Source organism: Capnocytophaga cynodegmi DSM 19736 (assembly GCF_000379185.1).
In the GTDB taxonomy this organism is placed as follows: Bacteria; Bacteroidota; Bacteroidia; order Flavobacteriales; family Flavobacteriaceae; genus Capnocytophaga; species Capnocytophaga cynodegmi.
The window spans coordinates 1-47,665 of sequence record NZ_KB900713.1 but is presented as its reverse complement, the minus strand read 5'-3'; the positions used below and the strand labels follow the sequence as shown (position 1 = coordinate 47,665).

General features: G+C 32.8%; 49 protein-coding genes. 32 read left to right on the top strand and 17 right to left on the bottom strand.

What is annotated here, in order from left to right; genetic code table 11:
• Positions 1 to 90 precede the first annotated feature (90 nt).
• The 5 genes from mnmE to YW9_RS13455 all read left to right on the top strand — a co-directional run bounded on the left by mnmE (position 91) and on the right by YW9_RS13455 (position 3,184).
• Positions 91 to 1,485 carry a tRNA uridine-5-carboxymethylaminomethyl(34) synthesis GTPase MnmE gene (mnmE, locus tag YW9_RS0105075; RefSeq protein ID WP_018279109.1) on the top strand — a complete coding sequence of 465 codons (1,395 nt, stop codon included), beginning with the start codon at positions 91 to 93 and terminating at the stop codon, positions 1,483 to 1,485.
• 48 nt (positions 1,486 to 1,533) lie between these two features.
• A complete protein-coding gene (locus YW9_RS0105070; RefSeq protein WP_018279108.1) occupies positions 1,534 to 1,839 on the top strand; it encodes a hypothetical protein in 306 nt (101 codons plus the stop codon).
• Between the two features lie 56 nt (positions 1,840 to 1,895).
• Positions 1,896 to 2,498 carry a hypothetical protein gene (locus YW9_RS0105065; protein ID WP_155848733.1) on the top strand — a complete coding sequence of 201 codons (603 nt, stop codon included), beginning with the start codon at positions 1,896 to 1,898 and terminating at the stop codon, positions 2,496 to 2,498.
• Positions 2,486 to 2,782 carry a hypothetical protein gene (locus YW9_RS0105060; RefSeq protein ID WP_018279106.1) on the top strand — a complete coding sequence of 99 codons (297 nt, stop codon included), beginning with the start codon at positions 2,486 to 2,488 and terminating at the stop codon, positions 2,780 to 2,782. Before YW9_RS0105065 ends, YW9_RS0105060 begins: the two co-directional genes overlap by 13 nt.
• Positions 2,783 to 3,001: 219 nt before the next feature.
• Positions 3,002 to 3,184, top strand: a complete 183-nt coding sequence (locus YW9_RS13455) for a hypothetical protein (protein ID WP_155848732.1) — start codon at positions 3,002 to 3,004, stop codon at positions 3,182 to 3,184.
• Between the two features lie 231 nt (positions 3,185 to 3,415).
• Here the strand turns inward: YW9_RS13455 and YW9_RS0105045 are convergent, their stop codons facing one another.
• Positions 3,416 to 5,329, bottom strand: a complete 1,914-nt coding sequence (locus YW9_RS0105045) for a S9 family peptidase (RefSeq protein ID WP_018279103.1) — start codon at positions 5,327 to 5,329, stop codon at positions 3,416 to 3,418.
• A 148-nt stretch (positions 5,330 to 5,477) separates the two neighbouring features.
• Between YW9_RS0105045 and YW9_RS0105040 the strand changes: the two genes are divergently transcribed.
• The gene (locus YW9_RS0105040; protein WP_018279102.1) at positions 5,478 to 6,158 is read left to right on the top strand and encodes an SDR family NAD(P)-dependent oxidoreductase; all 681 of its coding nucleotides are present in this window, start codon (positions 5,478 to 5,480) and stop codon (positions 6,156 to 6,158) included.
• Positions 6,159 to 6,316: 158 nt separating this feature from the next.
• Here the strand turns inward: YW9_RS0105040 and YW9_RS0105035 are convergent, their stop codons facing one another.
• Entirely contained in the window at positions 6,317 to 7,723 is a 1,407-nt protein-coding gene (locus YW9_RS0105035) for a DUF5723 family protein (protein WP_155848731.1), read from the bottom strand.
• Between the two features lie 362 nt (positions 7,724 to 8,085).
• Positions 8,086 to 8,580, bottom strand: a complete 495-nt coding sequence (locus tag YW9_RS0105030) for a DUF456 domain-containing protein (protein ID WP_018279100.1) — start codon at positions 8,578 to 8,580, stop codon at positions 8,086 to 8,088.
• A gap of 490 nt (positions 8,581 to 9,070) precedes the next feature.
• On the opposite strand from YW9_RS0105030, the gene YW9_RS0105025 reads away from it, so the two are divergent.
• The 3 genes from YW9_RS0105025 to YW9_RS0105015 all read left to right on the top strand — a co-directional run bounded on the left by YW9_RS0105025 (position 9,071) and on the right by YW9_RS0105015 (position 11,679).
• The gene (locus YW9_RS0105025; protein WP_018279099.1) at positions 9,071 to 9,748 is read left to right on the top strand and encodes a DUF6261 family protein; all 678 of its coding nucleotides are present in this window, start codon (positions 9,071 to 9,073) and stop codon (positions 9,746 to 9,748) included.
• Positions 9,749 to 9,802: 54 nt separating this feature from the next.
• Complete coding sequence (locus YW9_RS0105020) at positions 9,803 to 10,408, top strand: hypothetical protein (RefSeq protein WP_018279098.1); 606 nt, start codon at positions 9,803 to 9,805, stop codon at positions 10,406 to 10,408.
• Between the two features lie 410 nt (positions 10,409 to 10,818).
• The gene (locus YW9_RS0105015) at positions 10,819 to 11,679 is read left to right on the top strand and encodes an endonuclease/exonuclease/phosphatase family protein (RefSeq protein WP_018279097.1); all 861 of its coding nucleotides are present in this window, start codon (positions 10,819 to 10,821) and stop codon (positions 11,677 to 11,679) included.
• On the opposite strand, the gene tsaE is transcribed toward YW9_RS0105015, so the two are convergent.
• The 3 genes from tsaE to YW9_RS0105000 form a co-directional block, all read right to left on the bottom strand.
• On the bottom strand, positions 11,663 to 12,079 hold the full coding sequence (tsaE, locus tag YW9_RS0105010; RefSeq protein ID WP_018279096.1) for a tRNA (adenosine(37)-N6)-threonylcarbamoyltransferase complex ATPase subunit type 1 TsaE: 417 nt from the start codon (positions 12,077 to 12,079) through the stop codon (positions 11,663 to 11,665). The two genes, YW9_RS0105015 and tsaE, sit on opposite strands and share 17 nt — an antisense overlap.
• A 93-nt stretch (positions 12,080 to 12,172) precedes the next feature.
• On the bottom strand, positions 12,173 to 12,928 hold the full coding sequence (locus tag YW9_RS0105005) for a shikimate dehydrogenase family protein (RefSeq protein ID WP_018279095.1): 756 nt from the start codon (positions 12,926 to 12,928) through the stop codon (positions 12,173 to 12,175).
• 118 nt (positions 12,929 to 13,046) lie between these two features.
• Positions 13,047 to 13,976, bottom strand: coding sequence for a DUF368 domain-containing protein (locus YW9_RS0105000; protein WP_018279094.1), 930 nt, complete (start codon positions 13,974 to 13,976; stop codon positions 13,047 to 13,049).
• A 259-nt stretch (positions 13,977 to 14,235) separates the two neighbouring features.
• On the opposite strand from YW9_RS0105000, the gene YW9_RS0104990 reads away from it, so the two are divergent.
• The 8 genes from YW9_RS0104990 (at position 14,236) to YW9_RS0104955 (ending at position 22,472) form a co-directional block, all read left to right on the top strand.
• Entirely contained in the window at positions 14,236 to 14,889 is a 654-nt protein-coding gene (locus YW9_RS0104990; RefSeq protein ID WP_018279092.1) for an epoxyqueuosine reductase QueH, read from the top strand.
• Positions 14,890 to 14,958: 69 nt separating this feature from the next.
• Positions 14,959 to 15,678, top strand: a complete 720-nt coding sequence (gene truB, locus YW9_RS0104985; RefSeq protein ID WP_040353793.1) for a tRNA pseudouridine(55) synthase TruB — start codon at positions 14,959 to 14,961, stop codon at positions 15,676 to 15,678.
• On the top strand, positions 15,675 to 16,586 hold the full coding sequence (locus tag YW9_RS0104980) for an energy transducer TonB family protein (RefSeq protein ID WP_026193828.1): 912 nt from the start codon (positions 15,675 to 15,677) through the stop codon (positions 16,584 to 16,586). The genes truB and YW9_RS0104980 overlap by 4 nt, the downstream gene beginning before the upstream one ends.
• Before the next feature lie 9 nt (positions 16,587 to 16,595).
• On the top strand, positions 16,596 to 17,636 hold the full coding sequence (locus YW9_RS0104975) for a glutaminyl-peptide cyclotransferase (RefSeq protein ID WP_018279091.1): 1,041 nt from the start codon (positions 16,596 to 16,598) through the stop codon (positions 17,634 to 17,636).
• Positions 17,637 to 17,893: 257 nt separating this feature from the next.
• On the top strand, positions 17,894 to 20,098 hold the full coding sequence (locus tag YW9_RS0104970; RefSeq protein WP_018279090.1) for a RelA/SpoT family protein: 2,205 nt from the start codon (positions 17,894 to 17,896) through the stop codon (positions 20,096 to 20,098).
• Between the two features lie 18 nt (positions 20,099 to 20,116).
• Positions 20,117 to 20,647, top strand: a complete 531-nt coding sequence (locus tag YW9_RS0104965; protein WP_018279089.1) for an RNA methyltransferase — start codon at positions 20,117 to 20,119, stop codon at positions 20,645 to 20,647.
• A 90-nt stretch (positions 20,648 to 20,737) separates the two neighbouring features.
• Positions 20,738 to 21,637 carry a NifU family protein gene (locus YW9_RS0104960; RefSeq protein WP_018279088.1) on the top strand — a complete coding sequence of 300 codons (900 nt, stop codon included), beginning with the start codon at positions 20,738 to 20,740 and terminating at the stop codon, positions 21,635 to 21,637.
• Between the two features lie 37 nt (positions 21,638 to 21,674).
• On the top strand, positions 21,675 to 22,472 hold the full coding sequence (locus YW9_RS0104955; RefSeq protein ID WP_231555631.1) for a rhomboid family intramembrane serine protease: 798 nt from the start codon (positions 21,675 to 21,677) through the stop codon (positions 22,470 to 22,472).
• Here the strand turns inward: YW9_RS0104955 and YW9_RS0104950 are convergent.
• Entirely contained in the window at positions 22,469 to 22,885 is a 417-nt protein-coding gene (locus YW9_RS0104950; RefSeq protein ID WP_018279086.1) for an acyl-CoA thioesterase, read from the bottom strand. The genes YW9_RS0104955 and YW9_RS0104950 overlap by 4 nt on opposite strands.
• Positions 22,886 to 23,132: 247 nt before the next feature.
• On the opposite strand from YW9_RS0104950, the gene dnaA reads away from it, so the two are divergent.
• From dnaA to speB, 7 genes are all read left to right on the top strand, one after another.
• Positions 23,133 to 24,551 (top strand): chromosomal replication initiator protein DnaA, encoded by a 1,419-nt coding sequence (dnaA, locus tag YW9_RS0104945; RefSeq protein ID WP_018279085.1) that lies wholly within the window; start codon positions 23,133 to 23,135, stop codon positions 24,549 to 24,551.
• A gap of 128 nt (positions 24,552 to 24,679) precedes the next feature.
• Complete coding sequence (locus YW9_RS0104940) at positions 24,680 to 25,144, top strand: low molecular weight protein-tyrosine-phosphatase (RefSeq protein ID WP_018279084.1); 465 nt, start codon at positions 24,680 to 24,682, stop codon at positions 25,142 to 25,144.
• Between the two features lie 42 nt (positions 25,145 to 25,186).
• A complete protein-coding gene (locus YW9_RS0104935; protein WP_018279083.1) occupies positions 25,187 to 25,888 on the top strand; it encodes an SAM-dependent methyltransferase in 702 nt (233 codons plus the stop codon).
• Between the two features lie 93 nt (positions 25,889 to 25,981).
• A complete protein-coding gene (locus tag YW9_RS0104930; protein WP_018279082.1) occupies positions 25,982 to 26,632 on the top strand; it encodes a phosphatidylserine decarboxylase family protein in 651 nt (216 codons plus the stop codon).
• A 61-nt stretch (positions 26,633 to 26,693) separates the two neighbouring features.
• Positions 26,694 to 27,413, top strand: a complete 720-nt coding sequence (locus YW9_RS0104925; RefSeq protein WP_018279081.1) for a YebC/PmpR family DNA-binding transcriptional regulator — start codon at positions 26,694 to 26,696, stop codon at positions 27,411 to 27,413.
• 108 nt (positions 27,414 to 27,521) lie between these two features.
• Complete coding sequence (locus YW9_RS0104920; RefSeq protein WP_018279080.1) at positions 27,522 to 28,490, top strand: polyprenyl synthetase family protein; 969 nt, start codon at positions 27,522 to 27,524, stop codon at positions 28,488 to 28,490.
• Between the two features lie 38 nt (positions 28,491 to 28,528).
• Positions 28,529 to 29,395 carry an agmatinase gene (speB, locus tag YW9_RS0104915; RefSeq protein WP_026193826.1) on the top strand — a complete coding sequence of 289 codons (867 nt, stop codon included), beginning with the start codon at positions 28,529 to 28,531 and terminating at the stop codon, positions 29,393 to 29,395.
• A 134-nt stretch (positions 29,396 to 29,529) separates the two neighbouring features.
• Here the strand turns inward: speB and ychF are convergent, their stop codons facing one another.
• Positions 29,530 to 30,621 (bottom strand): redox-regulated ATPase YchF, encoded by a 1,092-nt coding sequence (gene ychF, locus YW9_RS0104910; protein ID WP_013997537.1) that lies wholly within the window; start codon positions 30,619 to 30,621, stop codon positions 29,530 to 29,532.
• Positions 30,622 to 31,023: 402 nt separating this feature from the next.
• Complete coding sequence (gene typA, locus YW9_RS0104905; RefSeq protein ID WP_018279078.1) at positions 31,024 to 32,829, bottom strand: translational GTPase TypA; 1,806 nt, start codon at positions 32,827 to 32,829, stop codon at positions 31,024 to 31,026.
• Between the two features lie 267 nt (positions 32,830 to 33,096).
• On the opposite strand from typA, the gene gyrA reads away from it, so the two are divergent.
• The 4 genes from gyrA (at position 33,097) to YW9_RS0104885 (ending at position 38,466) form a co-directional block, all read left to right on the top strand.
• On the top strand, positions 33,097 to 35,619 hold the full coding sequence (gene gyrA / locus YW9_RS0104900; protein ID WP_018279077.1) for a DNA gyrase subunit A: 2,523 nt from the start codon (positions 33,097 to 33,099) through the stop codon (positions 35,617 to 35,619).
• Between the two features lie 109 nt (positions 35,620 to 35,728).
• Entirely contained in the window at positions 35,729 to 36,991 is a 1,263-nt protein-coding gene (locus YW9_RS0104895; RefSeq protein WP_018279076.1) for a tetratricopeptide repeat protein, read from the top strand.
• Between the two features lie 146 nt (positions 36,992 to 37,137).
• Positions 37,138 to 37,488 (top strand): aspartate 1-decarboxylase, encoded by a 351-nt coding sequence (gene panD, locus YW9_RS0104890; RefSeq protein ID WP_018279075.1) that lies wholly within the window; start codon positions 37,138 to 37,140, stop codon positions 37,486 to 37,488.
• 24 nt (positions 37,489 to 37,512) lie between these two features.
• Positions 37,513 to 38,466 (top strand): lysylphosphatidylglycerol synthase transmembrane domain-containing protein, encoded by a 954-nt coding sequence (locus YW9_RS0104885; RefSeq protein WP_018279074.1) that lies wholly within the window; start codon positions 37,513 to 37,515, stop codon positions 38,464 to 38,466.
• On the opposite strand, the gene YW9_RS0104880 is transcribed toward YW9_RS0104885, so the two are convergent.
• From YW9_RS0104880 to pyrE, 3 genes are all read right to left on the bottom strand, one after another.
• Positions 38,463 to 39,611 carry a THUMP-like domain-containing protein gene (locus YW9_RS0104880; protein WP_018279073.1) on the bottom strand — a complete coding sequence of 383 codons (1,149 nt, stop codon included), beginning with the start codon at positions 39,609 to 39,611 and terminating at the stop codon, positions 38,463 to 38,465. The two genes, YW9_RS0104885 and YW9_RS0104880, sit on opposite strands and share 4 nt — an antisense overlap.
• A 51-nt stretch (positions 39,612 to 39,662) precedes the next feature.
• On the bottom strand, positions 39,663 to 40,055 hold the full coding sequence (locus tag YW9_RS0104875; protein WP_018279072.1) for a hypothetical protein: 393 nt from the start codon (positions 40,053 to 40,055) through the stop codon (positions 39,663 to 39,665).
• Positions 40,056 to 40,150: 95 nt separating this feature from the next.
• Positions 40,151 to 40,792 carry an orotate phosphoribosyltransferase gene (pyrE, locus tag YW9_RS0104870; protein WP_018279071.1) on the bottom strand — a complete coding sequence of 214 codons (642 nt, stop codon included), beginning with the start codon at positions 40,790 to 40,792 and terminating at the stop codon, positions 40,151 to 40,153.
• A 9-nt stretch (positions 40,793 to 40,801) separates the two neighbouring features.
• Between pyrE and YW9_RS0104865 the strand changes: the two genes are divergently transcribed.
• From YW9_RS0104865 to YW9_RS0104850, 4 genes are all read left to right on the top strand, one after another.
• Positions 40,802 to 41,386: an NUDIX hydrolase gene (locus YW9_RS0104865; RefSeq protein ID WP_018279070.1), complete on the top strand. Its 585-nt coding sequence runs from the start codon at positions 40,802 to 40,804 to the stop codon at positions 41,384 to 41,386.
• A gap of 45 nt (positions 41,387 to 41,431) precedes the next feature.
• A complete protein-coding gene (crcB, locus tag YW9_RS0104860; RefSeq protein ID WP_018279069.1) occupies positions 41,432 to 41,806 on the top strand; it encodes a fluoride efflux transporter CrcB in 375 nt (124 codons plus the stop codon).
• 17 nt (positions 41,807 to 41,823) lie between these two features.
• Positions 41,824 to 43,410 carry an apolipoprotein N-acyltransferase gene (gene lnt, locus YW9_RS0104855; protein ID WP_018279068.1) on the top strand — a complete coding sequence of 529 codons (1,587 nt, stop codon included), beginning with the start codon at positions 41,824 to 41,826 and terminating at the stop codon, positions 43,408 to 43,410.
• An 87-nt stretch (positions 43,411 to 43,497) separates the two neighbouring features.
• A complete protein-coding gene (locus YW9_RS0104850) occupies positions 43,498 to 44,373 on the top strand; it encodes a DUF6929 family protein (RefSeq protein ID WP_018279067.1) in 876 nt (291 codons plus the stop codon).
• Positions 44,374 to 44,379: 6 nt separating this feature from the next.
• On the opposite strand, the gene YW9_RS12565 is transcribed toward YW9_RS0104850, so the two are convergent.
• The 5 genes from YW9_RS12565 to YW9_RS0104825 form a co-directional block, all read right to left on the bottom strand.
• On the bottom strand, positions 44,380 to 45,153 hold the full coding sequence (locus YW9_RS12565; protein WP_018279066.1) for a hypothetical protein: 774 nt from the start codon (positions 45,151 to 45,153) through the stop codon (positions 44,380 to 44,382).
• Between the two features lie 179 nt (positions 45,154 to 45,332).
• The gene (locus tag YW9_RS0104840) at positions 45,333 to 46,286 is read right to left on the bottom strand and encodes a transketolase family protein (RefSeq protein ID WP_026193825.1); all 954 of its coding nucleotides are present in this window, start codon (positions 46,284 to 46,286) and stop codon (positions 45,333 to 45,335) included.
• Between the two features lie 6 nt (positions 46,287 to 46,292).
• On the bottom strand, positions 46,293 to 46,634 hold the full coding sequence (locus tag YW9_RS0104835; RefSeq protein WP_018279064.1) for a HepT-like ribonuclease domain-containing protein: 342 nt from the start codon (positions 46,632 to 46,634) through the stop codon (positions 46,293 to 46,295).
• Complete coding sequence (locus YW9_RS0104830) at positions 46,618 to 46,929, bottom strand: nucleotidyltransferase family protein (RefSeq protein WP_018279063.1); 312 nt, start codon at positions 46,927 to 46,929, stop codon at positions 46,618 to 46,620. The genes YW9_RS0104835 and YW9_RS0104830 overlap by 17 nt, the downstream gene beginning before the upstream one ends.
• 10 nt (positions 46,930 to 46,939) lie before the next feature.
• Positions 46,940 to 47,608, bottom strand: coding sequence for a hypothetical protein (locus YW9_RS0104825; protein WP_018279062.1), 669 nt, complete (start codon positions 47,606 to 47,608; stop codon positions 46,940 to 46,942).
• Positions 47,609 to 47,665 lie beyond the last annotated feature (57 nt).

The following is a 47,665-nucleotide window of genomic DNA, read 5'->3' as shown; positions in this document are numbered from 1 at the left end:
GAAAATATTAATATTTATATTTTTCATAAAGTATAATATTTGATGAATTTAAACTGAAATAAGTCTATAAATATAAAAAAATAAAAAGAAATGAATGAAACTATCATAGCATTAGCAACAGCTTCAGGGAGTGGAGCTATTGCTATCATCAGAATATCAGGAAAAGATGCCATTTCAATTGCTGATAGCGTATTTAAAGCACATCACGGAAGAAGTTTAGCTAATTCTGATTCGCATACTGTACATTTGGGCTATTTTTTTGATAATAAGACGATAATAGATGAATGTCTTGCAACGATTTTTAAAGGAAATAAGTCATATACGGGTGAACCTACTGTAGAATTTTCTTGTCACGGAAGTAGTTATATCATTCAGCAAGTGATAAAAGTTTGTCTTGCCAAAGGATGTCGATTAGCAAAGGCGGGGGAATTTACTTTGAGGGCATTTCTAAATGGAAAAATGGATTTGTCACAAGCTGAAGCTGTTGCTGACCTTATTGCCTCCGACAGCGAAGCCGCTCACGCTATCGCTATGAAACAAATGCGAGGCGGTTTTACTTCTGAAATTGAGGAACTACGTACTGAACTGCTTAATTTTGCATCTTTGATTGAATTAGAACTTGATTTTTCGGAAGAAGATGTAGAATTTGCTGACAGAAACCAATTTCGTTCACTACTTTCAAGAATTCAGACTACAATTAAACGATTGATGGACTCATTTGCAACGGGAAATGTTATCAAAAATGGAGTTCCAGTAGCGATTGTAGGCAAACCCAATGCAGGGAAATCAACGCTTTTGAATGTTCTTTTGAATGAAGAACGAGCTATCGTTTCGGACATTGCGGGAACAACACGTGATACTATCGAGGAAGTGTTACACATCGGCGGAACAGCTTTCCGATTCATTGATACAGCAGGAATTCGTGAAACTTCTGATAAAATAGAAGAGATTGGTGTTAAAAAAGCGAAAGAAAAGATTACACAAGCCAATGTTTTATTATATCTCTATGATGAATTGGATAATCAACCTGAGGAAGTTATTGATTTTGTGAAAGAAGTATATCGAGACGACTTAAAGATAATTCTTTTGCATAACAAAGTAGATGTTTCTGGTGGTGAATTTGGTGATTTCGACCGAAAATTGAAGTCGGAACTTGTTCCTAAATATACAGATATCATTTTGGAAATTTCTGCTAAGGAGAATATAAATATTGACATATTGAAGTCAGAACTTTCGATGTACGCTGAAAGTTTTACGTCCTCTGGAAATAATGTAATCATTAGTAATTCACGTCATTACGAAGCACTTTCTAATGCCCTTGCCGAGATTATAAAAGTTCAGGAAGGTTTGGAAATGAATCTTTCTGGCGACCTTCTCGCCATCGACATTCGTGAGGCTCTCTATCACCTTGGTACCATCTCCGGCGAAGTTACCAATGACGAAGTACTCGGAAATATATTTGCGAATTTTTGTATTGGGAAATAGGATGATAAAAATTAAATATTTCCAAATCAGATAAAAAGATAATTTATTATGTATAGAAATGATTTTTTAATCAATGAACTTGAAAATACACTATATGAATTACGAGATATAATGTATAATAAATTATTTCAAAAAGATTTTGTTGATTTAGAAAAATCAATAGAAATAGTTAAGCAAAAACATATAAATCAATTATATATAGTTGATATTAAAATACAAAATTTTGTTAGGTTGTTGTATGAAACAGGAATTTTACGAGATATTGATAATGAGGTCTATGATATTATAATAAGGCATATTGGTAGAATAAATTATTTGATTAAAAATATTATTGAAAATCAACACGACACATAGGGTGTTAATTTTTTTGTAATCTACACACCTATTTATTTTGGTTGGAAATGGCATCATTGGGGGCAGATGCTTTCACTCAACAACAAATACGCCAGAGTGCCAACAAAGCTCTTAAAAGTGCGGATAACTCTGTAAGTAAAGAAATAAAAGAGGAACTGGCAAGGGTTGGAGGGAAAGTTGATGATGTTGAATTAACTTCAAAAACACTTATAGATGAAAAAATTAAAATACTTCCTACAGAAAAACTTTTTGGGAATCAAGCAGATACTTTTTTAAATTCAAAATATATAATAGCAGAAACGACAGAAGATATTTTAACATATAGAAGGTTTGGAGGAAGTGCTAAATTAAGAGGTGTATATGTTTCTACTTCTGAAAAGTTAACAAGAGAAGAACTCGCTTTAGTTAAAGAATTTAATAATTCAATGAGGTTTGAAGCTATTATTAAAATTCCAAAAGGAGAAAAATTAGCAGTAGGAAAAGTTGGTCCTTGGCCACCTAAAGCCCCTGAATTTATGGGAGGAGCGGATCAAATAATAATTATAAAATATCAATATCCTGAGAACGTTTGGGTACAGAGTATAAAAGATTACAAAACAGGGAAGATATATACATATGGTGAATTCCGTTTAAAATTTCCAAATTTATGTGTAAAATAGAATATAAATTAGTAGAGTTAATAGCGTTATTTGAGTATTTAGTATATGTAGAGAATTTTAATGCTCATAAAAAAATATTATCTCAATACAAAAAAGTATTGGGAAATATCAATGGTAAAGATACAGAAGAAATTATCTCAGAAGATTTTATGCCTCTAACGACTATATTTAGACTATATTTTGAAGCAATTCCTTCTGATGATAAGCTAGGAAAGTATATTGTTAGTAAAATGGAAAGTTTTTATGATGAAATAAAATTCTTTCAAAATACACAAAATATGTAAATGATTAATAGAGTGAGTTTTGCAATAATTTATGTGCCTATTTGTTTTGGTTGGAAATGGTATCGTTAGATGTCAATACCTTTACCCAACAACAAATACGCCAGAGTGCCAACAAAGCTCTTAAAAGTGCGGATAACTCTGTAAGCAAAGAGATAAAAGAGTAACTGGCTAGGGTTGGTAAAAGTGTTGATAATGTTGGATTAGTTTTAAAAAAACTTATTGAAAAACAATGAATTTAGAGCGATTTACGATGATTTTGCAAATGGAACATTAGTTCGTAAGTTTGCTAATGAACTTACTTTGGAAGAAGAAGCAATATTGAGATTTTATACTAATAAAAGTTATTGGTTTAGTGGCATTTGTGATGGGCTTCCGTATTTTGGAAGCCAGAAAAGCCATTAAAACATTGCCAAAAAAATATACTGAAATTGAAAAAATTAATGATACCAATTATTTGAATATCTCTTTTGAGGTTTTTGACGGTAAAATAAAAAGTTTTTTTAATATTCTCAAAAGATAAATTTTAACTACTTTTTGCGTTAACAAATTTCTTGTTAGCCTATGTTCGTTTCATCTTTTATTTTAATTATAGGTTACACGCAAAAAGTAGTTTTAAATGGATTATATTGTATTTTAAAGAGTTTCTTTAAGCCATCTGAAAAAGTTTCTTTGCCAGAACAAACCATTCTGAGGCTTTAACACCCAATGATTTTCATCAGGGAAGTAAAGCAACTCACTTTTTATGCCTCTTACTTGTGCAGCAGTAAATGCTTGAAGCCCCTGTTCTTTTGGAACTCTGTAATCTTTTCCTCCGTGGATAATCAGTATTGGAGTGTCCCAATTTCCAACAAGTTCAATAGGATTAAAATCTCGATATGATTTTTTTGCAGCCTCATTGTCTTTTTCCCAATAAGCCCCGCCAATTTCATTATTGTTAAAAAATAACTCTTCTGTCGTTCCGTACATACTTTGTAAATTAAAAACTCCACAATGAGCTATGAATGATTTGAAACGTTTGTTATGAATTCCAGACAAGTAAAATACAGAATAGCCTCCATAACTTGCTCCAATAGCTCCCAAACGTGAAGTATCTACATAGCTTTCTTTTGAAATATCATCAATGGCAGAAAGATAATCCTTCATTACTTGTCCGCCCCAATCTTTACTAATTTGTGCATTCCATTCGGTGCCAAATCCAGGCATTCCGCGTCTGCTTGGAGCAATCACTATATATCCCTGTGAAGCCATTAACTGAAAATTCCATCGGAAGCTATAAAATTGGGTAAGAGCAGATTGTGGTCCTCCTTGGCAATATAATAACGTGGGATATTTTTTCTCAGGATTGAAGTCAGGAGGATAGATAACCCAAGCAAACATATCTTTCCCATCAGTTGTTTTTATAATTCTTTCCTTTACCTCACATTTCGCAATAGTTTTGTACATATCGTCGTTAATGTGAGAGAGTTGTGTTACATCTAAAAAAGCTTTCTTTTTCGACTTTTTAGCAAGATTAATGGTATAAATCTCAGCAGCTTGGTTCATATCTGTATGGGTTACCACTAATAAATCTCCAGCCTGACCGATAATTCCATTGATATCAAAATTACCTTTTGTTAGCTGTTTTGGAGTGGGCTTTTCGTCAAACGGATTTATTTCAAAAACTTGTTCTGTTCCATCTGTTGCAGCGAGGAAGTAGATTTTTTTTCCGTCATTACTCCAAATATAACTAAAAATAGTATTATCCCAATGTTCAGTAATATTTCTCTTTTGCTCATTTTGAAGGATAATTAAATCGTTTTTATCTGCCTCATTACCTTCCTCTTTCATACTTAGCCAAGCCAAAACCCCATTCTTGTTAAAAGACGGACGTGTGTCGTATCCCATCATTCCTTCAGTGATATTTGTTGTTTTGCCACTTTGTAAGTCGTACTGATAGATGTCAGTATTTGTACTAAGTACATAATCAGTTCCTGTTTTGGCTTTAGTAACGTATAATACTTTTGTTCCGTCATTGTTCCAAATATAATCTTCACTTCCTCCAAAAGGCTCCTGCGGACAATAATAGGGAAGATTTTCCATAATATCTATTTGTTTTCCATCTTCAATATTTTCAATAAATACGTGATTGAACGTACCATCTGTCCATTTATCCCAATGCCGGTGATTTAACGATCTGTAAAGTTGCCCTGTTGATTTATCTAAATCTTGATAGAAGTCTTTTGCAAAAACGGGATTAATTTTCACCGATTTATGAATTAATTTTTTACTACCTGAAGCATTTATTTTTTCGGTAACTTTCTTTGTTTCTTCTTCTGAAACTGGAACGGGAACACCGCCTTTTACTGAGAGTTTGTAGAAAGTCCTTTTGAATGTATTATCCTCCATATTTGGTTTCGAAACACTGAAGAAAACATAATTTTTATCAGAGCTAAGCCCAATAGCTCCAACTCTGTTCAGTTCCCATAACTTTTCAGGAGTTAATGGTTGTTGTGCTGTAGTAAAATTTGCAATCATTCCTGCGATTAATGCCATAAATCCTTTTTTCATATGAATTACTTTTTGAAAACAGGGGTAAAGGTAGTAAATATTTGAAATTAAATCAAAAGTAAAAAAATAATAGAAAAATCTTTGGAAATTAAAATATAAAAGTTAACTTTGTTGGCGAAGAATATAATTCTTGTGGATTTACATCAAAATGAAGAATGTAATAATTACGGGAACAAGTAGAGGAATAGGTTTGGAGTTGGCAAAACAATTTGCTAATTCGGGTCATAAAGTATTAGCTTTATCAAGAAATACACAACCTTTAAAAGATTTTAATAATAAAAATATAGATTTTTTTCCTTTTGATATAACATCAGAAGAAGATTTGAAGCAAGTTTCTTGTTTTTTATCTGATAAATGGAGAAAAGTAGATGTTCTTATCAACAATGCAGGTAAATTAATCAATAAACCTTTTGAAATGCTTACTCGTGAGGATTTTTTTCAGGTTTATGATGTTAATATATTCGGAGTTGCCAGACTGATACAAACTGTAATTCCATTTATGAGCAAAGGCTCACACGTAGTTACCATCAGTAGTATGGGAGGAATTCAAGGGAGTATGAAATTTGCAGGTTTGGCAGCTTATAGTTCATCAAAAGGAGCCGTAATTACACTTTCGGAGCTTTTAGCGGAAGAATATAAAGAGAAAGGAATTGCTTTCAACGCCTTGGCATTAGGGGCTGTTCAAACAGAAATGCTTTCGGAGGCTTTTCCTGAATATAAAGCTAATACAAGTCCTGAAAGTATGGCAAAGTATATTTTTGATTTTGCGTTAAATGCGAATGAGTTGTTTAACGGCAAAGCTATTCAGGTTTCTAATTCAACACCGTGATATTATTATAACATAAAGATATATTGAGGGATAAATGAAGTGAGATGAAATGTAAGGGAGGTTTGTGAAGTGAGATGTTATGTAGAGTGATTAGCAGAGCAGAGGGAAAATGAAGGAGAAATGCGTGAAAAGAGCTATTCCGTAAGGAATAGCTTTTTTTATCTGTATCTTCTTTCAAGCGGAATAACAAAACCTAAATTAACATTCGCGTTGAGGCTATTTTTAGGAATGTATTGCTCTGACAATCCTCCGAAAAATCGGTCGGAACCTATGTAAAAATTGAATCTTGGAGTATAAAAGCTAAGTATTCCACCCAAAGTAACGCTATCACTGGTGGCAGAACCACTTAATGAAGCCTCAAACCAATCAGTAGGGCGAATATTTGCCGATAACATCATCTGTGAAAAGCTGTAGATGTCATTGAATCTGTGTGAAAATAACATTCCAAAATGTAGCTTATCGTAAGATGGAACAATGTACTCCGCTCCCAAATTGATTGTCATAGGTAGCATCTTTCCTGTGTTCTTTTTTCCGTCATAATACAACGAAAGCATTCTTGCAGTTTCAATTTTCAGTTGTTTTATTTGAGAAGACACGGTAGGGCTTTCCGTTGGGTTGTAGTGTGAGAAGTCTTTAAAACCATCAAACATCCAATTTCCTTTTGAGGAAGCCATATTGGCGTTTTTCCAAACCATATAACCCACATCGGTTAAGGAAGCTGATAGTGTAAGTTCTTCTATAAAAGGCGTTTGGTAGGTAATCCCCATATCCAATGCAACTCCTCTTCCGGGCAGACCAAAAGTAGGGTCGGAAAGGTCGTTTACCCTTGGTTTATTACCTGACGGGGCTTGAGATTGTGTGTCTGAATCTTCTTTATACCTTAAGTGAGAGTTGAACACCGCTGTAGTTAGTTCAGTGTCGCCGTCTATGTTCCAAAAATTTCCCACAGAAGAAATATGCATATGATTTACCTTTAATTCTGCGTAACTTGCACCTATCAAAACCTTTAATTTTCCTCCTATGGTGAGGTTTCGGCTGAGTTTACGTGAATGTCCCAAAACAAATTCGGCATATGTTTCCGATTTCATCCCTAAATTCTTAAAAGAATAGTTCTTTTTTGAAGTAGGCGACTTCATAAACACAAAAAGATGATGTGGAAAAATTGCGTAATTGTTGGAACGGAGATTAACCTCTATTAAATTCGTTCCGTTGAAAGCATTGAAAGCTGCAGAAAGCAAATTGTAATTCAAATTGGCGTTGATAGTCACGTTGTTTTTTATTTTCTTTAAGAAATCCTTGTCATTGACAGAAGGGTGCAGAAACGTCACAAAATGATTATCAGAATTATTTTCAAGCGGATAGAAGAACGTAGAATGTCCATTCCTTCCTCGCGTTCCTACATTGATGTTTCCCAGCATAGGCACAGCAACATAGGGCTTATCAAGCAAAGCTGGATTTATTTGATGTCTAAAAGCTGATGTTTTTACAAAGTAAGAAGACCGCAATTCCTGAGCAATGCTTCCCATTGCGGAAAAACTGAAGATAAGTAACAAAATCTTTTTCATTGTTAAGCCAATTTTTGAATATTTCAACCTGTTTCGGGGCAAAACTATGAAAAAAGAACGGCTTTTCACAAGATTTTTTAGTTAAAATAAACAGAATTAACGTATAAATATTTCAGTAAGAGAGATTCAATAAATGTAAAACAGATATAAGTACTATTTTTGATACCTCATCTGTATAAAATAAAAGTAAAATGAAGTCTTTCTCTGATATAATTCCATAATCTAAAAATAATATATACTAAAATATCAGATAATCATTAATAAATAAAAAACTATAATCAGATTTTACTAATAAATAAACTTTTCAAAACTGATTATAGTATAAAAATGTTTCTTCCTAAAAGATAATAAAAGAAATTTGATTAAAAGAGTTTCATAATCAAATCAATTAAAATTGTAAAGAGAATTGCAATTCCAATTAATAATTTGAAAGCAGTTCCATAAAAGAAACCAATGATAGAACCTTTCATTGATTTGAATGCTTTACTTGTGTCTTGGCTATCGTGTAGTAGTTCTCCAACAAAAACCCCAACGAGCATTCCTATTAAAAAACCTAATGGAATTGGAATAATGAAACCTATGAGTATTCCCACAACGCCTCCAGCACTTCCCCAGTTTGTTCCTCCATATTTTTTATTTAATTTCACAGGAATAATGTATTCCAGAATTAACGAAAGAATAGTTAAAATAGAAAATACCCAAAGATACGTATTTGCTAATTCTGTTCCATTTCCAAAAAATTTATAAGCAAACAAACCTGCTAAGCATAGCACTAAACCTGGTAAAATAGGCAGAATAGTTCCTATAATTCCAACAATGATTATTAAAATACTTAGTATTGTTACAATAATTTCCATTTTTTTCGATTTTAAAATTTTACTTCACAAATATATTATATATAATTGAAAGTTCCAAAAACAATAATCTTCTATAATTTAAATAGAAATTACTCTAAAATGAAATATAATTCTTCTAAATCAATTCTATTTTCACTAAAATATCACATCATAAGATGATTTTTAGTGTAAATCATAATAAAATATCTATTTTTAGAGTATTTTTATATCTAATTCTGTATAAAATAGTGTCTTAAAATCTATTTTTAAATTAAAATTATACAAAAATATGATGTTAAAACCTTCTATGAATTTAAAAGAAAGAATTATATGAACTTTAAAGTATCTTTTTGATTAAAAGTACTAAAAAATATCTCAAAAAGAATGTATTTACAACAAATCTCAAAATAGAAAGAAAACGAAACTATTTGATAAGAAAAAAATACTGAAAAAATTGCTTTTAAATATGAATATTTGTACATTTGGCAAGTAGAAATAAATACAAATTGTTATGATTCATCGTACAGACCTTCGGAAAGTTCGCCAAATGGAGTATTTCCAAGTTATGGCAACCATTAAACGCTTCTTAGAAGCAGAGAATTTAACAGAATTAGAGTTGGAAAGGCTCAAACCTGAGTTTGATACAGCTCTTGAAGAGTTGGATAAGGCACTAAAAGGGCTGAAAAAGAGTGAATACACTGAAGTAATTTCAGAATTTGACCACAAACGAGACCTTTTCCTGACTTCTTTTATCGACCAATGTAATCTTTATCTTCATTTCCCAACTGAAGAAGTAGCTCAAGCAGCTAAAAAAGTCTCACTAATAATCGAAAAGTACGGAAAAAATCCGCAAACTCGTCCTTTACAAGAAGAAACGGGAATAATAGTGAGCCTTTTACAGGATTTACAGGCTTCTGAGTTAAAACAAGCTATTGAAAAAATTAGAGCTACCGAATGGATTGAAGCACTTCGGGTTGCGAATAATAATTTCATTGTAGCTTATGAGCGTCGCATCGAAGAGCAAGGCGTAGTTAAGAGCGGACAGGCTAAAGAAAAGCGTGAAGAAATGCAAAAAGTATTCGTAAAAGTATGCAAACGTATCAATGCATTAGCGGAAATTAACGGAGAGGCTAAATATTTAAATATAATCAATAATATTAATCAAACCGTTAAAAAAGCATTGAATTAAAAAACTAAAAAAGTATTCGTTTTTAAACCCAAACAACTAAAATTTAAAAAAGCAATGCGAATAGGAACACGTTTAGCTATCTTATTGTACCAAAATGATGTATATCAGAGAGCAATCGAAATCAATACGAATGATTATCGACTTGATGATGCCATCGGATACAGCCTTTGGGATATTAATGAGTTCGACAAGGAAGAGGATATGAAAAAATATCAACTTACAGAACAAGAATATGAGGCTATTCAGTTTGATTATTTTTGGTTAGAAGATTTACTTGTAAAGATAAACAACTATCATTCTGAATTGGATTATTCCAAGATTCGTGTTAAAAGATTTTCCAAACCTAGTAAGTTAAGAGAGCTTTTAGAACGAATTTATTTGATTGAAAAAGAACATATACAGAAGGATTTATCTGACTTAAGTAGTAAAATACGAAACCACAGACAGGAATTAACTCAGACTAAAATTTATATGGGAAGAGTTCCTAAGGAAGATGTCCCTAATTTTGATGAAGTACTTTCGGCAATGGATAATATCGAGCGGAAATATATTGGGCATTATGATAAAATAAGTTTTATCAATTTACTTGGAATTTTAACAGGAACGCTTATGGATATTACCGATGAGTACAATGTCAGAATTATTATGTTTGCAGGATAAAACAGAACATTATTTTTTGATTTTCAAATAAAAACGAAACAAATAAAACATATCTGAAATAGAAACTAATAAGTAAAGTTTCTTCTCAGAAAAATTTGAGGATTATTATTACTATTTGTATTTCATTAGAAGTAGAAACTTTTTTATTCTTTGGGGGAATGGAGGTTTATAGGTTAAACAATTCATTGTACTAATAAGTTATTTATTAATTTTTTCTTCATTCCCCTTTTTTTACAATTTTAGGATAGGAGGTGATTGTTTTTTGATTTTTTTTCATTTTAAAAATTTATGTTTTAATGCCTCCTATCTTTTTTTAATTTATTTTTTTGGGTAAAAGATAGGATTTTTAATCTTTTAGAGGATAAAAAATAATACATTAATAGGCATATTTTTATTAAATTAGATAGATTATGTTCATAAAACAAAGACAAATTCAGTTATTTTTGATGGTATTTGTCATATTTTTTGGCAAATTGAGTTATGCTCAGACTTTCGACGTGATGACTTTCAATATTCGTCTTGATAATACGGGCGATAAGGAAAATTCTTGGACAGATGGTAATCGAAAAGAACGTGTTGTGAGGTTTCTTAAGGCAGAAAATCCTGCTATTTTGGGTGTTCAGGAAGCATTACATCATCAAGTAACATTTTTAGAGGACGCTTTTCCGAATTATCAGCGTGTGGGAGTAGGAAGAGATGACGGAAAGCAAGGTGGGGAGCATATGGCTGTTTTTTTCGATAAGAAAAAATTTAAGTTGCTTGATAGCGGTCAGTTTTGGCTTTCACAAACTCCCGAAGTTCCGTCAAAAGGCTGGGATGGAACCTGTTGCAATCGTATTACAACTTGGCTCAAATTGCAGCAAGGCAATACGGAGTTCTTTGTATTCAACACACATTTCGACCACGAAGGAAAGGTAGCTCAGCGGGAAAGTGCCACTTTGATTTTGGATAAAATAAAAGAAATTGCAGGTAATTCAAAAGCAAATGTGATACTTATGGGTGACTTTAATGTTCCGCCACAACACGAAGGTATCGTTGCCATCAAAAAACAACTCAAAGATACTTACAAACCTTATAACAACATTCCTAAAGGTACATTCACAGCGTTCAAATTAGATGAAGCTCCTCAAGAACGTATTGATTTTATTTTCATTTCCGAAGGTTTACAGGCGAAAAATTATAAAATTATAGATAAAAAAATTGACGGACTATATCCGTCAGACCATTTTCCTGTGAAAGTGCGTGTTACGCTTCCTAATCGGAAGGATTGATAATTTTTAGCTTTCTTTTGTCGGTATCAATCCACTGAATTTCAATTGTGGTGTAACGTTCAGGTAGGTAAGAGCTTACGCGTTCTGCCCACTCAATGAAGCACCACGCCCCAGAATATAGGTATTCTTCAAAGCCAATATCAAAAGCCTCTTCCTCGTGTTCAATACGATAAAAATCAAAATGATATACGATGTTGTCATCACTTTCATAATGATTTACCAAACCGAATGTGGGGCTTCCTGTAACGTCGTCAATAGCAATGGCCTTTACTAACGATTTGATAAGTGTAGTTTTTCCCATTCCCATACTTCCTTCAAAAACAACAACTTTGGAAGAAAGTAGAGGAAGTATCTGTTGTGCAACTGCGTCTATTTCGGATAAAGAATATGTTATTTCCATACAAAAGTGATTATTTTTAAATGTTTAGAAACTTAAAAGCTGATATTTAAGCCATTTTTTACTTTGATTTATATTGATTAGGTGATATTTTAGTTATTTTTTACTTTCATTGGAGATTTCATTCCATATTTCCCACGCTTTTTCAGCCTGAAGTTCCAACATTTTCCGTCCGTTAATGATGATTGCTTTCTTTTTTTCTCCTTTTTGCAAGAAAGTTGTTTTCTCTGGGTTGTAAATTAGGTCGTAAAGCAGATGTTCTGAGGTCAGAAATTGGTACGGGATAGGAGGGAAGTCTTCTACATTAGGGAAAGTTCCTAAAGGCGTACAATTGATGATGATTTTGTATTTGTTTATAATTTGTGAGGATAAATCCGAGTACGAAAATTGCCCCATTTTGGGTGTTCTGGACACAAACCGAAAAGAAATTCCGAGCATTTTCAGTGCATATGCTACTGCATTGGACGCTCCGCCTGTACCTAAAATCAGAGCTTTAGTGTGATGTTCCTTCAAAAAAGGCTTTAATGACTCACTAAAACCAAAATAATCGGTATTGTACCCTATCAATCCTTTTTGGGTAACTTTGATGGTGTTCACCGCCCCGATTTCTTCTGCTATAGGGTCTAATTTTGCCAACATAGGAATAATTTCCTTTTTATAAGGAATGGTTACGTTCATTCCTTGTATGTTTGGATTTTTCTGAAGTTTTTGAGGCAGCTCATCAACAGAATTCAAATCGAAATTGACATATTCAGCATCTGAAATGTGTTCTTTTTCAAATTTTTCTGTGAAATAAGCCCTTGAGAAAGAGTACGAAATATTTTTCCCAACTAAAGCAAACAAACGTTTCATAATATTTATTTTTCAGACTATATTATATATCACCAGTTTAAAGTCATTGCAATTTAAAAATGAGACTATTTTAAATATTTTTAAAACAATCTCATTGTAATTATATTGTTAATGTTCTTTATCGGTTTGTTTTCAATTTTCCTGCCCATTTTTCAAGTCCGTACAACAGGAAAAAACCTGCCAAAGCCATTGTAATTGCAAGAATTACTTGCGGATTTCCTTCGTAGTAAGTGGGTAGAATGCTTTTTTCTAACAACGGAATTACTTTTCCGTGAGCATCTACTTTGGTTGAAATAACTTCTTTCCAAGGCCAAACTTTATTAAGTGAGCCAATTATGAAAGCAGTTAAGGAAGCAATAGTCAAATTCCGATGATGTTCAAAAAGCCATTTTAATATTTTGGAAAAACTTAGTAATCCAAAAACAGCTCCCATTGCAATTATTGCTAATATTTTAATGTTTTTTTCATCAACGGCGGTAAGAACGATGTCATAAGCTCCTAAAAGAACCAAAATAAAAGCTCCTGAAATACCGGGAAGAATCATCGCACAAATAGCCAAAGCTCCAGCGAAGAATAAAAATATTAATCCGTTGTGGCTTCCTAAAGGAGGTAAAGTTGTTATTCCGTAGGCAACTACAAACGAAATAATCATCACCAGAATTGTAGCTAAACTCCATTTCTGTATGTCTTTCGCTAAAAATAGAATACAGGCTACCATCAATCCGAAAAAGAAAGACCAAACCAAGATAGGCTCATTAGCTAGTAACCACTTAATGCCTTTTGCTAATGAAAAAATACTGATTGCCACTCCTAAAAACAGGGCAAGAAAGAAATTTCCGTTAATATGTTTCCAAAAGGGAGTAATTCCTTCTTTTCTAAGAATTTTTAAAGCCCCTAAATTGATTTTGCTGATAGAGTCAATAAGTTCTTCGTAAATCCCAGAGATAAAAGCTATTGTTCCCCCCGAAACTCCTGGGACTACATCAGCCGCTCCCATAGCCATTCCTTTTAAAGAAATCAAAATATAATCAAAAAAATTTCTTCGCATTCTTTATCGTTTAATAATTGTGTGCAAATGTACATAAAATAATCATAAACCCCAAAGGCTTTTTTTGTATAACAAAATGCTTATTTTCAGTAAGAAACAAATATGTTTTAAGAATATTAATCTCAAGATGTTTTATGTGATTTTTTTTTAAAAATAGTTTGCATTTCTTTAGTTTTTTCAGATTTACAAAAAAATATTTTATAATAGCTGTGAAAGACATCAAAAAAATTACTTTATTTGCAAAAAAATAAAAGAGAAAATGACTTTAATTCGTGAAAAATTAGCACTTCCTAATAATGGTAAAAAACTGCTATTACACTCTTGTTGTGCCCCTTGTTCAGGAGAAGTAATGGAGGCTATCCAAGCTTCGGGTATTGAGTTTACTATATTTTTCTACAACCCAAATATTCATCCTTTGAAAGAATATGAAATCAGGAAAGAGGAGAACATTCGCTTTGCTGAAAAATGCAATATTCCTATCATTGATGCTGATTATGATGTAGATAACTGGTACGAACGTGCTAAAGGAATGGAAATGGAACCCGAAAGAGGCGTTCGCTGCACGATGTGCTTTGATATGCGTTTTGAGCGTACAGCTTTGTATGCTTATGAAAATGGTTTTGATACCATTACAAGTTCGCTTGGGATTTCGCGTTGGAAGAATTTTGACCAAATCAACGATTGTGGCATTCGAGCTGCAGAGAAGTACGAAGGAATAACCTATTGGACACACAATTGGCGAAAAAAAGGAGGTTCTGCCCGAATGCTCGAAATTAGCAAACGAGAGCAATTCTATATGCAAGAATATTGCGGTTGTGCTTATTCATTGCGTGATACGAACAAATGGCGACTTGAAAACGGACGAGAACGCATCAAAATTGGAGTAAAATATTACGGCGTTGATGATAATTAATTTTTGTAAACAAAACATTATCAAATAATAAAAAAATACAACTTACATCTATTAAGTTTTTAAATATATATGACAGAACATTTTTTAACCCCTGAACAACTTCTTGAAGGTCAAATTTTACTGATTGACAAGCCTTTGCATTGGTCTTCATTTCAGGCGGTTAATAAAATTAAATGGTCTATTATAAAAAACTACAAACTAAAAAAAATTAAAATAGGACACGCTGGAACTTTAGACCCTCTCGCTTCGGGTTTGCTTGTCATTTGCACGGGAAAATTCACCAAAAAAATTACCAAATTTCAAGACGCTCTAAAAACTTATACAGGAACCATCCGATTGGGGGCAACCACTTCGTCATTCGATTTGGAAACAGAAATTGAGCAAACCTTTCCGATAGCACATATCACCCCTGAATTGATTGAGCAAGTCCGTCAGCAATTTATAGGAGAAATAGAGCAAACTCCGCCCGTATTTTCCGCTATAAAAAGGGAAGGAAAAAGGCTTTACGAATTGGCTCGTGAAGGAGAGGAAACCATAGAAGTTCCTAAGCGAATCGTTCAAATACAGCAATTTAATATTGATATTAGCCATTTCCCTGATATTGATTTTGAGGTAGTTTGCAGTAAGGGAACTTACATTCGTTCTTTAGCGAATGATTTTGGAAAAGCCTTGCAAAGTGGTGCTCATTTGGTCGCTTTGAGGCGTACGAGAATTGGTGATTTTCCTGTTGAAAACGCCCTTTCTCCTGATGATTTTGTGGAGCAAAAAATTCTAAAAAAACTAAGATGAAAACCATCAATGACCTTTATGAAAACAGACATAAGCCTTACGAAATAGAGGTTGAAACAAAAAAAACTATAAATCAGCTTTTTGAGGAAAAAGTCAAAGAGAAAGAAACTTTGAATGAAAAAAAGGTGAAATCTGACAAGAAAGTTATTTTTTTTCAAAAAAAACGTAAAAAAACAAGTGGTTTTCGGTATGAAATGGAATACTTTTTCTCTTTATTCTCAGATTCGGATAAGTCAATAACAGTGACCTTGTTCATTATGTTTTGTTTGGTAATCTCGCTTCTCGTAATACAGCTTCAGAATCACGAGAAGGAAATTATGATTGAAATGAGCCATATTTCTGACTTGCCAGAAGAAATTGAAGAGAAGCCCAAAGAAATGGAAGAGTTAACGGAAACTCCTAATAATACGAAAGTTACTTTGAGCGCTTATAATGAGTCGGATATGAATTTACAACATTCGGAAGATGCTCACAAAAGCCTTGATGAAATTTTAGCAGAACGTGAGATGATGGAAGCTAATGAAGAATTATTGACTTCAAACGCTCCTAAAACAGATTTAATTTTGCCTACAAATATAAAAGTTGAGGAAAAAACTTTAACCAAAAACGACGATGTTGTTAATAAAAATGCACTGGTTAAATATGCATTGACTGACAGAACTTTACGAGAAGAATTACCAAATCCTATTTTTACTTGTGAGAGATATGGTAGGGTAGTAGTTATCATAAAAGTAGATGAGTCAGGTAATGTAATTGAAGCAACAATTGACAAGGTAAATTCCACAACTTCAGATGGTTGTCTTCTTGATAATTCCTTGTCGTATGCTCAACAAGCTCGTTTTAATAGTGTACAAGGAAGAGGTGTACAGGTTGGTACAATTACGTATTCTTTCCAGCAAAAAAGATAATTTTTTTAAATGAAAACTATTTTTCTATCATTTATTTTGAGTTTTTTACTAGTTTCCTGTAATGGAGTAGGAACACAAAAAAAGGACAAATTTAGTATTGAAATCACTCCCAAAAGTAAACAATATCAACTGAATGATGTTCTTGATTTTGACATATCCAAAAATAATTTTGGAGAAGATGTTACATCTGTAACATACAAAATTAATAGAAATACAATTCCTGAAGCAAATAAAAAATACCAGCTTAAAGATGTTAAATTAGGCAAACAAATTTTGGAGGCTGAAATAACAACCCAAAGTGGAAAAATGCATAAAATACAGAAAGAAATAACTATTTTAGCGAATCAGTCACCCAAAATTTATACTTACAAAGTTTTAAACACATATCCTCACGACAAAAAATCATATACACAAGGATTTGAATTTGTGGGAGATACAATCATAGAAAGTACAGGTCAGTACGGGAAATCTTCTTTGAAAAAATGGAATATTTTTACAGGGGAAATATATAAAAACATTCAATTAGATTCACAATATTTTGGTGAAGGGGTAACGATTCTTAATGAAAAAATAATTCAACTGACGTGGCAAGAAAACAAAGGTTTGATTTATAATTCTGATTTAAAACAAATTGGAAGTTTCAAATATGGAAAGAGTAGAGAAGGTTGGGGAATTTGCCACAACGGAGAAAAAATATACAAAAGTGATGGTTCAGAAAAAATATGGATTTTAAATTCTGAAACTTTTGAAGAAGAAGATTTTATACAACTTTGTACCGATAAGTCACTCTTTTCCAATACTAACGAGTTAGAATGGGTTAATGGGAAAATCTATGCAAATACGTACCAAAAAGATGGTATAATGATAATTAATCCTGAAAACGGGGCGATTGAGGGAATAATTGATGTTCGTGGACTGAAAGAAAAAGTAGAACAAATTGATGAATTGGACGTTTTAAACGGAATTGCGTATCACCCTGCTCGTGAAACATTTTTTATTACAGGAAAAAACTGGAGTTTGGTTTTTGAAGTCGTCTTTGAAGAAAAATAATATTTTTACTTGTATTTTTTGAATTTTTACTCTTCTCAATTTTTACCACATATCTTCTAAAATAAAGACAAATCTTTTGCTTTAAGCTACTCAGTTGTGAAATTATAATAAAAAAATCTATAAAAAATGTAAATAGAATTATTATTTTATATAATTTTGCAAGGTACGGTTGAAATTGTATATCATTCTTTCATAAATGAATATGATGTACTGATTTTTCCACAAATAGTTAATATAAGAAAAATACGTTTGATACTATGGAATGGAGACTTGATTTAGAGGAAGAAAATAAAGCCATTGCAAGGGAATACAAAGAGCTTTTAAGAATTAGTTACCAAACACTTACAGAAGAAGACAAAAAACTTATTCGCTTGGCTTTCGATACGGCAGTTGATGCTCATAAAGACCAACGTAGAAAAAGTGGAGAGCCCTATATTCTTCACCCAATTGCTGTGGCTAAAATCGTTGCTTCACAAATAGGATTAGACGCAGTTTCTATTGCAGCAGCCTTGCTACACGATGTAGTGGAGGACACTGACTATACAGTGGAAGATATGGAACGTCTTTTTGGAACAACTGTAGCTCACATTGTTGAGGGACTTACAAAAATTTCACATCTCAGTCGTGAAAATGATGTTTCATTACAGGCTGAAAATTTCAGAAAGTTACTTCTTACAATGAATGATGATGTTCGTGTGATTATCATCAAAATTGCTGACAGACTGCATAATATGCAAACAATGGATTCGATGGCAGAACACAAACAAGCCAAAATAGCCTCCGAAACCTTGTATATTTATGCTCCTTTGGCGCATCGTATCGGTCTTTACAATATTAAAACTGAATTAGAAGATTTAGGTTTAAAGTACACAGATTCAGAATATTATTATAGTATTCTTGGCAAAATGGAAGAGTCCAAAGAAGAGCAAAAGTCTTACATTGAGTCCTTTACTGAAATAATAGAATCATCTTTGAATAGTCAAAAGATAAGTTATCGTATTAAGGGTCGCCCCAAATCAATTTATTCCATTTATAAAAAGATGGAGGCTCAAAACGTCACTTTTGAGGAAATATACGACAAATTTGCAATACGTATTATCTATGAAAGTTCGCCTGAGGAAGAAAAATTTTTGGCTTGGAAAATATATTCTATTGTAACTGACCACTTTCGACCTAATCCCACACGCCTGAGAGATTGGATATCTGCTCCAAAATCAACAGGATATGAAGCGTTGCACATTACAGTTATGGGACCTAAAGGGCGCTGGGTAGAAGTGCAAATACGAAGTGAACGAATGCACGAAATTGCTGAAAAAGGATATGCAGCACATTTCAAATACAAACACGGAAATCAAAAAGAAGCAGGTATTGAAGAATGGCTTAATCGTCTGCAAGAAGTTTTGGAAGGCAGTGAAGGCAATGCAGTTGATTTTGTAGAGGATTTCAAGTTAAATTTATACGCTAAAGAAATCTTCGTTTTTACTCCTAACGGAGAAATAAAATCGTTGCCAAAAGGAGCAACTCCTTTGGATTTTGCTTTTTACATTCATACGGGAGTTGGAATGAAAACGCGTGGAGCGAAAGTAAATAATAAACTTGTTCCATTAAGTCACGTACTACGAAGCGGTGACCAAGTGGAGATTATCACAGCCGAAAATGCAAAACCTAACAAAAACTGGCTAAATTATGCCACAACAGCTAAAGCCCGAAACAAAATAAAATCGGCATTAAAAGAAGAGGTTAAGATTGTTGCTTCGGAAGGTAAAGAACTTCTGATGAGAAAGTTAAAACAACTTAAGTTAATTCTTACAGAAGATGTTGTAAACGATTTAGTTAGTCATTTTAAAACTAAAACGAGTTTAGATGTTTTTTATCAAGTAGGAACGGGAGAAATTACCAACCAGATGTTGCGTGATTTTGTTTCAAAAAGAACTTCATTTTTTAACTTTTTCAAGAGTAAAATCACCACAACCAAAAAGCCTGTTGAGGAAGTCATTCACAAGCCCAACGAGCATTATGATAGCATTGTTTTTGGCAAAGAGGAAGAAGCCTTGGACTATACTTTTGCTAAGTGTTGTAACCCAATTCCTGGTGATCCTATTTTTGGATTTATTACTATAAATGAAGGAATTAAGGTTCATAAAAAGAATTGTCCTAATGCTATTTCGATGCAATCAAATTATGCATATCGGATTATTCCTGCCAAGTGGGTAAAATCGGAAGAGCAAGAATTTAAAGTTGCTGTCCGAATAAGTGGATTAGACCGTGATGGCTTAGTTGGGGATATATCAAGGGTAATTTCTGAAAACAAATTTGTAAAGTTAACCAATATCAATATTGATGCGGAAGGGAATATGTTTAACGGAAAAGTTTCAATTACAGTCAATAACAACGCTACTTTGAAAAAATTAATGCAAGATTTAAAAGCCTTGAAAGGAGTAGATAAAGTGAGTCGTCTATAATTTTTTACACAACAAAATATGCGGAAATTAGCCAATAGTGAGTTACAACGATTAGAAATAGAAGAATTTAAAAAAGCAACTAAAACACCACTCATTGTAATTTTAGATAATATTCGGAGTTTGAATAATATAGGTTCTGTTTTTCGAACTTGTGATGCTTTTTTGATTGAAAAAATATTTCTTTGTGGTATAACGGCAACTCCTCCGAATAAAGAAATTCATAAAACGGCACTTGGGGCTACAGAAAGTGTTGATTGGGAGTATGTTGAAAGTACAATTTCGGTTGTGGAACGCTTAAAATCAGAAGGAATTCGTGTCATTAGTGTTGAACAGACAGAAAAATCCGTAATGCTAAATAATTTTCAGCCCAACTCAGCCACAAAATATGCGGTTATATTTGGAAATGAGGTAAAAGGAGTGGAGCAGGAGGTGGTTTCTGCTTCTGACGGAGTTATTGAAATTCCGCAGTATGGAACAAAGCATTCTTTAAATATTTCGGTAAGCGCAGGAATTGTCATTTGGGATTTGTGGAAAAAATTAAATCAATAAATATAAGTTAAAAAGAGTTCGATTAAATTTTTCTATATATAATTTTCGGAAGAGCAAAAAAATGAATAGCTTTGCCAAAATTTATTCGAAATGACAGATATAACACTTTCTATACAAACCACAAATAATCCTGAAATTATAAAATTAGAAGCTTCAAAGGCTTTGGTAAAAGGAAGTTATGAGTTTAAAAATATTGATGAAGCAAAAAATTCTCCTTTAGCCAAGCAACTTTTCTATTTGCCTTTTATAAAAACTATTTATATTTCAAGTAATTTCATTGCACTAAAACGCTATCCTATAGTGGAATGGGAAGATGTACAAGAAGAAGTAGCCGAACAGGTATTGGAATATATCAAATCAGGTAAAGAATTGATTATTAATGATTCAGTAGAGATAAAGAATCCAATAACTGTTTATGCCGAAAGCACTCCTAATCCTGCTGTAATGAAGTTTGTGGTAAACAAACAATTGGTTCCTGAAATTTTTGAATACAAAAACATTTCTGAAGCTAAAGATGCTCCACTAGTAACTGCTTTGTTTGAATTTCCTTTTGTGAAAGAAGTTTTTTTGGATAATAACTATATATCTGTGACAAAGCACGACGTTGTTGATTGGTATGATGTGGTTATGGAGTTAAGAGAATTTATCAGAAATTATTTAGTTCAAGGTAATGCCGTTATCTTATCTGGTGAAATTAAGAAGCGTATAGAAAAAGAGCAGAAAAAGGAAAATAAGATTATCACTACTGATATAACTTCTCAAAAAATAGTTTCAATTCTCGACCAGTACATAAAACCAGCAGTAACTCTTGATGGAGGAAACATTGAATTTGTCTCATATAATAATGATAATCATTTGGTTGAAGTGATTCTGCAAGGTGCTTGTAGTGGCTGTCCGTCATCAACGTTAACTTTGAAAAATGGTATTGAGTCAATTTTAAAAGAACAATTACAAAACCCTGACATTCGTGTTGTTGCCCTAAATGGTTAATTATTTGTTACAAAAATTACAAATAAAAAGAATAAATTTGGCAGAACAAGTAATTCTGCTCAACGTGTTATTATTTTTAATTACTCGCTTACTAATAGTTTTCTCAGAACTTTCACAATTTCAAATTAATACGTGGGTAGGATTACCTCAGAGCATAAATGAATTTTTGACAAAACCTTGGACGATAGTTACTTATTCTTTTTTTCACGCCAACTTCCAACATCTATTTTGGAATATGCTGATGCTATTTTTTGCAGGACGCATATTCTTTAATTTATTCAATAACAAGCAATTTGTAAGGGTTTATTGTACAGGAATTATTTTCAGTGGAATCTCCTTTTTGCTCATAGAGGCGTTATTTCCTCTTTTATTTGATGGTTCTATTTTGTTGGGAGCATCGGGTGCTATTATGGCTTTGTTGGTTTTTATTACTGTAATTGTTCCAAAATACACAGTCTATTTGCTGTTTTCGATTCAGATGAAATTATGGGCGGTTGTTTCGTTTTTAATATTGTATGATATTATTCAGATTTCATCGAATCCTGGTGGCAAAATTGTTCATTTGGGAGGAGCTTTCACGGGGTACTTTATAGGAATTTTAGCTAAAAAACCAATTTATTTAAAAAGCAAAAAAATAGTTAAATTAACAAAAAATAATGTTTCTAATAAAAATGTAAAACCTTTAAAATCAAATGATGATTTGAGTGAATCTCAGAAATTAAAACAACATAAAGTTAATATTTTATTAGATAAAATCAGCGCAAGTGGCTATACAAGTTTAACAGAAGAGGAGAAAAAATTTTTGTTTGAAGTAAGCAAAGATATGAATAGCTAAGCTTCTTTTTTAGCTTCAATAAGGGCTATAATTTTTTCAGGACAACGGGTTGGTTTCCAAGTTTTCATATCAACAAAAACTAATGTTGTATTTGCAGTTGAAATTATTTCTCCTTTTTCGTTAATTATCTCATAATCAAACTCTATTTTGCTTGAAGAAATGTTTTTGAATTTTGTTCTGACAGTGATTAATTCATCGTAAAAGGCTGGTTTTTTATAATTTATTTGCAAAGAGACTACGGGTAACATAATCCCTTCTTCTTCCAATTTTTTGTAAGAAATCCCGAGCTCTCTAAGCCATTCTACTCTTCCCAATTCCAAATACTGAGGATAATTACCATAATAGATAACGCCCATTTGGTCAGTTTCCGCATAACGAGTTCTTAAAGTATAGTCAAAATATAAATCTTTCATATTCAGAGGGTATTTTTATATTAACAAAGTTTAACTTTTCTTCCTTGTAAAAAAAAATGAAAAAAACAAGGGTTAAATAATTTTTTTTATTCAAAATTTATTCACAATTTTGCTTCCTCGAGAAGGTGACATTTTGGTGTGTGTTTATTTAATTCTCGCAAATTTATATGTTTTTTTGAAAAGAGCAACAGATAAAATACTTAATCTCTCATTAAGTAAGAATAATATTTTGACTTTTTAATCAATAATGAAAGATTTAGCCGAAAAAGTTTGGGGTAGGTGTCTTGATTTTATTAAAGACAACATTGATGAGCAGCCATTTAACGTTTGGTTTGCTCCCATTGTGCCTGTGGGATTAGATGGTAATACACTTAAAATCAAAGTTCCAAGTAAGTTTTTCTACGAGTTTTTGGAGGAAAATTACATATCATTACTTAAATCGGCATTGACTTTTGCTATAGGAGCTAATTCTAAATTAACGTACATTATAGATGCTTCTGTCAAGGAGCAAGTTCCAAGTACAAACCGTCCTGAGTTGGCAAAACAATCAGTAACTGTATCTGTTCAAAACAAAAATCCAGAGCTTAAAAACCCATTTATTATTCCTGGAATTCGCGAGATTACAATTGACCCACAGCTTAATCTCAACCAAAACTTTGACAATTTTGTTGAGGGAGCTTCCAATCGCTTGGCTCGTTCGGCTGGAATAGCTGTAGCCAACAAACCTGGTGGTACATCATTCAATCCTTTGTTTATTTTTGGCGGTGTGGGACTTGGAAAAACGCATTTAGCTCACGCTATCGGTGTGGAAATCAAGGAGAAACATCCTAAGAAAAAGGTGTTGTATGTTTCCGCTGAAAAATTTACACAACAATTTGTAAATGCTACAATGTCAAAAGACAAGGATAAAAATACATTGAATGATTTTATCCATTTTTACCAGTTAATTGATGTGCTTATTGTTGATGATATCCAATTTTTGTCGTCAAAAATAAAAACTCAAGATGCATTTTTCCATATTTTTAATCATTTGCATCAAAATAATAAGCAGGTAATTTTGACATCAGATAAAGCTCCTGTGGATATGCAAGATATTGAGCAGCGACTGCTATCACGATTCAAGTGGGGATTATCAGCAGAGTTACAAGCTCCTGATTATGAAACACGTTACAAAATTTTAAAGAATAAGTTCTACACAGATGGAGCTGAAATTAGTGATGAGATTATTGCATATTTAGCTCATAATGTGAGAACTAATGTGCGTGAATTAGAAGGAGTTAGCAACTCATTGATAGCTCAAGCTGCTTTCAATCGTAAGGAATATTCAATTGAGTTGGCTCAAAGCATTATTGAAAAATCTATAAAAAATCACAGAAAAGAAATAACTATCGACCAAATACAGCAGATAGTTGTAGATTATTTTCAAGTAGATTTAGAAGCATTACAATCAAAAACACGCAAAAGAAATATAGTACAGGCACGTCAGTTGGCAATGTTTTTTGCTAAGAAGTACACTAAAAATTCACTTACCACTATTGGTTCACAAATAGGGCAACGTGATCACGCAACTGTTCTACACGCTTGTAAGACGGTTGAAAATCTGGCGGAAACTGATCGTGAATTCAAAAAATATGTTGATGATTTGACTTTGAAAATATCCAATTAAAATTATATTCCCAAGTTTAAAAGCTTGGGATTTTTTATATCAAGAATTTGTAAAGAAGCGTAACTTAATTTGTTTTTCTTTATAAAAAATGTAACTTTGCGATGCTTAAACTTACTATAAAATTTTAAATGAAAACAAAAATATTAATGGTTTGCTTAGGGAATATTTGTCGTTCTCCATTAGCAGAAGGGATTTTAAGGTCAAAACTTGATTCTGAGAAGTTTGAGGTGGATTCTGCAGGAACTTCAAATTACCACGTAGGAGCAGCTCCTGATCGTCGTTCCATAGAAGTCGCTCGTAAAAATGGAATTGATATCTCTAACCTAAAGGGACGTCAAATTTCGGTCGATGATTTTGATAAATTTGATTACATTTTTGTAATGGACAGAAGTAATTACGCTAATGTTTGTGAATTGACAGAAAATACCAAAAATCGAGAAAAAGTTTCTTTTTTATTAGATACGCTTGGTAAAGCAACCTTGAAAGAAGTTCCCGATCCATACTACGGAGATAAAAATGATTTTCGAGCCGTATTTACTATGATTGACGAGGCTTGTGATGTGATAAGTGAAAAGTTAAAAAGTATTCACTAAAGTATCATTTTTAACTTATTCCATATTTAGTTTTCTGAATTTATGTCGAGTATCTATCTGATTCCTAATTTTTTAGGAGAGAGTTCCGCTGATATGGTTTTACCAAATCAGATTGAGAGTGTTGTTCGTTCATTGAAACACTTTATTGTGGAAAATGAAAAATCAGCAAGAAAGTTCATAAAACAAATTGCTCCCGATAAATCACAACAAGAGTTAGTCTTTTTTACTATTAATAAACATACTTCTCCAGATGAATTGCCTTCTTTTCTGGAGCCTTGTACAAATGGATTTTCGATGGGAATTATTTCAGAGGCAGGGTGTCCTGGAATTGCAGATCCAGGTGCGGAAATTGTCAAAATAGCTCATAAAAAGCAAATTAAAGTGATTCCTTTAGTAGGTCCTTCTTCTATATTATTGGCTATGATGGCAAGTGGGCTAAACGGACAAAGTTTTGCATTCAATGGTTATCTTCCAATTGATAAATCAGATCGAAGAAAAACATTGAAATCTCTTGAGAAAAAAGCGGTAGAAAATAATCAAACTCAAATTTTTATTGAAACTCCTTACAGAAATGATAAAATGTTAGCTGATTTAAAAGAAATTTTACAGCCAACAACTATGTTATGTGTTGCTTGTGACATTAGTCTGGAAACAGAGGAAATAAAAACTCAAACCATAGCTCAGTGGCGAAAAACGAATATTTCCTTCCAAAAACGACCTGCTATTTTTATTATAGGTAGTTAAAAAATATTCGTATTTTTCAATTTTTTATTTATATATTTGCCGAAAAGTTTTTCTTCTTACACATTAAATTGATTTTTTGAAAATTTTACATATATGTTTCATAAAGAGGGTTTTAAAATAATTCTTGTTACTTTTGCAATAACTGTGGGAGTTGCATTATTAGCTCATTTTTTTGTTGATATTTTTTGGCTACAAAAACTCATTCAAGCTATCGCAATAGTGTTTTTGGTTTTAATACTTCAGTTTTTTAGAAATCCTAAAAGATTTACGCAAAAGAATGATAATCATATAATTGCTCCAGTAGATGGAAAAGTTGTGGTTATTGAAGAAGTTGAGGAAAAAGAATATTTTAAAGATAAGCGTTTGCAGGTTTCTATTTTTATGTCACCTATTAATGTACACGTAACTCGTTATGCTTTAGGGGGAAAAGTAGTTTTCAGTAAGTATCACCCTGGAAAATATTTGGTAGCTTGGCATCCGAAGGCTTCTGAAGAAAATGAAAGAACTACAATCGTTGTTGAAAATCAAATATTTGGACAGGTATTATATCGACAAATAGCAGGAGCTTTGGCTAAACGTATTGTGAATTATGCAAAGGAAGGAGATGTGGCTATTCAGGGAGCTGATGCTGGTTTCATTAAATTTGGCTCACGTGTGGATTTATTCCTGCCTTTAGGAACGAAGATAAACATTGAGTTAGGGCAAACTGTTAAGGGAGGCGTTGATGTAATAGCTGAAAAATAGGAAGTTAAACACAGAAATTATTTTTTAATTTAATTTTTTATAAAAAAAGTAAAAGAAATTTATGGGAAGAGCATTTGAGTTTAGAAAAGCCCGAAAGTTTAAGCGTTGGGCTGCGATGGCAAAAACATTTACACGTATTGGAAAGGACATCGTGATGGCAGTGAAAGAGGGAGGTCCTCATCCTGAGTCTAACTCAAGATTAAGAGCTGTAATTCAAAATGCTAAGGCGGCAAATATGCCAAAAGAAAATATAGAAAGAGCTATCAAAAAAGCGTCTGAAAAAGATACCGCAAACTACAAAGAGGTTCTTTTTGAAGGTTATGCACCTCACGGAATTGCTATTTTGATTGAAACAGCGACCGATAACAATAATCGTACAGTGGCAAATATCCGTAGCTATTTTAACAAATGTAACGGAACTCTCGGTACTTCTGGTTCAGTTGAATTTATGTTCGACCATACCTGCAATTTTAGAATAAATGCGGAAGGAATTGACCCAGAAGAACTTGAACTTGAGATGATTGACTTTGGAGCAGAAGAGGTTTTTGCTGATGAAGACGGAATTCATATTTATGCACCTTTCGAAAGTTTTGGAGCTATCCAGAAAGAGTTGGAAGGCAGAAACATAGAAATTTTATCTTCTGGATTTGATCGTATTCCTCAGGTAACTAAGGAGTTATCTGCTGAAGAACAGGCTGATGTAGAAAAGCTTCTTGAAAAAATAGAGGAAGACGACGACGTGCAAAATGTCTATCACACTATGAAAGAAGCTGAGGCTTGATTTTCTAATCAAATAAATTTGTGAATATTCAAAACTAATATACAAGAACTGTGAAAGATTGCTGTGTTGGCTTTCTTTGGCAGTTTTTATTTTATTACATATATAATTATGTCATTTATAGAAGATTATAAAAAGGTATTTTTAAATCATCTGGAAAAATCAGTCATTAAAACAAAACCTGAAAATCTATATGCACCAATGCATTATATTTTGGGATTAGAAGGAAAACGGATTCGTCCTATTTTAACATTAATGGGGGCAGATCTTTTTGGAATAGATTATAAAAAGGCTCTTCACGCAGCTTTGGCAGTAGAGGTTTTCCATAATTTCTCATTGGTTCACGATGATATTATGGATAATGCACCTTTGAGAAGAGGAAAACAAACAGTTCATAACAAGTGGAATACTAATACGGCAATTCTATCAGGAGACGCAATGTTAATCATTGCTTATCAATTGTTTGAAAACTATAAACCAACTATTTTTCAGGAGTTGGCAAAATTGTTTAGCAAAACAGCTTTAGAAGTTTGTGAAGGACAGCAATTGGATATGGATTTTGAAACTCAGAATGATGTAACCCCTGAGCAATATCTGTTGATGATAAAATACAAAACCGCTGTTTTAGTGGGAGCTGCTTTACAAATGGGGGCAATCGTGGCCGAAACTTCTGAAGAAAATAAGAAACTTGTGTATGACTTTGGGGTTCAGTTAGGATTGGCTTTTCAACTTCAAGATGATTATCTTGATGCATTTGGAGATAGCTCTTTTGGCAAACAAATAGGTGGTGATATACTAGAAAATAAGAAAACAATGCTTTATTTGAAAGCACTGGAATTATCTGATAATGAAATGAAAAGAGAATTACATTTCTTATACAACAACACAGAAGAAAATCCTGATAAAGTTGAAAGAGTAAAGCAGATTTTCATAAAAACCAAAGCTACTGATTTTGTAAAAAAAGAGATTGAAAAACACACAAAAAAATCTTTAGATTCACTTGAAAAATTGAATATTCCTGAAAATAAAAAGATTGAAATCAGAAAATTTGCTATTGATTTGATGGATAGAAAAATATAAGTAAGAATTGCAATAAAATTATCTAAAATATGGAAAAGATAGAAAGAACATACGCAGGAATTCCTGAAGAAAACGCAACTTTTGAAAATTCGAAAGTAATGTTGGTGACAGTTCCTTACGACGGAACATCAACTTGGGGAAAAGGTGCAGATAAAGGTCCGGAACTTTTTTTAAATGCTTCTGAAAATATGGAACTCTATGATATTGAAACAAATTCAGAGCCGTATTTAAATGGAGTTTATATGGCGGGAGAAGTTTCAGAAAATAGTTCTCCTGAAGCAATGACTGAGGCAGTTTATCAAAAAACGAAAGAACTCTTAAAACACGAAGATAAATTATTTACACTTTTCGGAGGGGAGCATTCTGTTTCAATTGGTTCAATTCGTGCAGTAGGGGAGAAGTATGAGAAGCTAACAGTACTTCAGTTAGATGCTCACACAGATTTGCGTCCTGAATTTCACGGCTCTACATCTAATCACGCTTGTGCTGTTTTTGAGGCCAATCAAAAGCATAAGTTGGTACAAGTGGGCATTCGTTCAATGGATGCAGAGGAAAAACAATATTTGCCTAAAGGACGCGTATTTTTTGCTCACGAAATTGCTAAAAATAAAAATTGGATAGATGATGTATTGGACAAAGTTTCTGGAAATGTGTATATAACTATTGACTTAGATGCTTTTGACCCTTCAATAGCTCCATCAACAGGTACTCCAGAGCCAGGCGGACTACAATGGTATCCCACATTGAAGTTGTTACGTAAAGTTTTCAAAAAATGCAATGTTGTAGCTTTTGATATTGTGGAACTTATGGACAGCCCAATGGCTAAACCAACTGCTTTTCTAGCAGCAAAGTTGTATTATAAAATGTTAGCGTATCATTTTAAATATAATAAAAGAGTTAAATAAAGATAATAAATAGATTAAATAGAAAGGTCAGAATACATATTCTGACCTTATTTTATTGATTATATTTTTAAAACTAGTAGACTAATTATTCAGTTTCCCTGAAAATTATATATAGGAACTAAACAGAATTAGTATTACACATTAAATCGGAAGTGCATTACATCACCATCTTTCACGATGTATTCTTTGCCCTCTACGCGCATTTTCCCAGCTTCTTTTACTTTAGCTTCGCTTCCGTAAGTAACAAAATCATCATAAGCGATAACTTCGGCACGGATAAACCCTTTTTCAAAATCGGAATGGATAACTCCTGCGGCTTTGGGGGCAGTATCACCTTTGTGAATGGTCCAAGCACGAACCTCTTTTACTCCTGCCGTGAAGTAGGTTTGCAAATTTAATAGCTTATAAGCTGCACGAATCAGTTTGGAAGCTCCTGGTTCATCAAGACCGATGTCTTCCAAAAACATTTGTCGTTCTTCATAGCTCTCTAATTCAGTGATATCCGCTTCGGTAGCAACAGCCAGTACGATAACTTCCGCATTTTCGTCCTTTACCGCTTCTCTTACTTGGTCAACATATTTATTTCCGTTTTTGGCAGAAGCCTCATCTACATTACAAACATACAGAATAGGTTTGGCGGTAAGCAGTTGGAAAGAATCCATAAGTTCCTGCTCATCATCAGCTACTTGCACAGCTCTTGCAGAGTTTCCAGATTCCAGCGTAGTTTTAATTCGATTTAACAGCTCTTGCTCTTTGGCAGCTTTTTTATCTCCTGCTTTGGCAGCACGATTTACCTTATCAAGACGCTTTTCAACGGTTTCCAAATCTTTGAGTTGAAGCTCCACATCAATAGTTCCTTTGTCGCGGATAGGATTTACGCTTCCGTCCACGTGAACAATATTATCATTTTCAAAACATCTGAGCACGTGTATGATAGCATTACATTCACGGATATTTCCTAAAAACTGATTGCCCAAACCTTCGCCTTTACTGGCTCCTTTTACCAATCCGGCAATGTCCACGATTTCAACGGTGGCGGGTAAAACACGTTCAGGTTTTACTAACTCTTCTAATTTTTCCAATCGTGGGTCGGGAACGTTTACTACCCCTAAATTGGGTTCGATGGTACAAAACGGAAAGTTTGCACTCTGTGCTTTTGCATTTGATAAACAATTAAATAAGGTGGATTTCCCCACATTAGGAAGCCCTACAATTCCTGCTTTCATATTATGTTTGTCTGTTTTACAGCCTTTTGATGATTTAAAATACTCATTTTTAGCTGTCTTACTTTTTACTAAAATTCCCGCAAAAGTAAGAAAAAATCTTGAAACTCAAAAAGTAAAATAAAGATTCTAAACAAAACGAATTTTGATTTTTTTTTTATTAAATGTAGACAAAAGTGTTTTTTTAAAGATTATCAAAATAATATCTTTGTTTATTTCAGATAAGTAAAAAAATTGTTAAAATTACTTTATGAAGTATAATAAAGTTTTTTTACATCTGAAGAACTTCAGACAATCGGTAAAATATAACTGAGCAAACAATATTTAAATGAGTTTATTATAAAAAAAAGCCGAAAGTATTACACTTTCGGCTTTTTTATTACTTCTTTGAAAGAAATCTTAAAATTATTTAAACTCTTTTTCGTAGCGTTTGCGGTCGTTTTCGTTTAGGTAGATTTTACGCAGACGTAATGATTTCGGTGTAACTTCCACGTATTCATCTTTTTGGATATACTCCAAAGCTTCTTCCAAAGAGAATTTAATAGCAGGAGCAATTCGCATTTTGTCGTCCGCACCCGCCGAACGTATGTTAGTGAGTTTCTTGGTTTTAGTAACGTTTACCACCATATCATCACCACGTGAATTTTCACCAATTACTTGCCCTTCGTACACATCTTCGTTCGGGTCGATGAAGAATTTCCCTCTATCTTGCAGTTTATCAATAGAATACGGAATAGCTTTTCCGTTTTCCATAGAAATTAACGAACCATTGATACGTCCTGGTATTTCGCCTTTGTAAGGTTGGTATTCCAAGAAGCGATGTGCCATAATGGCTTCTCCGGCAGTAGCGGTAAGTATCTGATTACGAAGACCTATAATTCCTCGCGATGGAATAATGAACTCAATAACCATTCGTTCTCCTTTCGGGGTCATTGACAACATTTCACCTTTACGGAGAGTTACAAACTCTACAGCTCTTCCTGATAGATTTTCAGGTAGGTCGATAGTCAATTCCTCAACGGGTTCGCATTTCACGCCGTCGATTTCTTTAATAATTACCTGTGGCTGACCGATTTGTAATTCATAACCTTCACGACGCATCGTTTCGATAAGTACTGAAAGGTGCAATACACCACGTCCGAAAACCATAAATTTGTCGGCACTATCGGTAGGCTCTACGCGAAGAGCAAGATTTTTCTCCAATTCTTTTTCCAAACGCTCCTTAATGTGGCGTGAAGTTACGAACTTCCCTTCTTTTCCGAAGAAAGGAGAATCGTTGATAGTGAACAACATACTCATTGTAGGCTCATCAATGGCGATGGTAGGCAAGGCTTCTGGATTTTCAAAATCAGCAATGGTGTCACCGATGTCAAAACCTTCCAAACCTGCGATGGCACAGATGTCACCCGCTTGTACTTCATCAATTTTTTTACGTCCTAATCCGTCAAAAGTGTGTAGCTCCTTAATTTTTGATTTTGTGATAGTTCCGTCGCGTTTTACCAACGAAACATTCATTCCGCTTTTTAGCACACCACGTTGCAAACGCCCGATAGCAATTCGACCTGTAAAAGAAGAATAGTCTAATGAAGTGATAAGCATTTGTGTGGTTCCTTCCTCTACTTTTGGTGATGGAATATGTTTGATAACCATATCCAAAAGTGGGTCGATAGAATCGGTTTGGTTTTTCCAATCTTCTGACATCCAATTGTTTTTGGCGGAACCATACACGGTAGGGAAATCCAACTGCCATTCTTCGGCACCGAGTTCAAACATTAGGTCGAAAACTTTTTCGTGAACTTCATCAGGGGTACAATTCTCCTTGTCCACTTTGTTTACAACCACGATAGGTTTGAGTTTCATTTCGATAGCTTTTTGAAGCACGAAACGCGTTTGTGGCATTGGACCTTCAAAAGCATCTACTAAAAGAAGCACTCCGTCCGCCATATTAAGCACACGTTCCACCTCACCACCGAAATCGGCGTGTCCTGGAGTGTCTATGATATTGATTTTCGTTCCTTTATAATTTACAGAAACGTTCTTAGAAAGAATGGTAATTCCACGTTCACGCTCAATGTCGTTGTTGTCCAGAATCAATTCGCCTGATTCTTGATTTTCTCTGAACAACGCACAATGGTGCAAAATTTTGTCTACTAAAGTGGTTTTGCCGTGGTCAACGTGGGCAATAATAGCTATATTTTTGATAGCAGTCATATAATATATTTAAGATTTGAGGGGGCAAAGATATAACTAAATGGGAAAAAATGAAAAACGCTTCCAAAAAGTTTTTATAAGTTAGTTGCTTAATCCTTATGGAGAGTGTTATTTTTTCTGCTTTCATTTCATTTATAATTATCTTATTATCAAAATAAATAGGTTTTACATCTAAAAAAATAAATCTTTTTTTGATGCTATTAACAATATTTTTCGTACATTAGCCCATTAATTTGTTTAAGGAATAAGAAATAGTATACATTAATTATGACAGAAGGAGAAAAACTCATTCCAGTAGATATTGGTGATGAGATGAAATCCGCTTACATTGATTATTCAATGTCGGTAATTGTTTCGCGAGCACTACCAGATGTTCGAGATGGTTTAAAGCCTGTACATCGTCGAGTTTTGTTTGGGATGTATGAGTTGGGGGTGTTAAGTAATAGAGCACATAAAAAATCTGCAAGAATTGTAGGGGAGGTGTTAGGTAAATATCATCCTCACGGCGATTCGTCAGTTTACGATACAATGGTTCGTATGGCTCAAGAGTGGAATATGCGTTATATGCTGGTTGACGGGCAAGGAAACTTTGGTTCTATTGACGGAGACTCTGCAGCTGCGATGCGTTACACGGAGGCCAGAATGCGAAAAATATCAGAAGATATGCTTGCTGATATTGACAAAGATACCGTTGACCATCAGCTTAACTTTGATGATACATTGCAGGAGCCAACAGTGTTACCGACCCGTATTCCTAACTTGTTAGTAAATGGTTCTTCGGGAATTGCTGTCGGGATGGCAACCAATATGGCACCGCACAACCTAAGTGAGGTAGTAGATGGTACTATTGCTTATATTGACAACCCAGACATCGAAATAGATGACCTTATTAAATATATAAAAGCTCCTGATTTTCCAACAGGTGGTATCATTTATGGGTATGAAGGAGTGCGTGAGGCGTTCAAAACAGGTCGTGGTCGTGTGGTAATGCGAGCAAAAGCCGATATTCAGGAAATTAAGGGAAGAGAGTGCATTGTTGTTACAGAAATTCCGTATCAAGTGAATAAGGCTTTGATGGTTAAACAAACAGCCGACCTTATTAAAGACGGAAAGTTAGAAGGCATTTCCGAAATTCGTGATGAATCCTCAGGACGTGACGGAATGCGTATTGTTTACGTAATGAAAAGAGATGCTGTTTCTAACGTAGTTTTAAATAACTTGTTTAAACACACTGCATTACAATCTTCTTTCAGTGTAAATAATATCGCACTTGTCAATGGTCGACCGCAGTTATTAAACCTGAAAGATTTAATTCATCATTTCGTTGAACATCGTTATGATGTGGTTTACCGAAGAACAGAATTTGAACTTCGTAAAGCTAAAGAAAGAGCTCACATATTAGAAGGTTTAATCATTGCTTCGGATAATATTGATGAAGTGATTGCGATAATTCGTTCGTCAGAAAGTCCTGATGAAGCACGTACACGTTTGATGGAGCGTTTTGAATTGTCTGAAATTCAGTCACGTGCTATTGTTGAAATGCGTTTGCGTCAACTCACAGGTCTTGAGCAAGATAAGTTACGAGCTGAATATGATGAGCTTGTAAAACTAATCGTTGATTTGGAAGACATCTTGGCTCGTAAAGAACGTCGTACAGAAATCATCAAAGAAGAACTTCTTGAAGTAAAAGAAAAATATGGAGACAGCAGACGTTCACAAATTGAGTATGCTGGAGGAGAGTTCAGTGTAGAAGATATGATTCCTGATGAGACGATGGTAATTACTATTACACACGCAGGATACATCAAACGTACTTCACTTACTGAATACAAAACACAAAATAGAGGAGGAATAGGACAAAAAGCATCAAATACTCGCGACCAGGATTTCTTGGAGCATTTGTTTGTGAGTTCGAATCACCAATATATGCTTTTCTTTACTCAAAAAGGAAAATGTTTCTGGATGCGTGTTTATGAAATTCCTGAAGGAAGCAGAACAGCTAAAGGACGAGCTATTCAAAATCTTATCAATATTGAGCAAGATGATAAAGTGAAAGCTTTTGTAAGCGTTCAAAACCTTAAAGATGAGGAATATATCAATAATAATTATTTGATTATGACCACAAAACAGGGAATTGTCAAGAAAACGTTATTGGAACAATATTCTCGACCTCGTCAAAATGGTATTAACGCAATTACAATTAAGGAAGGAGACGAGCTTCTTGAAGCTAAACTTACTTCAGGAAAAAGCCAATTAATGTTAGCTGTTAAATCAGGTAGAGCTATCCGCTTTGGAGAAGAAAAAGTACGTGCTGTAGGGCGAAACTCACAAGGTGTACGCGGAATTGATTTGGATATTGAAAATGATGAAGTTATTGGTATGATAGCCATCGAAAATCCATCAGAAGAAACTGTGCTTGTGGTTTCGGAAAACGGGTACGGAAAACGTTCTTACATTGATGAGCCAGAAACAGGAGAGGCTGTATACCGAATTACGAATCGTGGAGGAAAAGGAGTAAAAACCATTTCGATAACTGAAAAAACGGGTAATTTGGTCGCTATTAAAAGCGTACTTGCAGGTGAAGACCTAATGATTATCAACAAGTCAGGAATTGCGATTCGGTTACCAATTGATGATTTGCGTATTATGGGACGTGCCACACAAGGTGTACGATTGATAAACATCAAAGGTAACGATTCTATTGCTGCTGTTGCCAAAGTGATGAAAGAAGATGAAGAAGAGGCTATGCCAGAAGAGAATCAAGATTCTGAAATGGAAAATAATATATAGATAATGAGTTTTGCATAAATCTTACCCCAAAAACATACTTTGGCAAGGTTTATGCTTACTTTGTCTGAAAAATCAAAAAATTATAAAATAACTTACAAAAACAAATCAAATGAAAAAATCATTATTATTTGCATCAGCGTTATTGGTTTCAGCTGTTGTATTTGGACAGAAAAAAGAGCTTAGAGAGGTAGAAAAACAAATCAAAAAAGGAGATTTAACAAACGCTAAAAGTGCTTTGGAGAGTATTAGAGGTGCAGCTACTTCAAATAAGGAGTTTGCTCCACAATATTACTTCTTAGAAGGACAATTAAATCTCGCTAATGCCAAAAAGAATGTAAATGTGGCTTCTTCTTTACAGAATGCTTCAGCTGCGTTTGCAAAAGTTAGAGAATTAGAGGGAGGAAAAGGAAAATATGTGTCAATGTTACAGCCTCTTTTAGATGATGCAACCAATATTGCTCTTACTCAAGCACAGGAATCTTATGGTAGAAAAGACTTTAAAAATGCAACAACAGCTTTTGAACAAGTTTATCGCTTAAGTCCAAGAGATACTGTATTTTTGTACAACGCTGCTTTAGTGGCAGTACAGGATAAAAATTACGATGCTGCTCTGAAATATTATAAGGAATTGAAAGATTTGAATTATGATGGCACAGAAGTTCTTTACTTTGCGAAAGAAAAACAAACAGGTAAGGAGGAAACTTTTCCAAATAAAAATCAACGTGATTTGATGGTAAAAGGAGGTACTCACACAAATCCAAGAGATGAGAAAACTCCTTCAAAACGTGCAGAAATCATCAAAAATATTGCATATATCTATGTAGAACAAGGTAAAAATGATGAAGCTTTAGCGGCATTTGCAGAGGCTAGAAAAAGATATCCTAATGATGCAAATTTGATAGTTCAGGAAGCTAGCATTCATATGCAGTTGGATAATAAAGATAAGTTTAAAGAATTAATGCAAGAGGCAGCTAAATTGGAACCTAAAAATCCTGATTTACAATACAATATAGGTGTTATTAATATGCAACAAAATCATTTGGAAGAAGCTCGTAAAGCATTCCAACAAGCATTGAGTATCAAGCCTGATTACGCTGATGCTGTGTTGAATATTTCAACAACTTACATTAATGAAGGAAATGCTTTGGTTGAGCAAATGAACTCTTTAGGAAACTCAAAAGCTGATATTGCAAAATATGAAGAATTGAGAGTCCAAAAAGATAATTTATTCAAAAAAGGAGCTGAAATTCTAGAAAACTATTACAAAACACAAGGTAAAAATGAAAATATCTTAGAGCAATTAAAAAATATCTATGGGGCTTTAGGAGATAGTTCTAATTTTCAAAGAGTTAAAGGATTATTAGGACAATAGTTCTTTTTTTATAGATTAAAAGATAAAAGCATAAAGTAGTTGATACTTTATGCTTTTTATTTTTTCATAAAAAATAAATAACATACACTTAATTTTTAACTTTCGACTTTTAGTTCTATCTTTGCCCGAATTTTTAAAGAATAAAAATGCAAATAGAAGTACTAAAATCTAAAATTCACAGAGTTACAGTTACTGGAGCTGATTTAAATTACGTGGGAAGCATCACGATTGACGAAGAGTTACTTGATGCTGCTAATATGATTGAAGGAGAGAAGGTTGCGATTGTAAATGTTAATAATGGCGAACGTTTAGAAACCTATATTATAAAAGGAAGACGAAATTCTGGGGAAATTGTATTGAATGGTCCTGCTGCTCGTAAGGTGCAAAAAGGTGATATAATTATTATTATTTCTTACGGAATTATGGACTTTGAAAAAGCAAAAACATTCAAGCCATCAATTGTTTTCCCAGATGAAAAAACAAACAAGATAGAATAACATAATAAACTAATTACCAAAAAGATGAAGGTTTTAAAAACATTTATTCCTTTGTTATTGGGTGTTTTTCTATGTTGGTATGCATATAACCAATTTACTGAGGAACAACTCGTTGAAATCAAGACTAAATTTATAGGTGCTAATTATTTTTATATTGGTTTGTCTGTCTTTTTGGGATTTTTGAGTCATATTCTGAGAGCTGTGCGTTGGCAGTTACTTATCAGTCCATTAGGGTATAATGCGAAAACTACTAACAGAATTATGGCAGTTTTTATAGGTTACTTGGTAAATATAACAATTCCTCGTTCGGGCGAAATTTCACGAGCTTTGGTAATTAATCGCTATGATAATGTTCCTTTCGATAAGTCCTTTGGAGCAATTATTTCGGAACGTGTTATTGATATGATATTGCTGTTATTATTCACATTATCAGTATTTTTTATTCAATTTGATTTGATAAGTGACTTTCTTATTTCAAGAGTTCCTTTTAAAAAATTAGCATTTATTGCAGGGATTGGATTAGTTCTTTGTGGTGGAGGGTTATGGTGGCTTTATAAATCAAAAAATTTGTTTGCAGATAAAATCAGTAATTTTCTTTTAGGATTAAAAGAAGGAATTTTTTCAATCATAAAGTTAAAGCAACGAAAATTGTTTATAGTACATACACTTTTAATTTGGGCGATGTATTTTTTGATGTTTTACGTTTCATTTTTTGCTTTACCAGAAACAAGTACAGTTGATTTATCAACCATCTTAACAGCTTTTGTCGTGGGTAGTTTTGCGATTGCTTTTACAAATGGTGGCTTCGGTTCGTATCCGTTTTTTATTGCAGAAATTCTTTTACTATTTGGAATTCCATTAGTTATAGGAACTGCTTTTGGTTGGATTGTTTGGGTTTCGCAATTTTTTATGACTTTATTCTTTGGAGGTGTTTCTTTTCTGTTACTTCCTATATTAAACAGAAAAAGAGCTAATTAAATTGGTTTTCCTAAAATAATTTCTTTCCCTTTAACAGATTGTGTGAAAATTAAATATTTATCACTTCCATCTTTAATTTTATATTTTTTCTTAATTTCATCAACTGACAAAGGATAATTTTTAGAAATAACATTATATCTATCATTTTTTTTAATATTTTTAGCTGAAATAACTTCTAATTTTAAGATTTTTCCTGGAAAATTAGTATTTACTTGGTCGGAAGTGTACAAGTGCGTGTTAGGATGTAACTTTTTTAAACTAAAATATTTGGAAATCAGGTTAAAAGCTCCAGATTTTAAAAGAGTATTATTTGGAATATATATATACTTTTGAGATTCTGAAAAATAAGTTACTGCACTTTCAACATCTTCAAAAAAGAAAGAAAAAATTGGCTCGTTTGTATCTAAATTTATACATCGACAGAGTGTTTTTTTATCTGTTTTATCTCGATTTTGCAAAATAACAACTTCTTTTACTTCATTTTTGATAGCTACTATATCAATGCGTTCTATGTTAGATAGTGTTGAAAGTAAATATTTTAAATCAATTAAAGGTGATAATTTTATCAAAATTTGATTTGTAATTTCCCATAATGCCGATTGAATTTCTAACAAATTAGGAGATAGGTCTTCCAATAAAAATTTCTTTTTATTATTTTCATCTCTTCTGGCGGGATCAATAAAAATCAAGTCAAAAAAAATTGAATTTTTCTTCAAAAATTCACCTAAGGATTGCTGATGAAAACTTGCTTTTCTATTTAAAACCAACCAGTTGTGTCTTACTAATGTTAAAAGTTCTGGATTTTTCTCTACCAAATGTACCTCTTCAAAATTTTGGGATAAAAAAAATGCATCAATTCCAAGTCCACAAGTTAAATCCAAAAAACGCTTACCAAACATTCCAATAGCTTTAAATTCAGCTGTTTGTTGTGAAGAGGCTTGTTCTAAATTCAATTGTGGAGGAAAAATAATATCTGGTTGATTTAAAAAAGGAAATTTTTTAGAAGCAACGTTTCTTCCAATAATTTGTTGAGCTAAATATTTATTACTAATTTCCTCAAAAACAGGTTTTTTGAGCAATAAATCAGAAATACTAATCTGTAAGTTTTTGGTAATAAAATCCTGAATTTTTTTATCTAAAATCATATCAAAAAACGAAACAATGACCTAAAAAAATTAAATCATTCTTTTTCAGCTCTATAAATCTTTCATTTTGGTTGCTAAAGTTTCAATAAATTTTGAAATAGGAGATTTAATCATCATTGCCATCATCGGATTAAAATTTCCTTCAAAAAGAAGTTGTACTTCTGTCTGATTTTCACTCTTTTTTAATAAATTAGTAGTAAGCGTGAATGGTATTTTATCACTTTTTGCTCCTAAAACAATCTGTGAATGAGGAATGCTTCCTTTCTTTTCCAAAGCAATTTCAGGCATTCCTTTCAGTGCGAATAAAAAAGATTCTCCATTGATTACCTGAAACTTACTTATAGAATCGGGCATTAATTTTTCAAAATTTTCTATATTTTCCAATAATCCGAACAATTCTTGTTGGTCTTTAGAAACGATTACTTTTGGACTTTCTAAATTCATTATTAAAGGGGTCAAAGTTTGATAAAATATGTAGTTAAATCAAATGGAAATTCTATCTTTTGCTTAACTATTCTATCATATTTTTTTGATTTATTTTATTGTTTCCATTGAGAAGGATTTTCTCGCCAATCTTTTAAAGTTTCTAACTCATTTTCAGAAATATAACCTATTTTCAAAGCTTGTAAAAGTAAATTTTCATAATCACTTAACGTATACAAATTTACCTTTTCATTTGCAAAATTAGAATTAGCAACATCAAACCCGTAAGAGAAAATAGCTATCATTCCCAATACATTTGCTTGGCTGTCTTTCAGAGCTTTAATAGCATTTAAGCTGCTCATTCCTGTACTGATTAGGTCTTCAATTACGATAACGTTTTGGTTAGCTTCTAAAAGCCCTTCAATTTGATTTTGTCTTCCGTGTTTTTTAGGTTCAGGACGAACATAAATAAAGGGTAGCCCCAGCTGATTTGCTACAAGCATACCAATACCTATTGCTCCTGTAGCAACCCCTGCAACCACTTCTGTATTTGGATATTTTTCTTTAATTTGTTTTGCCATTTGTGAAGCTACAAAATCTCTAACTTCTGGATATGAGAGAATTATGCGATTATCACAATATATTGGAGATTTCCAGCCCGAAGCCCAAGTAAAAGAATTTTCAGAATTCAATTTTATTGCTTTTATTTGCAACAAGAAATCAGCTGTTTTTTGTGCTGTATTAGTATCTAAAATCATTTTTAAATTATGTATGAAATTTTTGCTAACGATAAATCTATTATTCTGACAAATGTAGAAGAAAATATTAACAATGTCAAATTTTTTCGACTAAAAGATGTAACAATTGATTTCATTATGTCAGAATTGAATAAAAAAGGCGTTGAAAAAATCTATCTTTACCACCCCAAAGAGGAAAAACTACTTAAAAAATTTAAGAAAAAACTATCTGTAATTAAGGCTGGAGGAGGAGTTGTCACCAATAAAAAAGGTGAAATTTTAATAATGAAAAGGCGAGGAAAATGGGATTTACCCAAAGGGAAAAAAGAAAAAGGAGAAAATATTGCCGTTTGTGCCTTGCGTGAAGTAGAAGAAGAAACAGGAGTTAAAAAGCTAAATTTGATGCGTTTCAGAACCATAACATATCACATTTTCAAGCAAGATGGACAATATTTTTTGAAAGAGACTTATTGGTATGATATGGAAACAAAATATAAAGGCGTTCTTAAAGCTCAGATTGAAGAGGATATAGAAATGGTTTGTTGGAAAAAGCCAAGCGAAGTGAAAGAACTAATCAAAAAGTCCTATAAAAATATCCAGAAAATATTTGAATAGTTTTTTCAATTTACTGATTATTAAAACTTTAATTTCAATAGTGAAATGATTAAATTGGTTTTGCTAACAGGTTTGGGAAGTTTCATTGGTGGAATTTTGAGAGTATTTGTTTCTTTTATTTTAAACATAAAATTTGACAAAACGTTGCATTTTCCTATCGGAATTATGGCTGTGAACATCATTGGGTGTTTCCTGATAGGTATTTTTTTCGCTTATTTTAAAGAAAAACCTCAATTTGGAGAATTACAATATTTCTTAATGACAGGAATTTTAGGAGGATTTACTACTTTTTCAACTTTTTCACTCGAAACATTACAACTTTTTCAAAATAATGAGCCGATAAAAGCAATTTTTTATGTTTTAGGAAGTGTTCTTCTGGGAATTACGGCTTGTTTCTTAGGAAGTAAAATACATTTTTAACAAAATTGTAAGATAAAATGAAAAAAAATCTACTATTAGCAATAGTATCAGGATTACTTTTAGCTTTTTCTTGGCCTACATATGGTTTTACTATACTGATTTTTGTCGCTTTTGTTCCGCTATTATTAGCAGAACAAAACATACGTGAAAATTATAAGCAAACTAAAAGGAAGACATTTGTAATCAGTTATTTATCTTTTATAATTTGGAATATAATCACTACGTGGTGGCTATGGTATTCAACCCAAGGAGGAGCTGTTTTTGCAATCTTAGCAAATACACTACTGATGACTACCACATTTTTACTATATCACATTGCTGCAAAGAGATTACCTCAAAAAATAGCTCTTATTTTTCTGATTTCGATATGGTTATCCTTCGAGAAATTTCATTTAACGTGGGATGTTTCGTGGCCTTGGCTCAATTTAGGAAATGTTTTTTCAGGGCAAATTACTTGGATTCAATGGTATGAATACACAGGAACATTTGGTGGTAGTTTATGGATTTTACTTATAAATATTCTACTTTTTTCCTTTTTAAAATCATATTTTGAGATAAAAAACAGAAAAAATCTTGCAAAAGGTGTAGGAATTTCAGTTTTATGTTTTGCTATACCTGTTTTGGTGTCTTATTTTATGTATATTAATTACAATGAGAGAGAAAATCCTATTGATGTAATTGTTCTACAGCCAAATATTGACCCTTATTTCGAAAAATATCAAATTTCAAACCAAGAAATAGCACAATTATTGGTAAATCTTTCCGAAAATTCATTAGATAAAAAAGTGAATTTTGTTGTTACTCCTGAAACTGTATTTGCTGATAACGTTAAGTTAGAAAATTTACAAAATTCGTGGGAACTTGCCATTTTGCGTTCGATGGTGTTGAAATATCCAAATTTGAACATCGTTGGAGGGATAGCTATGATTGATTTCTTCAAAGAAAAATCTAAAATAACCAAACAAACGAATTATCTGGAAAGGGCAGACATTTGGTACAATGACTATAATTCTGCCTTTTTATTAAATACAAATGATTCTATTCCGCTATATCACAAGTCAAAATTAGTAGTCGGGGTTGAAAATTTTCCTTATCAGAGTGTTCTAAAGCCTATTTTGGGTGAAACTTTGATAGATTTGGGAGGAACTGTAGCCTTAAAAACTACACAAGAGGAGAGAAGCGTCTTTTGGGGCGAAAAAACAGAAGGAAAAGCAGCTCCCATCATCTGTTATGAGTCAATTTATGGTGAATTTGTAACAGATTATATCAAAAAAGGAGCGAATTTTTTAGCAATTCTTACAAATGATGCTTGGTGGAAAAACACGCAAGGACATAAACAATTGTTAAGCTATGCTCAATTACGTGCAATTGAAACGCGTCGTAGTATCGCCCGAAGTGCTAATACAGGAGTTTCAGCGTTTATAAATCAAAAAGGAGAAATTACAAAATCATTAGGTTATGAAAAGCAAGGAAGTTTGCGAAATACCATAAACTTAAATGATAAAATAACATTCTATGTAAAAATGGGAGATTATTTTGCTCGTATTTCGTTGTTTTTGAGTTTATTTATATTTTTGTATGCAATTGCAAAAAAACGTGGATAAAAATATATTAGGTTGCGTATGAATAATTTTTTAAGTCTTTTGATAATAATTTGTTTTTGTACTTTGAATATATATTCTCAGAAAAAAATGAAGATAGAAATACAGAAAATTAATAATATAGAAAACTTCCCGAGTGGGTCAGGATTAGCTGCAAATGGTGAAAAATTATATGCAATTGGTGATGATAGTCCGTTTTTGTATGTAATAAATTCTAACTTTCAGGTTGAAAATAGAATTTCATTATTGGAAACTTCAGCAGATAATTTCAAAGGAAATCGTATCAAAAAGAAAATTAAACCTGACTTTGAAACTTTGGAAATGATTTCTGAAAATGAGCTTGTCGTATTTGGCTCTGGTTCAAAATCTCCACAACGTGATGTGTTTGTTCGAGTTTTACTAAATGAAAATTCAATGATAGAAAGTCATTCAATAACAGATTTTTATGAATATCTAAAACATTTTCCTTTATTGGCAAAAACAGAACTCAATATCGAAGCAAGTGCTTTTTCTGATGGATTTTTATATTTATTTAATAGAAGTAACAATGTTATTGTAAAGTTTGATTATCAAGATTTTTTATCATACCTAAAAACAGGAAATCTTCCCAAAATAGAAATAAGCCGAATTTCTCTTCCTGAGATAGAAAAATTTGAAGCAGGTTTTTCGGGAGCAGCATTTAAGGAAAAATCGAAGATTATTTTTACGGCTTCGGTAGAAGCTACTGATGATGCTTATAACGATGGGGAAATCATCGGGAGTTTGGTTGGGGTAATTGATGTTTCTGATTTTCAGAGACCTAAAGTAATCCGTTATAATTTAATTCCGAATAATGGCGAAAATCCTATAAAAGTAGAGTCCATCACGATATTATCTTCAAAATCAAATGGTAATACTGAAGTTGTTTTTATAACAGATGATGATAACGGAAATACAAAGCTCATCAAAGCAAGTTTAAAAATGTAACTTATTTTATTTCAAATTAAGCTCCAATTTTCCATAAAGTAAATCCAAATAATAGCGAGTTTCTTCCGTAAGATTAGTATTTTCAAAATATTCTTTTTCAATGATGGGAAGCACAATTTTAGCAAGTTTAGTACTTGTTATCCAGCTTTGTACTTCGTTGTTAAACTCAGGATTATCTGAAAAAGGACAAGAATAATACCCATCGTCAACATAATAATACATCATTACTTGTAAATGTTCAAGAGCGAGTGGTGAAGAAGTCAGTTCATTTTCCCAAACATCAAATAAATGCTTGGTAGGAAGTCCTGCTAAATTGAACATCAAAATATAGCTCATTGCATTATCTCCTTGGTTTTTATTATAATTTGTAAGTACATATCTTGTGAATTCTGTCGAGAAACGTTTCATAAAATCCAATTCTGTTTGTTGCCAACAGCTTTTTTCGAAATGGCATTTGTCTAATATAAGTTCGGTAGAATGTCTTATTAAGGCATCTTCTGTCAAGAGTTCAAATATTCGAGGTAAGAAATGTTTTATCTCATATCCTGCTTCATCATAATGTATAGCATCTAAATAATCATAAATAGCAGATATAGAAAGTTCATACACAGGAGTCTGTAAAAGTTCTTGTATTCTCTCAGGAGATACACAACATGGAGTACATACATTTAGCTTTCCATTCAGTGAATGTTTAAAAAGACGATATGCTTCCTCTATCAGTGACTCAATAGTTTTAGATTTTTTAGGTGTATTTTTCTCAGGACGTGTCTTTATTTTCATCAGATATATTCTCTATTGATTACATTGCAAAATTATATAAGTGATACGCAATCTTTTTACGTAATTGATTTTTTTCCATTAAAAAATTGTAAATATTTAGGATTATAATCAAAAAATCAGGTTGAAAAACACTAATTCCAACCCGATTTTTTTCTCAAAATTTATATATTTCTTCTGATTTACTTCCTTTTGAGTACTTTTTCTACGGCTTTTAGTACACCATCTTTGTCGAGTCCGTATTTTTTCATTAGCTGTGAAGGTGTTCCTGATTCTCCGAATGTGTCATTCACTGCCACGAATTCTTGTGGAATAGGGAACCTTTGTGTAAGTACACGTGATACACTTTCGCCCAATCCTCCGTAGTAATTGTGTTCCTCACAAGTAACAATACATTTGGTTTTCTTTACGGAATTTAAAATAATTTCCTCGTCCAAAGGTTTGATAGTATGAATGTTAATTACTTCAGCAGAAATACCTTGTTTTTCTAATTCATCGGCAGCAAGTAAGGCTTCCCAAACCAAATGTCCTGTGGCGACAATAGTTACATCTTTCCCTTCTGTGAGAAGAATACCTTTACCAATTTCGAACTTTTGGTCTTCCGGAGTAAAATTTGCTACTGTCGGACGCCCGAAACGTAAATAAACCGGTCCTTGATAATCGGCAATGGCAATAGTGGCCGCTTTAGTTTGATTATAGTCGCACGGATTGATAACTACCATTCCGGGGAGCATTTTCATCAGACCGATGTCTTCCAAAATTTGGTGCGTTGCTCCGTCTTCCCCTAAGGTAAGTCCTGCGTGTGAAGCACAAATCTTTACATTTTTGCCCGAATATGCAATCGACTGACGGATTTGGTCGTACACCCTTCCCGTTGAAAATGCAGCAAATGTACCCGTAAACGGAATTTTTCCTCCTATGGTAAGTCCTGCCGCGATGCCCATCATATTAGCTTCGGCAATACCAATTTGGAAGAAACGTTCCGGATTTTCTTCAATAAATTTCTCCATTTTGAGCGACCCAATAAGGTCAGCACACAACGCCACTACGTTAGGATTGGTACGCCCAAGCTCAGCCAATCCTGCCCCGAAGCCGCTTCGAGTATCCTTTTTTCCTGTGTCTGTATATTTCATAATCGTATTTTATTCATTTTTAATTAATAATTTTATTTCTTGTTTCAGTAAAGGAATGTTTTTGATGACTATCCCCCAAATGATTTCGTCCTGAATATTATCGTAAGCGTGTATAATTTGGTTGCGTAATCCAACGATATTTCTTGCATTAGTAATTTCTGTATTTGGTGCTACTTTTAATATTCGATTTACAGCTTCGCCTATAATTTCTAAGTCTCTTTCAATGGCACGTTTCAACATTCCATTACTTGAAAAGTAATCAAAATCCTTAGTATTTTCATCAAAATACGACTCAATTTCTTCTATAGCTGTAAGAATATCATAAAGCCATTTCTTAACTTGCTTCGGCATAAATAAGTTGTTTTGTTTTATTTATTTCTTCTATAAAGTAAGGATTTTTCAAGGATTTTTCGGTAACTAAATCTACTTTCCGATTAAAAATTCCTTGCAAAACAAACAATAAATCGAAATAATTATCGGCATAATCAAGCAAATCAATAGGCTGAAATACCACTAATAAATCAATATCACTTGACTGCTTAGAAAAATCCTCCCGAGTTACTGAACCAAAGGCATATAAAGAACTTACTTTGTATTTCTTACAAGCCGCTACAATATCCTCTTGATGTTTTTGTATTTCTTTCATTGTTTATTATTTAACCTTGTCTAAATTTTCTTTTACCCTCTATAAATTTTTGTTGAGCTGTATATATTTTAAATAGAAATACCCCTACCACTATACGTAAGATAACATATAAATAAGGTGATACTAAGTTTACTATTTTCGTTAAAGCTCCCCTTCGTGATTCTAATACATCAACGTTTATTGGTTGAATATATGGCATTGGTATTTTTAAAATAATGAGTTCAATCAAATATAAAACCGAATAAATAATAGCTATTTTTAGCGAGTATTTTACTACTTTTTCTTTATCAAGAGAAATCAAAAACAATAAAATCCCTATAAAACTTGTAATTATACCAAAGTACAAATTATTATTTATATGTAAAATTGCTGTGATTAAAGTAATCAATCCTATTATTAATAGTAAGTATGTAATTGACTTTAATGTTACAAAAGAGTGCAAATATTCACTGAATAATAATTGTACTTTTAGACTTTCTCTTCTTTTAACTTGTTCTTCTTTGCTTAAATCTTCAAAACGAATATCATTAGGAGTAAAAATTTCCTTAGCGATATCTTTTCGTAATCTCTCATCTCGAATATTTACTAATACTTCATCTGGAAATATTTTATTTGATAATAATTCTCTACCTTTTTCTATAAGACGTTGTTTTTCTATCAATAGTTGTGAAATATCCATATATTTATATTTTTAGGTTATCCGAATATTATTGAAACTACGTATATATATTTTTAT

Bases quoted from the DNA above. Each gene is read 5' to 3' on its own strand.
- panD (WP_018279075.1), top strand. From the start codon at position 37,138: ATGCAAATAGAAGTACTAAAATCTAAAATTCACAGAGTTACAGTTACT.
- YW9_RS0104865 (WP_018279070.1), top strand. From the start codon at position 40,802: ATGTATGAAATTTTTGCTAACGATAAATCTATTATTCTGACAAATGTA.
- YW9_RS0105040 (WP_018279102.1), top strand. From the start codon at position 5,478: ATGAAGAATGTAATAATTACGGGAACAAGTAGAGGAATAGGTTTGGAG.
- YW9_RS0104830 (WP_018279063.1), bottom strand. From the start codon at position 46,929: ATGAAAGAAATACAAAAACATCAAGAGGATATTGTAGCGGCTTGTAAG.
- ychF (WP_013997537.1), bottom strand. From the start codon at position 30,621: ATGAAAGCAGGAATTGTAGGGCTTCCTAATGTGGGGAAATCCACCTTA.
- pyrE (WP_018279071.1), bottom strand. From the start codon at position 40,792: ATGATTTTAGATACTAATACAGCACAAAAAACAGCTGATTTCTTGTTG.
- YW9_RS0104960 (WP_018279088.1), top strand. From the start codon at position 20,738: ATGACAGATATAACACTTTCTATACAAACCACAAATAATCCTGAAATT.
- YW9_RS0105030 (WP_018279100.1), bottom strand. From the start codon at position 8,580: ATGGAAATTATTGTAACAATACTAAGTATTTTAATAATCATTGTTGGA.
- YW9_RS0105020 (WP_018279098.1), top strand. From the start codon at position 9,803: ATGCGAATAGGAACACGTTTAGCTATCTTATTGTACCAAAATGATGTA.
- YW9_RS0104875 (WP_018279072.1), bottom strand. From the start codon at position 40,055: ATGAATTTAGAAAGTCCAAAAGTAATCGTTTCTAAAGACCAACAAGAA.
- gyrA (WP_018279077.1), top strand. From the start codon at position 33,097: ATGACAGAAGGAGAAAAACTCATTCCAGTAGATATTGGTGATGAGATG.
- YW9_RS12565 (WP_018279066.1), bottom strand. From the start codon at position 45,153: ATGAAAATAAAGACACGTCCTGAGAAAAATACACCTAAAAAATCTAAA.
- YW9_RS0104880 (WP_018279073.1), bottom strand. From the start codon at position 39,611: ATGATTTTAGATAAAAAAATTCAGGATTTTATTACCAAAAACTTACAG.
- typA (WP_018279078.1), bottom strand. From the start codon at position 32,829: ATGACTGCTATCAAAAATATAGCTATTATTGCCCACGTTGACCACGGC.
- YW9_RS0104980 (WP_026193828.1), top strand. From the start codon at position 15,675: ATGAAAACCATCAATGACCTTTATGAAAACAGACATAAGCCTTACGAA.
- YW9_RS0104990 (WP_018279092.1), top strand. From the start codon at position 14,236: ATGACTTTAATTCGTGAAAAATTAGCACTTCCTAATAATGGTAAAAAA.
- YW9_RS0104925 (WP_018279081.1), top strand. From the start codon at position 26,694: ATGGGAAGAGCATTTGAGTTTAGAAAAGCCCGAAAGTTTAAGCGTTGG.
- YW9_RS0105025 (WP_018279099.1), top strand. From the start codon at position 9,071: ATGATTCATCGTACAGACCTTCGGAAAGTTCGCCAAATGGAGTATTTC.
- YW9_RS0104940 (WP_018279084.1), top strand. From the start codon at position 24,680: ATGAAAACAAAAATATTAATGGTTTGCTTAGGGAATATTTGTCGTTCT.
- YW9_RS0105005 (WP_018279095.1), bottom strand. From the start codon at position 12,928: ATGAAACGTTTGTTTGCTTTAGTTGGGAAAAATATTTCGTACTCTTTC.
- tsaE (WP_018279096.1), bottom strand. From the start codon at position 12,079: ATGGAAATAACATATTCTTTATCCGAAATAGACGCAGTTGCACAACAG.
- YW9_RS0105015 (WP_018279097.1), top strand. From the start codon at position 10,819: ATGTTCATAAAACAAAGACAAATTCAGTTATTTTTGATGGTATTTGTC.
- YW9_RS0104895 (WP_018279076.1), top strand. From the start codon at position 35,729: ATGAAAAAATCATTATTATTTGCATCAGCGTTATTGGTTTCAGCTGTT.
- mnmE (WP_018279109.1), top strand. From the start codon at position 91: ATGAATGAAACTATCATAGCATTAGCAACAGCTTCAGGGAGTGGAGCT.
- YW9_RS0105060 (WP_018279106.1), top strand. From the start codon at position 2,486: ATGTGTAAAATAGAATATAAATTAGTAGAGTTAATAGCGTTATTTGAG.
- YW9_RS0104885 (WP_018279074.1), top strand. From the start codon at position 37,513: ATGAAGGTTTTAAAAACATTTATTCCTTTGTTATTGGGTGTTTTTCTA.
- truB (WP_040353793.1), top strand. From the start codon at position 14,959: ATGACAGAACATTTTTTAACCCCTGAACAACTTCTTGAAGGTCAAATT.
- YW9_RS0104930 (WP_018279082.1), top strand. From the start codon at position 25,982: ATGTTTCATAAAGAGGGTTTTAAAATAATTCTTGTTACTTTTGCAATA.
- YW9_RS0104835 (WP_018279064.1), bottom strand. From the start codon at position 46,634: ATGCCGAAGCAAGTTAAGAAATGGCTTTATGATATTCTTACAGCTATA.
- YW9_RS0104965 (WP_018279089.1), top strand. From the start codon at position 20,117: ATGCGGAAATTAGCCAATAGTGAGTTACAACGATTAGAAATAGAAGAA.
- crcB (WP_018279069.1), top strand. From the start codon at position 41,432: ATGATTAAATTGGTTTTGCTAACAGGTTTGGGAAGTTTCATTGGTGGA.
- YW9_RS0105035 (WP_155848731.1), bottom strand. From the start codon at position 7,723: ATGAAAAAGATTTTGTTACTTATCTTCAGTTTTTCCGCAATGGGAAGC.
- dnaA (WP_018279085.1), top strand. From the start codon at position 23,133: ATGAAAGATTTAGCCGAAAAAGTTTGGGGTAGGTGTCTTGATTTTATT.
- YW9_RS0105045 (WP_018279103.1), bottom strand. From the start codon at position 5,329: ATGAAAAAAGGATTTATGGCATTAATCGCAGGAATGATTGCAAATTTT.
- YW9_RS0104970 (WP_018279090.1), top strand. From the start codon at position 17,894: ATGGAATGGAGACTTGATTTAGAGGAAGAAAATAAAGCCATTGCAAGG.
- YW9_RS0104825 (WP_018279062.1), bottom strand. From the start codon at position 47,608: ATGGATATTTCACAACTATTGATAGAAAAACAACGTCTTATAGAAAAA.
- YW9_RS0104920 (WP_018279080.1), top strand. From the start codon at position 27,522: ATGTCATTTATAGAAGATTATAAAAAGGTATTTTTAAATCATCTGGAA.
- YW9_RS0104935 (WP_018279083.1), top strand. From the start codon at position 25,187: ATGTCGAGTATCTATCTGATTCCTAATTTTTTAGGAGAGAGTTCCGCT.
- YW9_RS0104950 (WP_018279086.1), bottom strand. From the start codon at position 22,885: ATGAAAGATTTATATTTTGACTATACTTTAAGAACTCGTTATGCGGAA.
- lnt (WP_018279068.1), top strand. From the start codon at position 41,824: ATGAAAAAAAATCTACTATTAGCAATAGTATCAGGATTACTTTTAGCT.
- YW9_RS0105000 (WP_018279094.1), bottom strand. From the start codon at position 13,976: ATGCGAAGAAATTTTTTTGATTATATTTTGATTTCTTTAAAAGGAATG.
- YW9_RS0104850 (WP_018279067.1), top strand. From the start codon at position 43,498: ATGAAGATAGAAATACAGAAAATTAATAATATAGAAAACTTCCCGAGT.
- YW9_RS0105070 (WP_018279108.1), top strand. From the start codon at position 1,534: ATGTATAGAAATGATTTTTTAATCAATGAACTTGAAAATACACTATAT.
- YW9_RS0104975 (WP_018279091.1), top strand. From the start codon at position 16,596: ATGAAAACTATTTTTCTATCATTTATTTTGAGTTTTTTACTAGTTTCC.